Source organism: Nocardioides sp. B-3 (assembly GCF_024703895.1).
Lineage (GTDB): Bacteria > Actinomycetota > Actinomycetes > Propionibacteriales > Nocardioidaceae > Nocardioides.
Genome location: NZ_CP087968.1, coordinates 1,597,274 through 1,650,872 on the forward strand (window position 1 = coordinate 1,597,274; position 53,599 = coordinate 1,650,872).

Sequence of the window (53,599 nt, forward strand, 5' to 3'; positions counted from 1 at the left end):
GGTACCTCATGGCCATTGACGGCGTGGAGTGTCCGAGTCGATACATGAGCTCGGCCATGCTTGCGCCCTCCTCGCCCGCCATCGACGCGCCGGTGTGTCGCAGGTCGTGCAGGTCCAGATCTTGCCGGCCGGCGCGTCGCCGGGCTTCTCGCCAGCCGAAGCCTGCATTGCGCACGTTGCCGTCGCTGTCCGGGACGGCGGCACGGCCGTTCAAGGTGGCTTCAGACAGGTGGGCAGTCGGGTCGCGCTCGGATGAAAAGAGAAGGCCGTTCTCTCCCGGGGAGGCGTGTTGAAGGAGATGCTCACGCACCGTGGGCAACATGAAGCCCGGGATTGACACGGTGCGGATCCCCGCGTCGGTCTTGGGTGGCCCGATGTGAATAGCTGTACGGGTTCCCGAAGCCGCTTCGGCGGTGCTCGCACGCACGACGGCTCTGCGCACGTGGACCCATCCGAACGGCTCGCCTGCCTCGTCGCGTCCGATGACCACGTCGGCGCGCCTCAGCTCACGCAGCTCCCCAGAACGGAGGGCACACCGGGTGGCTAGGAGGAGCAGGAGGCGGCGGCGCTCCGGCATGGCCGCGACCATGACGGCCAGTTCATCAAGCGATGCCGGCTTGACTTGCCTGTGGCTGGACCGCACTCCCGCGCCGCGTAGGTACGCCGGGTTCTTGTCGAGGAGCTCGTCGTCCGTAACCGCGGTGTTCAGGATGGTCCGTAACGTTGTGTAGACATGTGCCTTCGTCAGAATTGGTCGCGTCGAGTTGCTCGTGCCATGAGCGGACGGCAGCCCCAGTGATCCAGTCAAGCGGGACTTCTCCGAACGTTGGGTAGATGTGCACCCTCAATGACGAGAGGTACTTGTCGCGGGTGGTCGGCCGTAGGTGCTCGCCCTTGCTGTTGCGCCTCGATGCGATCCGGGCTTCCGCGTATTCACGGAACGTCGGCAGTCGATCCGCTTCGGCCGCCCGTTGAGCCATCTCGAGCCGCGTCTTCGGTGGCACCCGGGTTTCTGGTGCCTCCACAGTGCCGCTCGGCCGCTAGCCGGGCCTCCGCGTCGATGCGTGCGGTGAACGTCGTCGGGGCGGTCACGGTCTGCCCGGAGGGGCTGGAGTAGCGCGCCCGGAAGCGCCCCGCTCGGGAGCTTCCTGATGCTGCCGAAACCCCGTTTGCTGGTTCGCCTCGTCGCCATGATCGCCCGCTTCGTCGTGCCAGATACGTGCCATATCTAAACACACGCGAGTCCATTCATGTTCCTAGCAGCGCCGTCAGAGGATTGACGTTTTCCCGGGTCAGAGTGGCAAAAGGGGTGGTTTGACCGCTAAAGTCCAGAGCAGTCCAGAAGCCTTGGCGGCCGCTTCAAATCCCACCGCCACCGCCGGGCCAGCTGACAGCCGGATCCTCATGGGTCCGGCTGTCACGCATTTCTGGGCCGGGTGAACCTTCAGAGCAGGTCGAGGGCGATCAGCGGGTCGCCCTCCCGGACGACGTCACCGACCGCGACCCTGATGGCCGTGACCCGGCCGGGGTGCTCGGCGAGCACCGGGATCTCCATCTTCATGGACTCCGGGAGCACGATCGTGTCCCCGGCGCCGATGGTGTCGCCGACCTCGCAGTCGATGCTGAGGACGTTGGCGACCATCTCGGCCGGGATCTCGGTCGACTTCGTTCAGGCCATGCGGCCGACGCTAGTGGTTACCGCGGCGTACGACGGGTTTCGTGACGGGCGCGGAGCGCCCTCCTCAACTCCGGAGATTCAGAGCTCGGCGAAGCGGGAGGGTTCGGGCCGGTGCGCGTCGGCCTCCTCGGCGCTGCGACCGCGGCGACCGCGCGGGGCGGTGAAGGCCGGGTCGAGGCGGACCGGGAGGTAGCCGATCAGCAGCCCGAGGACGAGGGAGTAGATGCCACGCAGGCCCGCCTCGAGGAACGAGCCGTCCGGGTCGAGGAGCCCCCGGGCCAGCGGAACGGTGGCGGTCACGCCGAAGGCGCACACCCACCAGCCCCGGCGACGGCGAGCGCGCTGGAAGCAGCCCCAGAGCAGGGCGGGGATGCCGAGGAAGACGACGAGCGGGCGCGGGAAGGCGCCGATGTGATCGGCGGTCCACGCAGCGAAGTCGAGCACGGAGCTGACGACCGACCCGGCGCCGTACCGACGCAGCAGCTCGCCGTAGGCCGGGGTCAGGACGAGCACGGCGGCACCGACGAGCACCGCGACCATGCCGCGGCGGCCGAGCCCGTGGATGCCCGCGCCGAGGCGGTAGACCACGGCGAACACGAGTCCGAGGGCCAGCACGAGCGAGGCGTAGTCGAAGCGCGGCTCGACGACCGTGGGTTCTGAAACCGACGGCGGCGATGGCGGCGAACCCGGCGATCAGGGTCGCGATCAACACCTCGCGCGCGGCCTCCCAGAAACTGACGGCCGGCACCGTCGCCATCACGGCATAGACGCCGCCGACCACGACGGTCAGCACGGCCGCGCCGGTCTGCAGGGGTGCGGTGCCGATGACAACGGCCACCAGTCCGAGGGCCGGGGCGAGCAGCAACGCGACACCGGGCCGACCGCCCGTCCTGTGTGCCGGGGCGGCCGACAGGACGGTCGAGACGGCGATCGCGCCCGCTCCGTCGATCCAGTCGGGGCCGATGGCCGCCACCGCGCAGCTGAGCGCGACGAGTCCGGCGACGAGGACGGCCGCGCCAGCGATGCCAGCGATGCGAGGGGAGAACGGTGCCGTGCGCGGCTGCTTCTCCGGCCCTGGGCTGCTTCTCCGGCCCGGGGGGCTTGGGCGGCTTCGCCGTCCGGCGGTCCTTGGCGGGCTTCTCCGCGATCCGGCGTCCCTTGGGAGAGCCCTTGGCGGGACCTTCGGCGGACGCGGACACGGCGACGAGGCTACAGCCGTCGGTTTGCGAGGGAGGGGTTGGTCCGGCGTGCCTCGTCGAGCACCGCGCGGTCCCGGGACGGCGTCGGGAGGACGGCGTCGTCGGGGCCCCGCCTCGACGAGCACGTCGCCGAGCGGATCGACCACCATCGAGTGCCCGCAGTAGCGCGGACCCGGCTGGCCGACCGCGATCACGTGCACGGTGTTCTCGATGGCACGCGCCCGCACGAGGGTGCGCCAGTGGTCGACCTTCCGGTCGCCGGCCACCCGGGCCGCGGGGATGACGAGGGCCTCGGCCCCCGGTCGACGAGCCGTCGCGCGAGCTCGGGGAAGCGCAGGTCGTAGCAGGTCATCAGGCCGAGCTTCACGCCCCTCAGCTCGACGACCTGCGGTGTCAGCTCGCCGGCCACGAGCCGGTCGGACTCGCGGAAGCCGAACGAGTCGTAGAGGTGGATCTTGCGGTACGCCGCCTCGACGGCCCCGCGCACGAGCAGCGTGTTGAAGGGCCGCTCGGGATCGTCGCTGGTCTCGAACATGCCGGCCACGACGGTGGTGCCCCACCGCTGGGCCAGCGTGTCGACGGCCCGGGCGAAGGGGCCGTCCAGCGCTTCGGCGTACGGGCCGAGCGGGTGGGACGGATCGCCGAAGTCGCGCGCGAACGCCTCAGGCAGCACCACCAGATCGGTGTCCTCCGCAGGTCAGCTCGGTGAGCCGCCGTCGGTTGACCGCGGGGTCGAGGTCACTGGCCCACTGCACGAGCCGGACGCGCAACTGATAGGAGGTCACTCCCCCAGACTGCCAGCCCGGATCCAGCGCTGGGAGGATCAGGGCATGGACTTCGACACGGGCGCGGCCGGTTTCAGCGGTGTCCTGCTCGCGGGCGGGACCGCCGTACGGATGGACGGCATCGACAAGGCGAGCATCGAGCTCGGCGGCCGGACCCTGCTGGAGATCTGCCTCGACTCCTTCCCGGACGCCGACGAGGTGGTCGTGGTGGGGCCGCGCACGGTGCGGACGACGCGGCCGGTCACGTTCACGGTGGAGGACCCGCCGCGGGGCGGGCCGGTCGCCGGGCTGCTCACCGGCGTCGACCTGCTGTTGCGACCGGCGCGGCTGATCGGGGTGCTCGCCGTCGACATGCCGCGCGTGTCCGCGCACACCTTCCGTCGCCTGCGGGACGCGGCCACCGATCGCGACGGCGCCTTCCCCGGTGGACGGGGCCGGGCGACGCCAGCTCTGCGGCGTACTGGACGCCGCTGCGCTGCAGCGCGTCCGACCCGATCTCGAGGGTCAGCACGGGATGCCGCTGCGCACCTTGCTCGCCGAACTTGACCTCGCCGCCGTGTCACCGATCGGGGACGAGGCGCGTGACATCGACACCCGGGCCGACCTGCGCGACCTTGACGAGTGACCAGTTTCCGCAGCACTTGCGGCGCGCCCGGTGTTGGCGAGAGATTGGGGGCGTGAACCTCCACGACTGGATCGATGAGCTGTGCGACGTGCTCGAGATCGAGACTGAGGTGGACGAAGGTCTCCTCCTCGATCTGGCACGCGGAGCGGCGACGAACGTGCAGAAGACCGCGGCCCCGATCACGACCTACCTCCCAGGGTTTCGCGGCCGGATCGACAGAGGCCGACCCGGAGGCAGTGGAGAAGCTCGCCGCCAAGGCGCAGTACCTCGCCGACAACTGGGACCGGCCCGCCGACGCGCCCGACCCGGACGACATCGACGACCCGGTGCCCGACGACTCGGGAGTCGACCACGCCGGTGAGACCTTCGAGGACGAAGAAGAAGACGACGACACGGACGAGGACGAATAACCCCCATGCTCGCAGTGATCGCCTCCGGCGCCGGAGGCCCTGAAGTCCTGTCCGTGGGCGAGGTCCCCGAGCCGACGATCCGCCCCCGGCGAGGTCCTCGTCGACGTCGCCGCCACGGCCGTCAACCGCGCCGACACCCTGCAGCGGATGGGGTTCTACCCCGTCCCGGAGGGCAGCTCGGAGATCATCGGCTCGGAGTGCAGCGGCACCATCGCCGCGCTCGGGCCGGACGTCGGCTCCGAGGCCGACGGCTGGGCCGTCGGTGACGAGGTGTGCGCGTTGCTGACCGGTGGGGGGTACGCCGAACGTGTGGCCGTCCCCGTCGGCCAGCTGATGCCGGTGCCGGCGGGAGTGTCGCTGGTCGACGCCGCGGCGCTGCCCGAGGTCGCGTGCACCGTGTGGTCCAACGTCTTCATGGTGGCCGGCCTGCAGCCGCGGGAGAACTTCCTGGTCCACGGCGGTGCCGGTGGGATCGGCACGATGGCCATCCAGCTGGCGACGGCGCTGTCGGCAAAAGTGTTCGCCACCGCGGGCTCAGCCTCGAAGCTGGCCGTGTGCGCGGACACGGGTGCGGACGTGCCCATCAACTACCGCGAGGAGGACTTCGTCGCCGTACTCAGTGCCGACGGCGGAGCCGACGTCATCCTCGACAACATGGGCGCGAAGTACCTCTCCCGCAACATCGACGCCCTCGCCACGTCAGGTCGGCTCGTGATCATCGGCATGCAGGGCGGGACCAAGGCCGAGCTCGACATCAACGCCCTCCTGCGCAAGCGCGGCGCCGTCATCGCGACCACGCTGCGCGCGCGACCCGCCGACGAGAAGGCCGCGATCTGTGCGGAGGTGGTCGAGCACGTGTGGCCGCTGGTCGAGGACGGGTCGGTCGTGCCGGTCATCCACGAGCGGATGCCGCTCTCGGAGGTCGCGACGGCCCACCGGCTGATGGAGGAGAGCGGGCACATCGGCAAGATCGTGCTCACGCTCTGAGCCGTTGTCCCGGGTCATAAGGTGGGCGCATGACTGAAGAGCAGACTTCTGCGGAAGAGCAGATCGTCATCGTGGGTCCCGACGGCCAGCCGGTCGGCACGATTCCCAAGAGCGCGCTGCCGACGATCGACGAGACTGACGAGGGCGACGGCGAGCGCCACATCACCGAGCTCGTGGAGCAGCCTGCGAAGGTGATGCGCATCGGTTCGATGATCCGCCAGCTGCTCGAAGAGGTGAAGGCCGCGCCGCTCGACGAGGCCAGCCGCAACCGCCTCAAGGAGATCCACCGGGCCTCCATCAAGGAGCTCGAGGCCGGTCTCGCACCCGAGCTGGTCGAGGAGCTCGAGCGGCTCTCGCTGCCCTTCACCGAAGACGGCATCCCCTCCGAGGGCGAGCTGCGGATCGCGCAGGCCCAGCTCGTCGGCTGGCTCGAGGGGCTCTTCCACGGCATCCAGACCGCGATCTACGCCCAGCAGATGGCCGCCCGCGGACAGCTCGAGCAGATGCGCAAGGCGTTGCCGGGCATGGCTCCGCAGCCGGACGGGCAGCCGGGGCCCGGTCAGCCTCAGGGGATGCGTGCGATGCCGAAGTCCGATCAGAACGAGTCGGGCGGCGCCGGGGGCATGTACCTCTAGGTCGTAGACGCCCAGCCGCTTCGTCGGACGTTGTGCGGGACGTCCGACGAACCGGTCGCCCGGGCAGCCACCCCGTCGGACGTCCCGGTGGACGTCCGACGCCCCCGGCTCATCGGCGTACGCCCTCACGCAATCCACTCGCCAGTGAACTTCCACTCGAGCGAGTGAAAGTTCATCGGGGGTTGAGCGTGGAACCGCTGGATCCGACCTGTACTTCCACTCGAGCGAGTGGAAGTTCAGGGGGCGGTGCCTCTAGGCGGTACGGCGCCGCGCGCGCCACATCCGGTAGAGCACGAACCCCGGGACGCTCAGGCCCAGCACGCCGAGCACGGCGCGGCCCGCGGAGAACTGGTCGTGCGTGAGGCCCAACGTGCGACCCTCGACCTTCGTGTAGCCGGGAGCGGGGGCGGTGCCCACACCGAGCTCGTCGAGGATCGGCTTGTAGTAGAACTCGTCGGGGCCGACCACCGACTGGCAGAGACTGCTCGAGACCTCGCCGCCCTCGAACTGGCCGAAGACGATCAGCTGGTCACCCTCGACGGCCGTCATCTCGACGTCGACCTCGGTCGCCGGCACTGACGACGTCGACCCTCTTGGTCACCTCGCCCTTGAACACCCGGTCCACCCGCACGGTCGTGATCCGGTCATCGCCGGACTCCCGCAGGCCGGAGACGACGCCCGAGAACACCACGTCACTCGTGTCGAGATGGTCCGCCGACGGCTCGGCACACGACGCGTTGGCCGGCGCTGACGTCAGCAACAGGGTGCCGATCATCCCCGAGAGGAGCAGGGCCATCCGGGCCAGGACCCTCACCTGCGGGCCAGTCGACCCACGACGAGCAGCCCGAGGAACCCGACGAGCACGAGCGCACCACCGGGGGCCGCGAGCCGCGAGACGGCCGTCGGGTCCGCTCCCTCGACCTTGGTCATCGTCGGCGCGGGCGGGGCGGGTGGCTCGATCGCCTCGCCGGCACCGAGCGCGGCCTCGACCTGCTCCATCCGGCCGGCGTTGGCCGGCCCTGACCCGCCACAGCTCGAGGCGGCGTACGGCGGGGTGTCGCCGCTGACGAGGAAGGCGTAGTCGCTGCCGACCTTGAGCTCGCCGAGACCGCAGGCGGCAGTGGCCCGGTTGGAGCTGACTGTGGTCTCGCGGTCGACGGTGCCCTTGTAGGCCCGGGTGGCGGTGACGGAGTACTCGAACTTGCGGCCGACCTCCGTGACGCTGTCGACCGTGGCGAGGAAGACGACGTCGGCACCCTTCGTCTGCTTCTCGATGTCGGCGGCCCGGCACTTGCACGCGAACGCGGGCGCAGAGGTCGCGAGGACGAGTCCCGACATCGCCGGGAACGCAGCGATCAGCACCCGCACCACCGTCTTCAGCATGCGGTCAGCCTACCGAGGAGAGGTCGAAGAGCTCAGTCAGCACTGCGGCGACCCCGTCCTCGTCGTTGGGCGGCGCGAGGTGATCGGCCGGGTCGATCACCGTCGGGTGGGCGTTGGCCATGGCGTAGGACCTCCCGGCCCACTCGAGCAGCGGCAGGTCGTTGGGCATGTCCCCGAAGGCGACCACCTCGTCCGGACCGATCCCGAGCTCGGCCGCGAGGGTGGCCGGGGTCGACGCCTTCGTGACACCAGCGGCGCTGATCTCGACGAGCGCGAAGCTCGAGCTCCGGTGGTCGTGGCGAGGTGGCCCACGAGCTCCTCGACGCGCGCCCAGAACTCCTCCGCCGGCAGCTCGCGGTGCACGGCGAGGGATCTTGACGACGTCGTCGCGATAGACGTCGAAGAGCTCGCCCCAGGGGCCGCTCGACCTTGTCGTCGGGGTGCCGCGGGAAGTCGGGTTCGCTGACCCAGCCCTCCGTGTGCTCCCGGGGCGAAGGTGGTCCCCGGGATCCCCTCACGCAGCACCCGCGCGAGCTCCAGCCCGGTGGCGCGCGGCACCGGCCGAGGAGCTGCGGACCTCGCGCTGCGCCACGTCGTAGACGATGCCGCCGTTGCTGCAGATCGCCAGACCGTGCCCGCCGACGTCGGCCCACAGGCTCTCCATCCAGCGGATCGGACGTCCGGTCGTGAAGACGACCGGCACGCCGAGGGCGTCGAGCGCGGTGAGTACGACGCGGGTCCGCTCGGTCACGGTCCCGTCCGAGTGCAGCAGGGTGCCGTCGAGGTCGGTCGCGACGAGGCGAGGCTTTCCCCCGGAGGTTGAGGAGGGACGAGGTCCCGTCACGAAACCGGAGACCTCAGCGGGCGCGCCATCACGAGCTCGCCGTCCTCGTTGGCCCCGCGGAGCTCGGTGAAGCCGCACTTGGCGAGCACCCGGATGCTCGCCGCGTTGTCGGGCAGGACGGAGGCACGGACGCGGACGCCGTACGCATCGGTCAGCGCGAGCAGTGCGCGGACGGCCTCCGTGGCGACGCCGCGACCGCGGGCGTCGGAGACGAGGCCGTAGCCGATCTCGGCCTCGGGCACCTCGTCCGCGGCGGGGGTCGGCGGACCGTAGAAGCCGATCGGACCGAAGACCAGCCCGTCGAAGGTGCGGGTGATGTGACGCGGTCCCCGGGGGTCGGCACTCTTCACCATCGAGGCGGCGTCGCGGTCGTCCCGGCGCGGGTAGTCGGGGTGCCACCGCGGATCGCGGCCCCCGGCGAGCATCAGTGCGGCCTCGTCTGTGGTGAAGAGGTCGAGCGTGAGCCGCTCGGTCGGGACGGACTGGGGCAGGTTCACGCCCACCACCGCGACAGCTCCTGCGCGACGCCGTCCTCGTGGACGCTGCCGGTCACGTGGTCCGCGGCGGCCCGGACGTCCTCGATGGACTGCCCCATGGCGACCCCACGACCGGCCCAGCGGAGCATCTCGATGTCGTTGCGACCGTCGCCGATCGCGAGCACGTCGGCCGCGTCGACGCCGAGCTTGTCGCAGACGATCTGCAGGCCGCTCGCCTTGGAGACGCCGACAGGAGAGAGGTCGAGCCCGGGCCGTCCAGCCGACGACGTAGTCGGTGCCGTGCAGCCCGAGGTTGGCGGCGAGCTCGACGAAGTCCTCGGCAGAGGCATCGGGATCGCGGATGATCACGCGGCTGACCGGGCCAGCGACGATGTCGTCGACGTCGGTGATGATCATGTCTCCGGACAGCTCACCGGTCGGGAAGTTGCGGTTGACGCGATAGCCGACGCCGCGTTCCTCGACGGCGACCAGCGCGTTGGGGTGGTGCTCCAGCACCGCCGCCACGGCCGCGCGGGCGTCGAACGTCTCCTCGTGCACGACCTCCGGGGGCGGGTAGCGGAAGATCACCGCGCCGTTGGAGGCGACCACCCAGATCCGGTCGTCCACGACGTCCGTCAGGTCGAGCAGGTCCGCGATCTTGTCCATGCCGTGCGGCGAGCGGCCGCTGGAGAGCACCACGTGCGCGCCGGCGGCGATGGCACGGTGGACTGCGGCGTACACGGCAGGGGTGATCTGCTCGTAGGTCTGGCCCGCGCCCTCGACCCACGCGAGCAGGGTGCCGTCGATGTCGAGCGCGACGAGCTCAGGACGCCAGTCGTTCACAGTTGCCTCCTTGGTTTCGACACGCTCGCTGCGCTCGCTGCTCAACCAGCGGAGCGGACCGGGGTCAGGGTCTCGAGGCCCCCGAGGTAGGGCCGCAGGGCTTCGGGCACCCGCACCGAACCGTCCTCCTGCTGGTGCGTCTCCGGGATCGCGACGATGGTCCGGGTGATCGCGGTCAGCGTGCCGTTCAGGGTCGCGACCGGGCTGTTGCCGCTGGCTCCGCGCTGGCGGATGTCGAGGCGGCGGCTCTGGAAGTCGGTGCAGTTGGAGGTCGAGGTCAGCTCGCGGAACTTGCCCCGGGTCGGGATCCAGACCTCGCAGTCGAACTTGCGCTGCGCGCTCAGGCCCAGGTCGCCGGCCGCCACGTCGATGACGCGGTAGGCCAGCTCGAGCTTGTCGAGGAACTCCTTCTCCCACGCGAGCAGCCGCTGGTGCTCGGCGTAGGACTCCTCCGGGGTCGTCAGGACGAACATCTCGACCTTGTCGAACCAGTGCACGCGGATGATGCCCTTGGTGTCCTTGCCGTGCGACCCGGCCTCCTTGCGGAAGCAGGGGCTGAAGGCGGCGTACCGCAGTGGCAGCTGCTCGGCGTCGAGGATCTCGTCGGAGTGGTAGGCGGCCATCGGCACCTCGGAGGTGCCGACGAGGTAGAGGTCCTCGCCCTCGATGCGGTAGACGTCGTCGGCCGCCCGGCCGAGGAAGCCGGTGCCCTCCATCGCGCGCGGCTTGACCAGCGACGGCGCGATCACCCGGGTGAAGCCTGCGTTGCGGGCCCGGTCCATGGCCATGTTGACCAGCGCCAGCTCGAGCTGGGCGCCGATGCCGGTGAGGAAGTAGAACCGCGAGCCCGACACCTTCGCGCCGCGCTCGAGGTCGATCGCGCCGAGCATCCGGCCGAGCTCGATGTGGTCGCGCGGCTCGAAGTCGAACTCCCGCGGGGTGCCGACGTGCTCGAGGGTGACGAAGTCGTCCTCGCCGCCGGCGGGCGCCTCGTCGGCGGCCGGGTTGGGGATCGCCTTGAGCGCCTCGTCCCACTCCGCCTCGGCCGACGCCCGGGTGGCCTCGAGCTCCTTGACCTCCGTGGAGAGGGCCTTGGTGCGGGCCAGCAGCTCGGCCTTCTCGTCACCCCCGGGCTCGGGCGACCTGCTTGCCGAGCGACTTCTGCTCGGCGCGCTTCGCCTCGAAGAGCGCGATCGCGCTGCGACGGGACTCGTCCGCGGCCGGGGCGCGGTCGACGGCGTCGGGGGACAGACCCCGCTTCACCCGGGCGGCGCGGATGCGGTCGGGGTCGTCACGGAGCACGCGGGCGTCAATCACATGTGCAGGCTAGTCGTGTGGGGCTGGGGCCCGCACCCGGCATACTGTGCCGGTGCTCGACCGTCCCCGCTCCGTCGTCCTCGCCCGGGCGGCCGTCCTCGCGGCTCTCTTCGCCGTCATGGCCGTAGTCGTGACCCAGCTCGAGCGCCGACCCCTCGGCGCCATCGACGACTGGGGTCGCGACGCCGAGGACTGGGCCGATGACCGGAGCGGCCTGCTGACCGTGCTGCGCCTGATCGAGCACGGCTTCGGCACGATCGGCATGACCGTGATCACCGTGGTCGTCGCCGGCGGCCTGCTGCTCAGCAAGCAACGCCGTGCCGCGGTCTACACCGTCCTCGTCATGATCAGCGTCCGCCTGATCACCTTCGGCCTCAAGGTCTGGCTCGGTCGCGACCGGCCCGACTGGCAGGACCCGACGCACCTGCTGTCGACGAAGTCCTTCCCGTCGGGCCACGCCTCGTCGATGGCCGCGCTGGGCGCGATCCCGGTCCTGCTGACCGTGATGCTCGTACGGCGCCAGAACTTCCGTCGCATCGCCTACATCGCCATCGGCGTGCTGGTTGTGGCGGTCAGCCTCGACCGGATCCTGCTCGGTCGGCACTACCCCACCGACACCGTCGCCGGCACCCTGCTCGGCGCGGCCGTGGCGATCGGCTGGCTGGCGTTCTACAGCCCGCTGCCGCGCTCGCACGCCGAGAAGATCGAGCCGCTCGGCGAGGTCTATGCCTCACAGCGCCGGCTCGCCGTCGTGCTCAACCCGATCAAGGTCGAGGACGTCGGCCAGTTCCGCTCGATCGTCAACGGGATGGCCGTCGAGTCCGGCTGGTCCGAGCCGACTCGGCACTACACGACCATCGAGGACCCCGGCACCGGCATGGCGGAGAAGGCGTCCGTCGACGGCGCCGACCTCGTGCTCGTGTGCGGCGGCGACGGCACGGTGCGCGAGGTGTGCGCCGAGCTCGCCGGCACCGGCATCCCGGTCGGCATCATCCCGGCTGGCACCGGCAACCTGCTGGCCCGCAACCTCGACATCCCGCTCTACCTCCGCTCCGCGATCGACGTGGCGCTGAACGGGCAGGACCGAGCCATCGACCTCGTCGACGTGAGCGGTGACGGCATCGAGGACACCCATTTCATGGTGATGGCCGGCATGGGCTTCGACGCCGCGATCATGGAAGGCGTCAACGACGACATCAAGAAGCGGATCGGCTGGATCGCCTACGTCATCTCGGGCCTGAAGTCGCTGATGTTCCCCGCGGTCAAGGTCGAGATCACCATCGACGACGAGGAGCCGACGATCCATCGGGCGCGCACCGTCGTCGTCGGCAACGTCGGCTACCTCCGGGCCGGCATGCCGTTGCTGCCCGACGCGTCGATCGACGACGGCCTGCTCGACGTGGTGATCCTGCACCCGAAGCGCTTCCTGTCCCGGATCCCGCTGGCCGTCCGCGTGCTCGCGAAGAGCTCCTCCACCGACGAGCTGATCGACCGTCGTCGTGGCGCGAAGGTGGTCGTCCGCGCCTTCACCGACACGCCCCGCCAGCTCGACGGCGACTCGATCGGTCTCGGTCGCGAGCTCCGCATGGAGTGCGTGCACGGGCGCCTCCTCGTCCGCGTGCCCCCGCTGACGTGCACCCGACCCGCTGGCTGGCCGTCCGCATCGGCGGGCAGCCCCAGCTGCCCCGGTTCGCCCCCATGATCGTGCGCCTCGACCTGACCCTGCGTCGGCTGTCGGCCGGGCGACTGACGCTGCTGGCGTTCGCCGGTCTGCCGGAGCTCTTCCTCACCGTCCGCGGCCGCAAGTCCGGGTTGCCGCGCACCACGCCGCTGCTCTGCGTCCCCCGCGACGGCTCCCGGCTGGTCGCCGGCTCCAACTGGGGCGGACCCACGCCGCCGCTGTGGGTGGGCAACCCGGCCGCCGCCGGCGCCGCGACCGTCGAGTTCCGGGGACGTGACACCACCGTCACCGCCCGGCTGCTCGAGGGCGAAGAACGTGCGAGTGCCCGGACCGAGATGCTGTCGGTGTGGCCCAACTACGCGAAGTACGCCCGGCGGACCACGCGCGAGATCCCGGTCTTCGAGCTCACGCCCGCCTCGTGAAGGCCGGTGCCCCTCGGTAACGAGGTGGATACCAAATCCGCCGATTCCGGGGTCCTCGCCGGCGTGGTTGGTAACGCGTTACCTACCGGGCCCGACCAGCGCCCAGATCCGGGGCATTCGGTCACCGGGGGATACCTCCGCCGGCCGGCTCCGGGATCACGGACGCGTGCCGCGATCGCCTCGTCCTCCTCCGGTGAGAGCTGCTGCTCGCAGGTCCAGCCGGTGATGGACTTGGCGTAGGTGCGGGCCTCACTCCGGCCGTGGATCGAGGTCAGCACGACACCGTGGCCGGCGTCGTCGAGGAGGGCGATGCTCCAGCTCAGGTGGCCACCGACGTCACCGAACGCGTCGTAGCGGACCACCGAGAGGTGCCGCAGCGAGTCGACGGCCTCGGCCTTGAGGGCCGCCACCTCCCGGCGCAGGCCGTGGACGTCCTCGGGCAGCGCGTCAGCGGGAAGGTCGCTTGTTCGAGGCCGTACGGCGCAGTCCGATCACGGCCGGGGCGAGGGCCGCCACCGCGGTGACGAGGGCGAGAACCGCAACGATGAGCACGCCGCCGAGCCTAGGTGTGTGTCTGAGACGAGGCGGCTCACGACACGGCCGCGCGTGGAAAGATCGCAGCCGTGACCGACTCCCCGTCCGACCGCCGCCGCCGGATCGCCTACCGGGGCGAGCCCGGGGCCAACTCCCACCTCGTGTGCCAGCAGCACTACCCCGACTGGGAGCCGGTTGCGTGCGCGTCGTTCGAGGACGCCTTCGCGTCGGTGGAGACGGGCGACACCGACCTCGCGATGATCCCGATCGACAACTCGATCGCCGGCCGCGTCGCCGACATCCACCACTTCTTGCCGACCAGCGACCTGCACATCGTGGGCGAGAAGTTCCTGCGCATCCAGTTCGCCCTGATGGTCACGCCGGGCACCGATGTCTCGACGTTGAAGACCGTGCACAGCCACGTGCACGCGCTCGGCCAGTGCAGAGGCGTGATCCGCGAGCTGGGGCTCACCCCCGATCGTGTCCGGCGACACCGCCGGTGCCGCCCGCGAGGTCGCCGAGGCGCAGGACCCGACCCGGGCCGCGATCGCGCCGCCGCTGGCCGCGGAGATCTACGGCCCGGAGATCCTGCGCAGCGACGTCGAGGACGAGGACCACAACACGACCCGCTTCATCGTGCTCTCGCGCGACTTCGAGCAGGCTCCGCGCGACAACGGCCCGATCGTCACGACCTTCATCTTCAACGTGCGCAACCTGCCGGCCGCGCTCTACAAGGCGCTCGGCGGCTTCGCCACCAACGGTGTGAACATGACCAAGCTCGAGAGCTACATGGTCGACGGCCACTTCACCGCCACGCAGTTCCCGGCCGAGGTCGACGGCCACCCCGAGGACCCCGGGGTGAAGAACGCGCTCGAGGAGCTGGAGTTCTTCACCACCGAGGTCAAGGTGCTCGGCGCCTATCCGGCGGACAGCTTCCGGGACAGCTGAGCAAAGCCCGCCTCAGGCCCGGGGCGGGTTCTGCATCAGGTTGAAGGTCGCCCCCTGCGGGTCGCGCAGGTAGCCGAAGCGACCCCGGCCGGGCACGTCCATGGCCGGCGCGACGACGGAGGCGCCGAGCTGCTCGGCCTTGGCCACGGCGGCGTCCACGTCGTCGACGTTGAAGTAGACGTTCCAGTGCGGCTGCATGTCACCGTCGAGCGCCATGGTGCCCGCGACGGTCTTGTCGCCGACGTTGAACGTCGTGTACGGCGGGTTGTCGGGGCCCATGTCGTGCTGCTGGGTCTGGACCCCGAGCACGTCGGAGTAGAACTGGCCGGTGCCGGCCGGGTCGGCCACGGTCAGCTCGTTCCAGATGTTGGTGCCCGGCTCGTTGGCCCGAACGGAACCGGCGAAGCCCTTCTCCTGCCACAGCCCGACGCTGGCGCCGCCCGGGTCCCGGATCCATGCCATCCGGCCCCGGTCGGGCACGTCCATCGGCTCGACGTGGACCCGGCCGCCGGCCCTGGCGTGCCTTCTCGACCGTCGAGTCCACGTCGTCGGTGGCGAGGTAGACGCCCCAGCTGGCCGGCTGGCCGGGGGCCATCACCGGGCCGAGACCGGCGACGCTGTCGCCCCGGACCTTGGCCGGGGAGTAGGTCCCCGAGGGACTGTCCCCGGTCGTCGTTCATCGGCTGGTCGTCGTAGTCCCAGCCGAAGAGCTGGCTGTAGAACTCCTTCGAGGCCGGCTGGTCTGCGCTGCTGTATTCGATCCAGCTCGGGGTGCCTTGCTGGTAGGACTCGAACTTCGCCATCACTGGCTCCTTCTGTGAGAGATTGCTCGACCCGCTGATCCGACTCAACACCCGACCACCGACAGTGACAACCACGAGCGGGTGAACAACCCTGTGGCGATAGGTTCGGCGGGTGAGCGACGACGACCGCACCGCCGACTCGGGCTTCGCCCGGGTCGACCTAGACCGCGCAGCACGCACCGGCGATCCCGAGGTGGTGTACGGCGCGGGCAAGACCCCCGAGCAGGTCGCCTCGATCCCGGCCACCCTGCACGGACGGCACCCCGACCGCGCCGTCCCGGCGACCCGGCTCAGCCCCGAGGCGATGGAGGCGGCGGCCGCTGTCGGTGCCGAGGTGCACCCTGTCGCCCATGCAGCCACACTCGGCCCGATCCCCTCCCCGCGCGGACGCGTCGGCATCATCTCCGCCGGCACCTCCGATGCCTCCGTCGCGGCCGAGGCAGCCCTGACCGTCTCCGTCCACGGCGCCGAGGCCATCGAGATCCGCGACGTCGGCGTCGCCGGCCTGCACCGGCTGCTCGCCGTGCGTGAGCGCCTCGACGAGATGGACGTGCTGATCGTGGTCGCCGGCATGGAGGGTGCGCTGCCCTCGGTCGTCGGTGGCCTCGTCGGCACGCCGGTCATCGCGGTCCCGACCAGCGTGGGCTACGGCGCGGCCTTCGGCGGTCTCGCCGCCCTGCTGGGCATGCTCAACTCCTGCGCCCCCGGCGTCACGGTGGTCAACATCGACAACGGCTGCGGCGCAGGCGTGGCCGCCGCCCGCATCTGCCGCGTCGGAGCACGCCCATGAGCATCTGGATCGACGCGTCCGCGGGTGCCAGCGGCGACATGCTGCTCGGCGCCCTGATCGGCGCCGGCGTGCCGCTGGAGGCGCTGAGCGCGAGCATCGACGCGGTGGCGCCCGAGCCGGTGACCCTGCGCCCCGAGCCGGTCAGCCGCAACGGGTTCGCCGCCATCCGCTGCCACGTCGAGATCGCCGACTCCGTCCACCACCGCAGCTGGCGAGACATCCGGGCGCTCCCGGGGGCGGCCGACCCGGATGCCGACGTGCGTGCGCTCGCCCAGCGGACCTTCGAGCGGCTCGCCGTCGCCGAGGCGCGCGTGCACGGCTCCGACCCGATGGACGTCTCCTTCCACGAGGTGGGCGCGCTCGATGCGATCGCCGACGTGGTCGGCGTGTGCGCGGGATTCGTGTGGCTGTCGCGCGCGGGCGACGACGCGGCCGACACGACCATCACGGTCTCTCCCATCGCCGTCGGCTCGGGATCGGTGAGCGGTGCCCACGGCCGGATGCCGGTGCCGCCGCCCGCCGTCGCGGAGCTGCTCCGCGGGGCCCCGTCACTTGCCGGCCCGGGGAGTGCCGAGTCCTGCACGCCCACCGGCGCCGCGCTGCTCACGACACTGGCGGACGCCCGGGGCGCGCAACCGGCGATGGCCGTCGAGTCCATCGGCATCGGTGCCGGCGGACGCGACCCCGACACGCACGCCAATGTGCTGCGGATCTTCGTCGGCCTCGAGGCGGGCCGCGACGAGCGGCCCCTGCTGATCGAGTCCAACATCGACGACCTCGACCCGCGGGTCTGGCCATCGGTGATCGCGGCGCTGCTGGAGGCCGGGGCGAGCGACGCCCGGCTGACGCCCATCCTGATGAAGAAGGGGCGACCGGCCCACACGCTCTCGGTGCTCACGGGCAGTGCGGCCGCCGAGGACGTGCGAGCGGCCATCTGGCGCCATACCTCCACCATCGGTGTGCGCGAGACCGCGCTCGCCAAGCACGCGCTCGACCGCGAGATGGTCTCCGTGGACGTCGCCGGGCAGGCGATCGACGTCAAGCTGGCCGGGCACGGCGGCGAGCTCGTGAACGCCCAGCCCGAGTGGGACGACGTGGCCCGCGCGGCCGCCGTGCTCAAGCGCCCGGTCAACGACGTGCTGGCCGAGGCCATCGCCGCGACGCGAGCCCTGCTCAGAACACTCGGTGGGCCATCGCCGCGATCCAGCGAGTGAGCTCGAGGCGGGCGGTGAACTCCGGCGGCGGGTCGCCGGCTCCGAGCAGGTCGTAGCGCAGGCTGTCGAAACCGCTGCGGATCAGCATGGCGCCGACGAACCCGACGCCGATGTCGGTCGCCGCCCCCGACCAGCCCTCGTCGAGGAGTCCCTCGAGATAGGCCGTGGTCACCAGCTCCGCCAGCCCGGGCAGTGCAGCGGGATCGAGGTGGCCGGCGTGCACCTGCCCGACGAGGAGCTGGCCCGGGTCCATGCCGATGGGGCAGCGCGGTGGAACGCGACGTCGATCGCGCGGAACTCCCGGGGCGCATCACGCGGCACGAGCAGGTTCTGCGGGCTCGCGTCGCCGTGCGGGATGCACTGGGGCAGCTCGTCGAGACGGTCCATCACCGCCATCAGTCGCGACCCGAGGTCGAGCAGGCTCGCACGCAGCTCGGGCTCGCGAGCCAGCCACGGGTGGCTCCACAGCTCGTCGTCGGCGATGGGCGTCAGCCCCCGCATGGGCACGGTGTGCGTGGCATAGAGCCGCAGCGGCGACCCCATCTCGAGCACGGCCGAGGCCAGCACCTCCGGGGTGGACGCGCGCTGGTTCCACTGCCCGAGCAGTCGCGCGGCCCGGCGGAACCGCTCGGGGCGCCGGGGCTCGTCGCACTCGTCCACGAGCTCGGTCCACACGACGACCCGGTCGTCCGGCAGCTCCACGAGCGCGTGCAGCGCGGGCGGGCGCATCGCCGCCGGGGCGGTCGACGCGAACGGCTCGGACCACAGCACGAGCTCCTGTCGCCACGGGAACTCCCGCGCGAACATCTCCCGGAACCCCTCCGGCAACATCGGCAGCGTCGGCCAGTGCCGGACGTGTTGGAGCACCTTGCAGAAGAGCCCCCGGGGCCGCCCGTCGACGGAGGCCCCGACGACCCGGAGAAGTGCCCCTGTTGCCGGCGACCCCATGGCGTAGTCGACCGGCTCGATCCGGGTCGCCGAGGCCTCGGGAGTGAGGCCGAGGGCGTCGTGCACGAGGCGGCCGAGCGCGGCCTCCGCCTCGTCGTGGGGTACGGCGAACAGGTCGGCCAGCGACCATGGCGCCGTGGCAGCGAGCTGGTCGGGGCCGCGGCCGCCGATCATCGTGGTCATCGCGCTCGCCTTCCGTCAGGAAACCTTACGAACTCCTCGATAGTAAGGTCGCCTTATGACCTCTGTCAACGAGATCAACCAGGGACCGTCCGGAGCACGCACTGGCCCTGCTTGCCGACGCCTTCGACCTGTTCCGCCGGGAGCTGGAGGCGGAGTTCGCCACGATGACGGTGCCCGCGTTCCTCGACGGGGTCCGGGGTTCGCAGATGCGGCTCCTCCAGCTGACTCCGGCGGAGGGACTGAGCGCCACCCAGCTGGCCGTGCGCGCCGGCATGACCAAGCAGGCGCTCGGCGAGCTGGCCGCCGTCCCGGAGGCGCGCGGTCTGATCGAGAGCGTGTCGGATCCCTCCGATCGTCGGCTGCGGATCTGGCGGCCCACCGACCTCGGACGTGAGGCGTCGCGGGTCGCCGACCGGGCCATCGCTACCGTGGAGCGTCGATGGCGCCGACGGATCGGAGCCGCCGACTGGGACGCGCTCCGGGACACCCCCGGTCCGCGCGGGCCCCGCTGACCCGAAAGGACCTCCTTGCTCGACGTCGTCGTCATTGCGCTGACCTTCGCCGCCATCTTCGTCGTCGAGCTGCCCGATAAGACCTTCATCGCCACCCTCGTCCTGTCGACGAAGTTCCGCCCGTTGTTCGTGTGGATCGGCGTCGGGCTGGCCTTCCCCGGCGCAGACGGCGATCGCGGTCGCCCCGGGCAAGGCCGCGTCCTTCCTGCCCGACACCGTCGTGCATGTCGCCGCCGCGTTGATGTTCCTGATCGGCGCGGTCATCCTGCTCCGCGAGGCCCGCGCCCACGAAGCCTCCGAGGGCGAGGAGGAAGAGGACTACGCCGCCAAGGCCGGCGAGGCCCACGGGTTCAAGGTGATCCTGACCAGCTTCCTCGTGCTCTTCGCCGCCGAGTGGGGCGACCTGTCGCAGCTGCTGACGCTCTCCCCGGTCGCGAAGTACGACGACCCCGTCAGCGTCTTCGTCGGGGCGTGGGGCGCGCTGCTCGCGGTGAGCGGTCTGGCCGTCGTGGTCGGCCGGGTGCTGCTCGCCCGGATCCGGCTCAACCTCCTGCATTACACGGGTGCGAGCGTGTGCCTGCTCATGGCATGTTTGACGGTGTGGGAGATGACGCGCTGACAGCGCTCCAGCAGGTCCGGGATCGCTACCTCGAGGTCAACGGCGAGCACCCGATGAGCAAGGCCGACGACGCCTACGTCCGCGAGCACTTCACCCCCGCTACGCCCGAACAGCTCACCGAGATGGCGGCCGGACGGCTGCCGCTGCCGGGCTACCTCCTCACCGACGGCACGCCCATGGTCGCCGACATCAGCGAGAGCCTCGAAGCGGCGGGCGGAGCCGAGCACCTGCACGACTGGTTCATCGGTTTCTGGCCGGGCGACCCGGCCACCGCCGAGCGCGAGTGGAGCGACTTCCTGTCCGGGCGCTACGTCTGCCTGCGCGAGCTCAACCCGATCTCGATCCTGCGCAAGACCACCATGGTCGAGCAGGCGCGGGTCGCGGTCGACGCCCTGCGCGCGGACCGCCGCGACGAGATCGCCCGGGGGTCGCTGGCCGAGGCCGTCGACGGCGGCATCGCCGTCATGGGGCTCGACCAGATCCTGCTGCCGATGACCGGCTACGACCGGCTGCGCTTCGGCGGCCCGACCGTGCGCGACCTGTGGGTCGACGAGGTGCGAGCCGAGTTCCACAACCCGCAGCCGCCGGCGTTGCCGATCCACACGGAGCGGCTCACGCTTCGCCGTACGACCCTCGAGGACGCCGCTGTGCGGGCCGGGGCGTGGGCCGACCCGGGCTTCGTCGAGTTCCTGCTGCACCCGATGCGCACTGCGGCCGACGTGGAGTTCGAGACCTTCCAGCGCTCGCGGCCGGTCCCCGACGGTGAGCCACACACCGGGCTCGGCCTCGTGATCGAGCACGACGGCGTCGCCGTGGGCAACGTCGTGCTGTTCTTCAACGGCGCCGACCGGACGTGCCCGGAGATCGGGTGGACGCTCTTTCCCCGGGCGGCCGGTCAGGGGTTCGCGACGGAGGCCGCGCGCGTCGCCATGGCGCTGGCGTTCGAGCACTACGGCGTACGCCGCGTGGTGGCCAACCTCGACGCGTTGGAACGAGGCGCTCCGCGGCGATGTGCGAGCGACTCGGCATGCGGCGCGAGGTGCACCGGCTGGCCGACTTCTGGTCGAAGGGACGCTGGACCGACTCCTACGAGTACGCCATCCTCCGTACCGAGTGGGAAGCCCAGCAGCACTGACGTACACGTGTATGAGTTCTTGCCCCGAACCCGGTTGAGCAGGGGCCACAACTCATACACAGGTACGCCGATGCCGGGACGCATTCCGCGCCCGGGGGAGGACGGAGCGCACGATCGCGGCCATCCGAGCACGCTCCCCGGATGACCGAGAAGAAGCTCGACACCAGCCGGCCGTTCCGCCGGGCCGACGCGCTCACGGACGGGATCACGGCCAAGGAGCTGCGCGGGCCGCGGTTCCGCACGATCTTCCGCGGTGTCCTGATCAATGCCTGCGTCAAGGTCACGCCCAAGCTCCGCGCCGAGGCCGCGCTCCGACTCTTCGACCCCACTGCCTTCGCCAGCCACGCCAGCGCCGCGCGGTTGCTGGACGTCCCGGTCCCGACGCTGCCCGACGAGCACGTCACGGTCTTCCACCAGCGGATGCGCCGACATCATCGCGGCGTCCGCACCCACGTCTCCGCCACCATGGACGTGCGCAAGGTCAACGGTGTCCTGCTCAGTGACTACGCGCGCATGTTCGTCGAGCTGGCCGAGCTCATCGGCCTCGTCGACCTCGTGGTGGTGGGCGACCATCTCGTTCGGAAGGGCCGGATCACCCCAGCGGAGCTCGTGAGCTATTGCGCCGCCAGTCGGCACCGAGCTGCTCGGGCCGCACGCCGTGCGGTGGCCTACGTGCGGCCAGACGTCGACTCCCCCGATGGAGACGCGCCTGCGCATGCTGATCGTCCTCGCCGGGCTCCCCGAGCCCGAGATCAACGTCAAGATCCGGGCGGCCGACGGCGAGGTGATGCGCCGCTACGACCTCAGCTTCCCGGCGGTGCAGGTCATCGTGGAGTACGACGGGCGCCAGCACATCGAACGGGTCGAGGCACGGGAGTCCGACCTCGAACGCCGCGGGGCCATCGATGACGACGGCTGGCGCATCCCGGTGGTGGTCGCGTCCGGCATCTACAAGTCGCCCGAGCGGACACTGCTGCGCGTGTGCCGACTGCTCCGGGCGCGCGGCCTCGAGGGCGTGCCGATGCAGCTGAACGACGAGTGGCGCGCGCACTTCCCCGGGCACTCACCCATCGGCGTACAGGTGTAGGACTTCTGGCCCTCTGCCGAGCTGAACAAGGGCCACAACTCCTACATGCGTACGGCGCCAAGGACCCGGCAGGATGCCTGCGCCTGTCGCCCCGGTCTGGCGCCGTCTAGGCTCGCGGCATGGCTCACACCCACGGCGCCGACAGCGAAGTCGGCACTCTCAAGACCGTCATGTTGCACCGCCCCGGCAACGAGCTGAAGCGGCTCACCCCGCGCAACAACGACAAGCTGCTCTTCGACGGGATCCCGTGGGTGAGCCGCGCGCAGGAGGAGCACGACGCTTTCGCCGACACGCTCCGCGGGCGGGGTGTCGAGGTGCTCTACCTGACCGAGCTGCTCACCGAGACGCTCGCCAGCGAGGAGGCCCGCGCGCACGCGATCAGCTCCGCACTGAGCGGCCTGCACCTCGGTGACACGCTGCGCGACTACCTCGCAGTCGCCCCGGCCGATGCCTCCCCCGGGAGCTCACCGGCCTGCTGACCGAGGGCATCCGCAACGACGAGGTGCGCGGCGGCCACGGCCCGGTGACCAGCCTGCTGAGCCCCTTCGACTTCCTGATCGACCCGCTGCCCAACCTGCTGTTCACGCGCGACTCGAGCGTGTGGGTCCGCGACCGGGTCGCGATCACCAGCCTCGCGATGCCGGCCCGCAAGCGCGAGACGCAGCTGACCGAGCTGATCTACACCGAGCACCCGCGGTTCGCCGGGCAGACCCAGAAGATCCATGGCTGGCAGAACGAGCACGTCGAGGGCGGCGACGTGCTGCTGCTCGCGCCCGGCATCATCGCCGTCGGCGTGGGTGAGCGGACGACGCCCGCCGGCGTCGAACGGCTGGCCCGTCAGGTGTTCCACGCGGACCTCGCGCACACCGTCCTCGCCGTACCCATCGCGCAGGAGCGCGCGACCATGCACCTCGACACCGTGTGCACGATGGTCGACGTCGACAAGGTCGTGATGTATCCCAACGTGGCGCACTCGCTGACCGCGCACGCCGTGACCGTCCGCGAGCGGGGCGAGGCCGACACCGACTCGGTGCTGCACGTGGCCCCGGCGGAACCGTTCCCGGTGGCCGCGGCCAAGGCGATGCAGATCGACACCCTGCACCAGATCGACACCGGCCCGGACCCGGTCACCGCCGAGCGCGAGCAGTGGGACGACGGCAACAACACCCCGGCCCCCGGCCCCCCGGGTCGCGGTCGCCTACGAGCGCAACGACGAGACCAACGAGCGGCTCGAGGCGGCCGGCATCGAGGTCATCCGGATCGCCGGCTCCGAGCTCGGCTCGGGTCGCGGTGGTCCGCGCTGCATGTCGTGCCCGGTCGAGCGCAAGCCGCTGACGACGGAGTGATCCGCCGCACCCATACCTTCGGGGGCCGATCCGCGTTGTGGAGGGCAGACATCCCGAGCGAGAGGCACCACCCATGACGTCTTCCATCTTCGACGCTCTCACCGCCGACGAGGCCGCGCGCGTCCGGGCCGCAGGCACCCCTCTCACGCTGCCCGCCGGCTGGTCCCCCATCAGCGAGCGCACCCCCGCCGACAAGGCCTACATCCTCACCTCCGGTGAGGTGTCCATGTACGCCGCAACGGGGCCGAGATCGCCACGCTGGGCGCCGGCCAGATCATCGGGGAGGCGGCGATCGTCAACCACACGCTGCGCTCCGCGTCGATCGTCGCCCTGACGCCGCTGGAGGTCCTGCACTACACGAGCGAGCACCTCGAGGAGCTGGTGGCCGAGATCCCCGCCTTCGCCTCCGCGCTGGAGACCGCCGCCGCCGAACGCCACGGCGAAGCCTGAGCCACCATGAGCGAACCCAGTGATCGTGGTGACATCGACGACCTGCTGGGGACGATCGAGGCCTTCCTGCTCGGCGGGCCGCCCAACCTGACCCGGGGCGAGGTGGCCGAGCGTGCTGACGTGCCCCTCGAGCTCGCCCGCGAGCTGTGGCGCCAGCTCGGGTTCGCGCACACGACCGAGGATGACGTCGCCTTCGCCGAGAGCGACGTCGAGGCGCTGCGGCTCACCGCCGACCTGATGCGGATGGGGATCCTCGGGCCGGAATCGCAAGCGGCCCTCGTCCGCACGTGGGGTCGCAGCTACGCACGGCTCGCCGAGTGGCAGATCTCGCTCCTCGCGGGTCTGACCGCCGACGAGCCCGACCCCGAGCTCCGTCTCGCCGAGCTCGCCGCCGGCGTGCTGCCCCGGGTGGAGGCGCTGCAGTCCTACGTATGGCGCCGCCACCTCAGCAGCGCGGCGAGACGACTCCTCACGACCGGCTCGGCCACCGACGTCGAACGCACCATGGCGGTCTGCTTCGTCGACATCGTCGGCTACACCACCCACAGCAAGTCACTGGCCGAGGACGAGCTCGTCGACTGGATCGAGGGCTTCGAGCGGGTCGCCACCGACACCGTGGTCGACCACGGCGGCCGGGTGATCAAGACGATCGGCGACGAGATCCTCTTCACCACCGACGACCCGGCCGCGGCCGCGGAGGTCGCGCTGGCCCTGACCGAGCGCGGCCTCGACGAGGACGACCCGTTCCCCGCCGTACGCGCCGGGATCGCCCACGGACTGGTCGTCAACCGCCTCGGCGACGTGTTCGGCCCGACCGTCAACATCGCCGCCCGCCTGACCTCCGTCGCCGGGCCCGGCACCGTCGTCCTCGACCGGGGTGCGTACGCCGCACTGTCGGGCGTCGAGGACGACGACCCGGAATCCGAGTCGGTCGACGTCGAGGACTCCGATGCGGCGAGCTACCGCTTCAGGCGCCTGCGCCGGGTGTCGGTGAAGGGCTACTCCCGCCTCGAGGCGTGGCGGCTCCAGCGCCCCAAGGGCGACTGAGCCGGACCCGCCTCAGACCGGCAGGCAGATCTCCGCAGGCGGGATCCAAAGGGGAGCGACGTAGAGCGGGTTGGGCACGCAGACCGGCTCCGGCAGGATCGTCGGGATGATCGTCGGCAGTCCGGTCGTCGCCGTACCCGTCGGCGTCGCGGTGCTCGTCGAGGTCGGGGTGGCCGTGCCGGTCGGAGTCACGGTGCCGGTCGAGGTCGGCGTGGCGGTCGACGTCGGGTTGGCCTTCATGCACTTGTCGTAGGCCGCCTTCGCGGAGGTGTACCACTCGAGCTGGAGCCGCAGCTCCTTCTTCGCCCTGCGCAGCTTGCGCTTCGCCTTCTTGATCTTCGCGGCGTTGCCCGACCTCTTCGCCCTCTTCAGGCGCTTCTTGGCCTTCTTGACCTTCAGGGCGGAGTCCTGCGCGGCGGTCGCCGCGTCCGTCAGGTCCTCCGCCTGCGCGGCACATGCGCTGGCCAGCGAGCTCGAGGCGGTGGCGCTGCCGCCCGAGCCGACGAGCACGGCAAGGCCGGCGATCGCTACGGCGACAGCGATGACGGTGGCGATGAGGGAACGGATCGAGGTCGTGGACACGCGGGCTCTCGGCGAGACTCGCCTCTGGCGTGACCGGTGTCAGGCCCTCGGGCGAGGTCAAAGGTAGACCCGCGACCGCTCCGCGCACAGGCGTTTCGCGCACCGGACGTCTCACACGACGTCGCGGAGCCCGCTCAGTGGAGGTTGCAGAACTTCTCGACGCTGCGGGTTGGACCCGAGACGATGAGGTGGTCGTGGCGATGCACCGCGGTCTCGGGGCGGGCATAGGTGAAGTCCTCACCGGTGCGCTTGACGCCGACGACGGTGACGCCGTGCTTGGTCCTCGGTGCCGACTCCGCCAGCGTCTTGTCCCACGTGAAGGGCGGCGCCAGCGTGCGGGCGATGGAGAACTGGTCGTCGAACTCGATGTAGTCCATCATCCCGCCGGCAAGCATGTGGGCGACGCGCTCGCCCATGGAGTACTCGGGATAGATGACATGGTGGGCGCCGACGCGCTCGAGGATGGCGCCGTGCTTGCGGGTGATGGCCTTGGCCCAGATGTCGGGCACGCCGGCCTCGGCCGGGGCCAGCACGGTCAGGACGCTGGCCTCGATGTCGGTGCCGATGGCGACCACGGCGCGGTCGAAGTCGGCCACGCCGAGCTGGCGCAGGGCCCGGTCGTCGGTGGTGTCGGCCCGGGCCACGTGGGTCAGCTCGTCGGCCCACCGGTCGACGAGCGCCCGGTCCTCGTCGATGGCGAGCACCTCTTGGCCCATGCGGACGAGGGACTCGGCGACGGCCGAGCCGAACCGACCGAGACCGATGACGAGCACGGATGCGGCGGGGTTCCTGAACTTAGCCAATGACGGGTCTCTCCTCGGGCAGGTGGTAGTGGCGGTGCCGGGACTTCAGCGCGAGCGCGGAGGCGACGGTGATCGTGCCGACCCGCCCGACGAACATCAGGACCATCAAGGTGATCTCGGCCGCCGGGGGCAGGTGCGGGGTGATGCCGGTGGACAGGCCGACTGTGGCGAACGCGGAGATCGTCTCGAAGAGGACGACGTCGAGGGCATAGTCGGTCACCAGCAGGATGCTCATGGTGCCGACGGCGATGGCCGCGAGCGCGAGGAGGACCACGGTCAGTGCCCTGGCGCAGGGTCTGGGTGCCCATCTTGCGGTGGGCGATGTTGGTGTCGCGCTCGCCGCGCACCTCGGACCAGATGACGAAGGCGAGCAGGAAGAAGGTGGTGACCTTGATGCCGCCGGCGGTGCCGCCCGAGCCGCCGCCGATGAACATGAGGACGTAGTTGACGGCCATCGTCTCGGGAGTGATGTCGGCATAATCGATGCTGTTGAAGCCGGCCGTGCGCGGGACGACGCCGCCGGTGACGCCGCCGACGACCTTGCCCCACGCGGTCAGCCCGCCCGGGGTGCCGTTGTTGGTCCACTCCGGGGCCGGGAAGGCCGCGATGCCCGCCACCAGCAGGATGAGCGTGCCGTGGACCGTCAGCCGGGTGTGCACCGTCCACCGCTGTGGTTGACGCCAGCGCCGCCTCAGCTCGAAGAGCACCGGGAACCCGATGCCGCCGGCGATGATGGCGACACAGATCGGGAACATGATCCAGGCGTCGCCGACGAAGCCGATCAGGTTGTCGGAGTAGAGGGGCGAACCCGGCGTTGTTGAACGCCGAGATCGAGTGGAACACCCCGTGCCACGCGGCGTCGGCCCGAGTGTCGTCGTAACGCTGCCGGAAGCGCACCGTCAGCACCGCGGCGAACACCGCCTCGAACGACAGCATCGTGATCGCGACCCGTCGCACGACGTGCCTGACGTCGCCGATGTTGAGGGTGTGGGTCTCCGCCTGCGCGATCAGCGACGACGTCAGCCGCAGCTTGCCGCCCACCAGCAGCCCCAGCAGGGTGGCCAGCGTCATGATCCCGAAGCCGCCGACCCGGATCAGGCCCATGATGACGACCTGTCCGAAGGGCGACCAGTAGGTGGCGGTGTCCACGGTCGTCAGGCCCGTGACGCACACCGCCGAGACGGTGGTGAACGCGGCCGTCAGCACTGGCGGCCGGGTCGGCCCGGGCGTCGAGATCGATAACGAGAGCAGGATCGTGCCGACGACGATCGCAGCGAGGAACGCGAGAGGGACGATCCGTGCGGGGTGCGCCACGGCGCGCCGGAGGTTGCCCACGTGCATTGTCCCCTTCCCGAGACCGTCTCGGCCCAGCCAGCACGCTAGCGGCTGGAGCGGTCGCAACAGGCAGAAGACCGGTCCCATCGGGACCGGTCTCTCGTCGTCATCATGAAATTTGAAAGCCCGGTCGTTGTTGACGGGGGATACAACAACGACCGGGCAGGGAGAAAACTACTCCTCAGTCACTCCACAGACAAGGGGCGGTGAGCATCGTCACCGAATGGTGACTTGGCGGTTGGCCAGACCAGCTCGCGCGGAACGCTCCGCGGCACTCAGGTCGCCGCCCTGACCGAGGGCATCGGCGAGGGCCGCCGCGAACGTGGCCGCCGGTCCCTCGAGCACCGCTGCGCCCGTACCGACCGGCAGGTCCCACACCGGGGCGAGCAGACCGTGGGCCCGGAACATCCCGACGAAGCGCGAGCCCTCGGCCACCGAGTCCCGGCCGGCCGCGTGCAACCGCGCCAGCGCGGTGAGGAGCTCGTCCTCCCGGTGCGGCATCACCCAGCGCAGGTGTTCCTTCGGTCCGACGTTGGTCCAGTACGCCGCCTCGACGCTCTCGAGCCTCGTCGTCGGGTTGGCCGTCCCGTTGGCCTGCTCGAGCGCCGCCGCCACCGAGTCGTCGGGGTCCTCGATGTCGTCGGCCCAGTAGCCGAAGCCGTCGTGGACGGTGATGTCGAGCGTCGTGTTCGAGATCAGGTCCTGCAGTCGCGGGCCTTCGCCGGGCGGCGTGGTGAGGCCGACGACGCCGGGCTCCTCCGTCGCGATGGCGGCCTCGAGCACCGCGCCGAGGTCGCGCGCCGGGTCGCCGTACTGATGGGCAACCTGCAGGCCGAGCCAGATCGCGCCGCTGTCGCGCACCAGCGCGGGCGCGGCCATCGGCAGCAGGGTGCAGAGCCGGACCTCGCGGTCGGTGCTGGGCACGCTCAGCGGGATCGTGGCGGCCGGGACCAGCTCGCGCAGCGCGATCACGTCGCACTCGCCCGGCATCCCCTCGAAGGGGCGACTGACGAACACGGGCGTGGCGCCGCCGGCGGCGCCGTGGCACGCCTTGTAGCGCTTGCCGGAGCCGCACGGGCAGGGCTGGCGCGGGCTGACGTCCCCTTCAGCGGGAGCGGTGTCACGGGCTTTGGTGCGGGACTTCTTGGCCATGCCGCGAAACCTATACGCCGAGGAGCTCCAACATGTAGGCCGGCTTGTCGCTGATCACCGCGGTCACGCCGAGGTCGAGGCAGATCTGCAGGTCCGCGGCGGTGTTGACGGTCCAGACGTGGATCTCGCGATCGGCCGGGCGCAGGTGCTTGCCCGGGCCGGGGTGGTCGCGCAGCTCGCCGATGCCCGGCCCGATGATCCACTCCCTGCCGACGGCCCGACGCAGCATCGGCCAGTGATGGGCCTTCTCCACGAGCATCACCTTGCGGATCTGCGGCGCCATCCGCTCGACGCGCTGCAGCGCGGTGAAGCTGAAGCTCATCACCCGGGCCGGGGAGTCCTCGCCGGTCCAGCCGAAGTCGGCCAGCAGCTCGACGAGGCGGCGTTCGACGAGGCCGCCGTAGCGCGTCGGGTGCTTGGTCTCGATCGCCAGCTCGACCCGACGACCGGAGTCGGCGACGGTCTCGAGCAGCTTGCGCAACGTCAGGACCTTGTTGTCCTCCGGGTCGCCGTCGGGTGCCTCGTCGTCAAGCTCGGCCCACGGGTTCTTCCAGGACGCGAAGTCGAGCTCGTCCAGCTGCGCGAGGTTCATCGTGGAGATGACGCCCTTGGCCGCGGCCGTACGGCGAAGGTCGCGGTCGTGCACACAGACCAGGTGGCCGTCGGCCGTCAGTCGTACGTCGCACTCCGAGGGCCTCCGCCCCGACCTCGATCGCGCGCTTGTAGGCCCGCAAGGTGTGCTCGGCGTTCTCATGGCTGGCGCCTCGGTGGGCGACGACCTGCGGCCTCATGGCCCGACCCTAGGTCTGAACAGGCCTGTGCGTGTGCGCGACGGGCCCAGCGTGCCCTGCGATGGTGGCCCCTGTCCTCACCGTCTCCCGTCCCGCTCGGCGACCATCCGGGCCAGTTCGGTCCGGCCGGCGATGCCGAGCTTGGCGTAGACGTGCTCGAGGTGCGTCTTCACGGTCGACCGGCTCACGAAGAGGCGTTCGGCGATCTGTGGGTTGGTGAGACCCTCGGCCGCCGGGGTCGCGACCTCGACCTCTGTCGGGGTCAGGCTCGCCCAGCCAGCGCCCGGACGGCGCCGCGGACCGCGCGAACGTGTCACCCGGGCAGCCGCCCGGCGAAGGTCCATCGACCGGCCGCGGGCGAGGGCGTCGATCAGTGGGGCCTCAGGCATCCGCTCACCCAGCTCCCGGCGTGGGTCAGGCACATAGCTGCTGGCCCAGAAGCCCGACTCCTCACGCCCGCGATCCACGGCTCCAGTGAGTACGGCAGCGCGGTCGAGGTCGCCGCGGTGGAGGTGGCAGGCGATGATGGCTTCAAGGCAGTAGATGAGACCCATGTCGAAGTCCGAGTCAAGGCCATACCTGAGCGCCTCGAGGTGGAGATCGAGCGCCGCCTCGGGATCGGCGTCATGCAGGAGGATCGCCTGCACGTTGAGCGATTCTGCCCAGTAGAGGGGGAGTCGGGGGGCCTGCTCCGACGACTGCAACCGTTCGACGACGACGGCGGCTGCGGCGTGGTCGCCCAGCCAGATCTGGGCGATCGCGAGAACCAGCTGAGTACGCACCGTCAGGTTCGCCTCGGACGGCTCGGACGACCATCGACTCTCGCGGCGACACCACGCGACCGCCTCCTCCAACCGGCCCTCCTCCAGCGCGAGGATGGCGTGGGTCAACTCATAGCGCGGGATGAAGGGCGCTGGGTCCGCCCCTTGCACCACCCCATCGATGCGCGCCGGGGGCGGCGCGGGCGTCCGCGACCCGCCCTGGGCAGAGCCGGACGTCGGCCAGCGTGCACCGAGGCCGAACCGATGCGATGGAAGTCCCGCAGGGGTTCGGCCACCGCCACGGCCTCCTCGGCCCGCCGGGCCGCCTCCTCGGAACCGCATACAGCGGGCATTGGCCATCGCGAGCGCCCCCAGCGCCATCGAGGCGACACCTCGGTCACCGCGAGCGAGCAGCGAGGCGAGCGGTGCCTCGAGGGCATCGATCGCGTCGGGGTAGACGTCTCGCAGCATCGTGACGAGGCCGACCAGCGCCTGCGCCGCGTCTGTCACGAACCCGTCGCCTGCCGTCATTGCCTCGTCTCGTACGGCGACCGCCACGCGCTCGGCAGCCCCCGGGTCGGTGCCGACCGGGCCGATCGCGACGAGTGCGCGCGAGAGTCGGGACACGCCGCCCGGGGCTTGTCCCTGCCGGTCATCCTCGGCGACGAGCTCGCCGGCCAGTCCCGCCGCGGCCTCGGCGTAGCGATATCCCGCGCCACCGCCGACCGCAGTGTCGGCGACCGGGGCCGCCGAGACCGGGACCTCGGCCCGGAGGAGGTTGCGCTCGCCCGCCCCCAGCTCGACCGCCCGCTCGAGGAAGCGCAGACCCTCGCGGCCCCCGCTCTCGAGGTGCCACCACCACGCAAGCCCGGCCGCCAGCCGTCGACCCCTGCTCGGGTCGGCCCGGGAGAGTCCCCAAGCCGTCGCCGAGCGGAGGTTGGGATAGAGCTGACGGATCTCTGCTCGCCACGTGTCCTTGTCGGTGGTCAGCAGGGGAGCGAGCTCGGCGACCGCCGTCAGTGCGGCATCCAGCTGCGCGTCGCGGACGACGCCGAGCTCGGTGGCGTCGAGCCGAGACTGCGCGTAGGCACGCACCACTCCGAGCATCCGGTAGGTCGCGACTGGTCCACCCGTGTCGGCCACGAGCAACGACGCGTCGAGCAGGCGTCGTACGACGCCCGGGGTGGTCGCCGGGTCCCGGCCCAGTACTGCCGGGGAAGCGGGTCGCCAGCACAGCGGTGAACCCCGGCTCCGGGCCCGCGAGCCGCTGGAACGCCACCTGCTCGGGGCGGGTCAGCAAGTCGTGGCTCCAGCGGATCGATGCCTCGAGTGACTGCTGGCGAAGGGTGCCGCGGCCGGCCGCGTCACCGAGGAGAGCCAGCGGCTCGCGCAACGCCTCCGCGATCTGCGAGGCGGAGAGCGTGCCCATCCACCCGGCCGCGAGCTCCAGACCCAACGGCAGCCGGTCGAGCCGGTCGCAGATGCGGCGCGCAGTCTCCGGGGACAGCGCCCGCGCGGCTGTCCCCGCACGGTCGGTGAGCAGCGCAACTGCGTCCTCGAGCGCCGGGGGCGGCACCCGCCAGACCACCTCTCCAGGAATGTCGAGCGGCCCCCGGCTGGTGGCGACCACGGCGATTCCCGGGCAATGGGTCAGTACCGCACGGACCAGTTGAGCCGCGGCGTCGGCGACGTGCTCACAGTTGTCGAGCACCGGGACCGCCGTCAGGACGCGGAGCTGCTCGACAAGGACCGTGAGCGGTTCCGGCCCCGGCAGGCACCGGGACGCCGAGTTGCCGGGCCACCCCGGGTGGCGACGGCATCGGCGTCACTCTCGTGCTCCAGCTCGACCCAACGCGCGTCGTCGGGCAAGCCCCGCGCCGTACGGGCGAAGCGGGCCGCGAGCCGGGTCTTGCCACACCCGCCGGGACCCACCAGCGTGACGAGGCGCCCCGGGGCAACGAGGTCCGCTATCTCGTCGAGCTCCCGGGCCCTGCCCACAAACGTGGAGAGCTCGGGCGGGGGTACGGCGACGTCAGGCATCGGCAGCAGTCTGACACCGCAACCCGGGGGCCGGGAACGGGTTTCCCGGCCCCGGCACTGGTGGGGTCAGACGACCCGCCTGCCGCCGATCGTGTAGGGGATGTTGGCCTCGGGATCGGCGCCCGGGTTGGGCGACCGGGCACCCGAGAAGCTGTCCCCGTCGTCGCTGAACCTGCCCTCGAACGTCGCGTCGAGCGGACCGTAGGACACCGAGATCCGCAGTTGGTCGCCGTCCAGCTGCCAGCTGTAGGGCAGCGGCTCGGGCGAGATGTTGGAGAAGACCTGCGACGGGAAGGTGCCCGTCTCGGGGTCGTAGCGGACGATCTCGGTGCTGTCGATCTCGACGTAGCCGGCGAAGTCCATGGTCATGTGCTGCTTGAGGAAGAAACCCCCGGGCAGCCATTCGTAGGTGGTGCGCCCGTGGATCGTGTCCTCCTCCCGGCCCTCGAGTCGACCCGCCATGGTCCAGGTCCCGACAAACCGCTCGAGCTGACGGAGCGCGGGGTCGGGGGTGGGCATCATGTCGGTGGCCCGGTTGTCGGTTTCGCTGCTGCTGGTCATGACTGTCTCCCCGGTTCTGTAGCGATCGCTGCTCAACCGCCTCGTGTGTACAACCCTGCTCGGGTGGGGGCTCTCGAAGATCGGCCACATGGCCGATATCGCGCCACCCGGCGGCGGATCGAGCCGCGGCTCAGGCGGACTTGAGGTCTCGGGCGGAAGCGGCGCCTTCCTCCCCCGCGACAAACGCTGTCGCCGTCTTGACGACCGTCGGGGAGTAGAGGATCTGGTGATGGCCCAAGCCCGTCGTCGCGAAGAATCGCGCGCCCACGGCACTGGCCCAGTCAGCGCTCTCGGCGAAGGGCGTCGTCCGGTCGTGCCGGTCGTGCACGACCAGCGTCGGCACGCCCTCGACCCGGTCACGCAGGGCGAACAGATCAACCCCGGAGACCGGATGGCCCACGCGCCGCTCGGCGATGACATCTGCTCGGCGACTGGTCCGGGGGCCGACGCCCAGCATCGCCCAGAGCGCGTCGCGATGAGTGGACAGTCTGACCATGGGGGCGAGCAGGACCAGCCGACCTGCCGTCAGCGAGCCGTGCCGGAGGGCGAGCAGCGTGGCCACCCCGCCCATGGAGTGGGCGATCACCGCGGCTGCCGGACCGAACTCGGCCGCCACGGCGTCGAGGGCTCGTCCGAACTCCGGGGCCGAAGCGCTGCGAGGACCCGGGTGACCGGGATCGGACTCACCGTGCGACGGGCCGTCGAAGACAACGACGCGGTGGCCGCTCGCAACCGGGGGTTCGACGAATCGGGCCAACTGATCGCTGAGACCACCCCAGCCGTGGACGAGGTAGACCGCGGGACCCGTCCCCCAGTGGGTGCCGCGCACGGCACGCTGCTCGAGCGTCACCTCGAACCGCGTCCCGCCGACTGGCAGCCCCGACCGTGGGCGCCCGGGTGGCAGCCGGAACCACACCGCCGCTGCGGCCCGTGCGCCCGGGGCGGGCGCCAGCCACTCGGCAAGGAGGAAGGCGATGCGAACAGAACGACCGATCGTGCTTTTTGAGCTGACATTTGTGGGACTCCTTTTCGCCGGACGGGGCTTCGATCAGGCGCGCGCGGCCGCGATCAGCGACTCGAACGCGATGCGCGTTCGTCGCCCGGCCTGCTCATCACGAAGCAGTCGGACGGCGTGATGGTGGGCGAGCTTGATGCCGTGCACTTCGTAGGCGAACTGCTCCGGGTCGAGGTCCTCGCGGAAATCGCCCTCGGCGATCGCACTTCGAGTCACCGTGGAGATCAGCTCCAACCAGTCGACCTGGCTGTGCACCGGGGGCATCGCGGAGCAGGCCGGGCCGATCGTCCAGCTCGGCCGATGCGGCGACGAACACGCAGCCATCGCCAGCCTCGGCCCACTCCACCCACCGCTCGAACAGCGTCCGCACCCGGGGCTCGCCCCGTTCGGGCGGCGAGTGCCGGCCGGATCACCCGGTCGACGAAGTGCTCGCGCGCCCGGATCAGGGTGTCGAGCTGGAGTTGCTCCTTGGACTTGAAGTGGGCGTAGATGCCGCTCTTGCTCATCTGCATCTGCTCGGCGAGCTGGCCGATGGTCAGGCCTTCGAACCCAATCCTCGTGGCGAGACTGAACGCCTCGTCGAGGATCGAGGTCCCGGTGGAGTCGCCCTTGCCCATACCCAACACATTAGCACGGTCGTGCTTTTATTGGAATGAGCTCAAACTCTGGCGCACTCCCGCCGCCACGGCTAGATGAAGTCATTTCTCGGCATGTCGTTGGCGGCCAACGTCAGCTGGCCGGCGAGTGCACCGTCGAGCTGCTCGCGGACGATGTCGGCGTGGCCGGCGTGCCGGGCGAACCACGGGGCGGGAGCCTGCAACGCCTCGGCGCCGGGATCCATGGACGACGAGGCCGGTCGTCGCGGCGTCGTCCTGCTGCTCCCGGTGGGTGTTCCGTTGCTGTTGGAACACCCCTCCCGCCTCATGCAGACGGAACGTGTCCGCTTCCCGCGAGGAATCCCGGCAGCCACATCGCCTCCCACTCCGGGATCTCCCCGGCGCTCGATCGCTGCCCTCGTCGGCGCCGTCGCGACGACGCGGTAGACCCCGTCCGCGCTTCCGAGGAGGCGGTAGTTGACCAGCTCGCGGCGCAGGTAGGCGAAGTCCTCGTGGACCCCGAGCAGCACCTCGTTGACCTCGGGCTCCGAGTAGTCGCGGCCCGGTTCGAACCGGGTGAGGACCTCGAGCAGCGCCGCCGCCCGGACCTTCCGCTTCGCCGGGATCCGGGCGAGCCGACCCGCGGTGAACAGGCGCGCGACCAGCCGTTCCTGCTCGGTGCGCACAGCGGCGTACGCCGAGGAGTCCTGCGCTTCGATGGCGGCCCCGGCCACCGTGTAGCTCTCGCCGGTCTCGGCCATCCGCGCGCACGACCCGCTTGAAGTCACTGTCCCCGGTCATTGCATTCACTCCGACTGCGTTGCGTCCCCAGTCCGCCGCCGCAGTGCGTGTGAAGCGACGAGTTCGGTGTGAGCGCCCGAGGATCCGCTCCCCTTCGCCGCCTCGCTCGGACTGGGGCCGATGCGCGGGCTGGGCGCTGGACGGCGCCACTGGGACAAGCCTCGCACAGGTCCGTGGGGCGGACCAGCGGTTTTGCGTCAGCCCACGTGCTCGCGCAGGTATCGCCCGAAGTGGGGCACCGTGAAGGCGATCCGACCGCGTTCGCCGGAGTAGATGAGGCCCTTCTTCAGCAACGTCGTCGCGCGGGGGAGAGGGACTGCGGCTTCTTATCGAGGAAGGCCGCGACGTCGGCGGTGGGTACGGCGTCGACGTCGGGTTCCTCGCTCGCGGCCGCGACATCGGCCATCGCGCGGAGGTACTCCCGCTCCCCCGGCGTCGCCCGCTCGTAGCGCGAGCCGAAGAAGCCGACCGCCAGCTCCGACTCGGCCTCCGGCGTCGCGACCAGCACGTCGTCGACGGTGATGGGTGAGCGCGGCGCACGGTCCCAGACCGCCTTGCCGTAGGCCCGGATGAAGTAGGGGTAGCCCCCGGTCGCGGCGTACATCGCCGCGAGCGCGTCGGACGTGAAGGCCGCGTCCTCGTCCTCGGCCGGCGCGGTCAGGGCGCGGTCGGCGGCGTCGCGCGCGAGCCGGTCGATCCGCTGGTAGCTGAAGAGCCGCTCGGAGTAGGACTTCGACGCGGAGAGCACGGCGGGCAGGTGCGGAAGACCGGCGCCGACGACGATCACGGGCAGCCCGGTCTGGCTGATCTCGTGACAGGCCGCGCACAGCGCCGAGACGTCGTCGGGCCCGAGGTCCTGCATCTCGTCGATGAAGACCGCGATCCCCTTGCCGACGTCGGCCGCCAGCCCGCCCAGATCGGTGAAGAGCTCGACCGGGTCGATCTCGATGTCACCGGAATCGGCACGGCCACGGACGGCGGGCGCGTCGATGCCGGGGTTCCACTGGTCCTTCAGCTTGGCCCCGGCACCGGCATCGCGGTGGGCGAACGCCTTGATCACCCCGAGCACGTGGTCGACGCTGTCGGCATCCGTGTGGCCGAGCTCGCGCACGGCCCGGTGCAGGGCACTGCTCAGCGGTCGGCGCAGCCCCCGGTCCGGACGCGCCTCGAGCTTGCCGGTCCCCCAGCGGCGCCGTGCACGGCGGCAGAGCGCAGCGCGTTGAGCAGCACCGTCTTGCCGACACCGCGCAGCCCGGTGAGCACGAGGGAGCGTTCCGGGGGCGGCCTTTGACCACCCGCTCGAGCACGACGTCGAAGGCGGCCAGCTGCTCGTCGCGGCCGGCGAGCTCGGGCGGGCGCTGACCGGCGCCGGGGGCATACGGGTTCCTGATCGGGTCCACGATCAGACCGTATCGACGGATCTAGCGGATTCCCTAGATTCAGACCACGTGCAGCGGGTGCGTGTCCTCGCGGGAGGCCGCGACGGCGTACGCCGCATCGAGCCCGCGCCGGAGCATGTCGATCAGCTCCGGGACCTCGTCGACGGTCAACCGGAACGAGCCGGCGCAGACGTTGTCGCGCCAGAGGGACACGACGACCAGATCGACGTCGTGGTGCCACGAGACGCGGAGTGCGCGATCGTCGCCGCGGGCGTCGAAGAAGATCGACCCCGTCATCGGCAACGGTCGGGCGAGAGCCATGCTCCATTCTCCCCGGCTCGTCAAGAGACTGCCTAGACTCGGCGCATGCCCGAGCTGCCCGAGGTGGAAGCCCCGGCCCCGGACCTGAAGGGCCGGCTCCTCGACCGCGCGATCACCCGCATCGACTCGGCGGCGTTCAGCGCGCTGAAGACCTTCGACCCGCCGCTGCACTCGCTGCACGGCACGCTCGTCGAGGACGTCACGCGGCACGGCAAGTTCCTCGACATCACCGCGTCGGGCACGCACCTGATCATGCACCTCGCCCGTGCCGGCTGGGTGCGCTGGCGCGACGAAGTGCCTGCACTTCCCGCCCGGCCCAACAGCAAGAACCCGCTCGCCGCGCGGATCGTGATCGACGACGAGGCGGGCCTCGACGTCACCGAGGCGGGCACCAAGAAGAGCCTCGCGATCTACGTCGTCCGTGACCCGCAGGACGTCCCGGGCATCGCCCGGCTCGGGCCCGACCCGCTCGACGACGCGTTCACGATCGACGTGCTCAACGAGATCCTGCAGTCGGAGGGGCGCAAGCAGATCAAGGGCGTGCTGCGCCACCGGGGCACGATCGCCGGCATCGGCAACGCCTATTCCGACGAGATCCTGCACGCGGCCCGCATGTCGCCGTACAAGCCCAGCAACGGTCTCGACGACGAGGAGCTGCACGCGCTCTTCGACGCCGTGAAGGGCACGATCGGCGCCGCCGTCGAGCGCTCCCGCGGCCTGCACGCCAGCGAGCTCAAGGGTGAGAAGAAGACCAACCTCGCCGTGCACGGCCGCACCGGCCAGACCTGCCCGGTGTGCGGCGACGTGGTGCGCGAGGTGTCCTTCGCCGACTCGAGCCTGCAGTACTGCGCGACGTGCCAGACCGGTGGGAAGCCGCTCGCCGACCGGCGGATGAGCAAGCTGCTGAAGTAGGTCTCAGCAGAACGCGGCCGGCAGCGGCACGCCCAGCGCGTTGCGCAGCTTCTCGAGGTACGTCGGTCGCGGGATCTCCACCACCCCGAGCGTGGCGAGGTGGTCGGTGCGCCACTGCACATCCAGCAGTCGTTCCTCCCCGTCCGTCAGGATCTCGACCCGGGCCCATGAGAGCGACCTTCGACGCGTCGCGCTCGCGGTGGAACATCGACTCCCCGGCGAACAGCCCACCGATCGCGACGCCGTAGAGCCCGCCGGCCAGCCGGTCGTCGCGCCGGGCCTCGACCGAGTGCGCCCAGCCGAGCCGGTGCAGCTCCGGGTAGGCCGCGCGCACATCGCGAGTGATCCAGCCGTCGGGCCGCTTGCGGTCCCCGCACGTCGATGACCTGCTCGAAGTCCGTGTCGACCCGGATCTCGAAGTCGCGGGCCGACCGTCTCAGTGACTTGGAGACGACGAGCCCGTCGAGGGGCAGCACGCCTCGCCGTACGGGCGAGAACCAGCCCATGGGATCGCGCTTCCCGCCAGTGGGCATCGGGAAGAGGCCTTGTGAGTAGGCGCCGATCAGGGTGCCCGGTGCGAGGTCGCCACCCATTGCGACGAGGTCGTCGTCGGGGTCCCACTCCGCGGGCTCCGGAAAGACCCAAGGACTGGGCTCGGGCAGGACGGGCATGGATTCGAACCTATCTGGCTACGCTTGCGCCATGAGCGTCGCCGGCAACGTGGGCAAGCGACTCGCCCCGAAGATCACCCGGGCCGCACCCGGCCTGACGACGTCCTTCGTGCGCGAGGCGCTCAACCGCGCGATCGAGGGTGTGGGCCCGCTGCCGGGCGCGGCGGCCGCCGCCGACAAGCAGCTCGCCGAGCAGCACGGCAACGTCGAGCGAGCGATCCACGAGGTGATCGAGAACCACGTCCGCTACGCCGGTGCGCAGGGCTTCCTGACCAACGTCGGCGGCCCGGTCACCGCGGCGGTGGCGATCCCCGCCAACATCACCGGCCTGACGCTCGTCCAGTGCCGGATGATCGCCGGCATCGCGCACCTGCGCGGCCACGACCTCAACGACCCGCGCGTGCGCAACGCGATCCTGACGACGCTGCTCGGCGAGGACTCCGTCGCCAAGCTGGTGAAGAAGCGCAAGATCCCCGCGCCGCCGATGGCGCTCGCCACTGCCCCCGCGCACGACGCCGGGCTCGACAAGATCATCCGGGCCGAGGTGGGCGCCGACCTCGTCGCCCGTGTCGCCGGCAAGCGCCTCGCGGTCACCGTGGGTCGACGCGTGCCGGTCGTGGGCGGCCTCGTCGGCATGGGCGCCGACGGCTATGCCACCCGGAAGGTGGGGCGGTACGCCGATCGCGAGATCCCGGCCCGCCCGCGGGCGTAGCTCCGGCCTCGCTGTCTGGCTCGGTCGAGGATCCTCAGTAGTTAAGTGCGAGTTTGCGTTCGCGCTTGGGACCACCAACTCGCACTTAACTACGCAACTCTCGAGATCAGCGGCGACGAAGCTTGCGGTAGACCTTCAGCGCGCCGCGACCGGACCTGCTCTTCTCCATCGCCCGGACCGTCTTCTCGGCCGTCGTGCGCTGGGCCAGCTCGAGCTCGCGACGGGTCTCGTCCAGCTCACGCGCGAGCGTCGACTCCGACTGACGGAGCCGGGAGCCCTCGACCAGCAGCGCCTTGATCGCGTCGAGAGCGGGCTGCAGCAGGTCGGCGGCGGGTGCGGAGTCGGGGTCGGTGAAGGTCTCGGCCGGCTGGCCGATCAGGTCGGCGACGTCGCCGACCACGTCGTAGCCACGCTTCTCGATCTCCTCGACCCGGGTCCGCGACAGCTCCTGCACCCACTCGTGGGTCGCGGGCGGCAGCGCGAGGCGAGCAGACTTGGTGCGCTGCGACAGGGTCCGGTGCGCCAGTAGCTCGCGCACCAGCGGCCGGTAGTCGGGCGGGTCGACAACCGGCGTGACACGCTTGTTGATCAGGCGCAGCAGCGCGGTCTCGGGCACGCCCATCGACGGGTTGGCGCGCTCGGCGGTGAGGTCGAGCTCGAGCCCGTCGAGCCCGAACGTGTGGCTGAACCGCCGCCACAGCTCGTCCGGCGCAGAACCCGGCTTCGGCACCGTGACGAGGTGCACCTGCGAGGGCGGGAGGATCGATCCCCAGCGGTCGAGGATGTCGGGGATCTCCTGCGCACCCCAGAACCACGAACCGATGCGGGTGTCGCGCGACGGGTCGCGGATCATCTTCAGGAAGTGGGCGTAGGAGACGAGGCTGCGGTGCTTGACGTTCTCCTGCCACTCCGCCGGGACCCGGCGGACCGGGTCGCGCACGGACACGATCAGGTGCACCTCGACGCCCTCGCCGAAGGACGTCAGCGCCCGGTCGATCTGCGTCGGCGAGGCGGGTGGAGAGGATCTCGTGGCTGATGATCGAGGTGCCGGGCCGGGCGCGGACCTCCGCGGCCAGCCGGTCCCACGCGCCTACCGCCTCGGTCTCCAGCCCGCCCCGTGTCAGGCGCATCAGGTCGAGGGCGGCCGGGGAAGTGCCCGTCGAAGCGGTCGGCGGGGTAGAGGATCCCCTGCGCGCGCAGCGACTCGCGGTTGCGGAAGAGCACGTCCTGCAGGTATGACGTGCCGGTCTTGGGGGTGCCGACGTGGAGCAGGACCTTCTTCATCACTGCTCCTTCCACGAGTCGTCGACCAGCATGCGTACGGCGAGCGCCAGCACCTGCTCCGGCGTGGCCACGTTGACCGAGGACCCTGACGGGACCACCGTCGCCGGATCGCCGACGACAGGGTAGCCAGCACGGCTCAGCGACCGCGCCATCCGCTCCCCCGCGGCGTGCACCCACTCCCGGTGCTCCTCGGGCAGAGACACCGGTGGCGTGTCGGTCGCCGGCATCCGCGGCAGCAGGGTGCGCGTCATCAGGTCGGCCCGCTCGTCGGCCGGCACCAGCAGCCCGACGACGGTGGCGATCCGGCGCGCGAGCTCCGCGGCGTCGGCACCCGGCCGTGTCGGGGGTGGCAGTCGGCGTACGCCGAGAAGACCCGGGAGCTGCGAGCGGTCGAGCACCACGCTCACGCGACCGCGTTGCCGGTCGACGACGGCCGGCAGGTCGATCCGGGGCGGCAGCTCGCCGCGCTGCTGCCAGAAGCGCAGCCATTCCGGCCAGCCGCCCGAGCCGCGCTCGAAGCACCGGCGGGTCCACACGTCGGCCAGCATCTGGTCGAGGGGCCCGCCCGGGACGAGGGTCTGGGCGCCGTGACCGCCGGGCGGGCGACCGCGGCCGGTGAGGTGTTCGCGCACGAGGGCGGCCTCGATCGGGTCGCCGGCGACGCGGTAGCTGCGGTGCCAGATGCGCCGAACGCGACGCTCGGGAGCCGGCACTCCGAGGGCGACGACGTCCTCCGCCAGCACGCTCGTCGCGACCCGGACCAGCTCGTGCGCGGGCAGCAGGCTCGGGTCGACCGGCCCGGGTCCGTACGGCGACTCCTCGACCCCGAGGAGGGCGAGATCCGGCTTCCCGCGACCGGGAGCAGCGGCGGTGAGCACGCGATCCGCGAGTCGAGTGCTGAGGTGGCTGTATCCACGCTTGGGGATATCACTCGACTCGGCGAGGTTGAGCCTGCGCAACAGCTCGAGCTGCTGCGCGCCGGGCAGCACCCGGGCGGACGGCTCTGCGGAGCCGGCCCAGGGACAGCCACGGCGTGGTCCCGCCCTCACGCAGGTGCGCGACCCAGCCCCGGGCGCGCGAGGTGCCGCTCAACGGTCGCGCAGCCGACGGGCCTGCTGGCGCAGCCGGTGGCCCAGTCGCCGCTCGGCGTACGCTCGGCGGCCTCGCGCGTCATCGTCGTGAGCGCATCGAGCGCGGCACCCAGCTGCAGCTTGGGGCTGACGCGGTCGGGATCGCGCCACGGCTTGTCGGGGTTGGGGCGGACCGGACGCAGGTCGTCGGCCTCGCCGACCACGTCGACGCCGGTGGTCTTGAGCCAGTCGATCCAGACCTCGGCACGGGTCTCGGCGTAGTCGAAGCGATCGGGCGGCAGCCGCACCGGGATCGAGTCGCGTGACGCGAGCACGTCCTGCGCCAGCAGCTCGCGGATCAGCGCGTCGTAGGTCGCGTCGCGCCACATCGGCAGCTCGAGGCGACGGTTGAGGCGGCGGACGAGCTGGGTCTCGGCGATCCCGAGCGAGCGGTTGGCCCGCTCCGAGTCGAGCGGCGCCCACGCCGGGTCGATGCCGAAGGCACGGCAGAACCGGAGCCAGAGCTCGTCGCCGGTCGGGCCGCGGTGGTGCGGAACGGTGACGACGTGCACACGCTCGGGCGGCAGCTTGGCGCCCCGTGTCTCCAGCACGGCGGGCAGGTCCATCGACGCGCGGAACCGGGTCTGGTTGCGCTCGACCTTGTCGAGGAAGTGCTTGAAGGTCCACTTGCGGCCCTGCTTGATGCTCTCCTGCCACGCGGCCGGAAGCGCCCGGCCGAGATCGCGCGCGGAGTAGACGACGTGGATCTCGCTGTCGGAGAGGTCGTTCATGACGCGCGCGACGACGTCGGGCTTGGCCGGTGCGAGCACCTCGTGGCTGATGATGGCGGTGCCGTTGGCGCGACGCACGCGCTTGACCATCGTGTCCCGGGCACCCACGGCATGGCCGGGCTTGCCGCCCCAGTCCCGGTCGAGCAGGTCGAGCGCCGCACGGAAGTGGAAGAGGTCCGCGTCGACGAGCCGGTTCTTCGTCGGGATCGTCACGCCGTGCTCGGCCAGCGACGCCCGGTTGAGCATCAGCCGGTCCTGCAGGTAGGTCGTCCCGGTCTTCGGGGCGCCGATGTGGAGATAGACGACGCGGCTCATGGGGCCATCTTGCCCGATCAACCAGCGGCGAGCGCGCGCACCACGGCACTGGGACTGGGGCGCCCGAGGTGCCCGGCCATCCACACGCTGGTCTCCACAACGGCATCGAGATCGACGCCGTGCTCGATGCCGAGACCGTTCAGCATCCACACGAGGTCCTCGGTGGCGAGGTTGCCGGTGGCGCTCTTGGCGTAGGGGCAGCCGCCGAGGCCGCCCGCGCTCGCGTCGTACGTCGAGATGCCCTCCTGCAACGCCGAGTAGGTGTTCGCCGGGGCCCGGCCGTAGGTGTCGTGGAAGTGCATGGCGAGGTCGTCGATCTCCATGCCCGCCTGACAGAACGCCGCGATCAGGTCCTTGACGTGTCCGGCGGTGCCGACACCGATCGTGTCGCCGAGGGAGAGCTGGCTGGCGCCGAGGTCGAACAGCCGCTTGCCGACGCTCACGACCTCGGTCGATGGGGACCGCGCCCTCCCACGGGTCGCCGAAGCACATGGAGACGTAGGCGCGGACGTCGAGCCCGGCCGCCCGCGCGCGACGGTCGGCTCGAACATCGCGAACTGCTCGTCGAGGGAGCGGTTGAGGTTCTTCTGGGCGAACGTCTCCGTGGCGCTGCCGAAGATCGCGATGTGCTTGAGGCCGAGCTCGAGCGCGCGGTCGAGGCCGCGCTCGTTGGGGACGAGGACGGGCATGTCCTTCCCGGCATCACCGAGTGCGGTCATCACGTCGGCGGCGTCGGCGAGCTGCGGGACCCACTTCGGGTGCACGAAGCTGGTCGCCTCGACGATCGGGAGCCCGGCCGCGACGAGGCGCCCGATGAACTCGATCTTCACGTCGGTGGAGATGACGCCCTTCTCGTTCTGCAATCCGTCGCGGGCGCCGACCTCGTAGATCGTGACCTTCTTCGGGATCATGCGGACTCCTCCACCACGATGAGCGTTGCGCCGAGCGCGACCTGCTGGCCGGCCACGACGTTGACCTCGGTGACGGTCCCGGCGAAGGGCGCCTTGAGTGCGAGCTCCATCTTCATCGCCTCCATGGCTCCCAGCGTCTCACCCTCGACAACCTGCTGGCCGACGGTGACGAGGACGTCGAGGACGGTCCCGGGCATGGGCGCGACGAGGGTGCCGTCGCCGACCGCGGGACCGTGGTCGCCGAAGGCGTCGGGTCGTTCGAAGACGAACCGCTGCCCGTGCCACGACACCTCGACGGTGTGCGCCTGTGCGTTGACGATCGCCATCTCGTCGTGGCCCTCGATGGTGAGTACGGCGACGTGGTCGGCCAGCCTGCGCTCCCGCACCCGCCTGCCGTCGATGGTCTGGTTGGCGACGTCCACCTTCAGCTCATGGACCTCGCCGCCATGCTCGAGCGCGACCAGCGTCGGGGCCTTCGGACCGGCCGATCGCCAGCCGTCCGGGGCAAAGGGGCCGCCCGGATCGGCCGCGAAGCGCGGGCTGTTCAGGGCGGCATCGACCCACGCGGCCAGCTTCAGGGGGATCTCGGCGCTCGGGGGTGGGACCTCGGCGCTGTCGAGCCGGGCCGTGTCGATCGTCGTGTCGCTGGAACTCGTCGCTCGCGGCCAACGCCCGGACGAAGCCGAGGTTGGTGGTCAGCCCGAGGACGGCGGAGCTGTCGAGCGCGGCCACGAGGTTGGCGCGGGCAGCCTCGCGGTCCTCGCCCCACGCGATCACCTTGCCGAGCATCGGGTCGAAGCTGGTGCTGACGACCCGGCCGGACTCGAGCGCGTGGTCGACTCTCGCCGAGGAGGGCCAACGCACCAGGTCGGCGCGACCCGCCTGCGGCAGGAACCCGCCGAAGGAGTCCTCGGCGTAGACCCGCGCCTCGATGGCGTGGCCCTCGAGCGTGACGTCGCCCCGGTCGAAGCCGAGCTGCCCACCGTCGGCGATCCGGAGCTGCAGCTCGACCAGGTCGATGCGCTCACCGCGGACCCGCACGACCTCCTCGGTCACCGGGTGCTCGACCCGGAGGCGGGTGTTCATCTCGAGAAAGTAGATGCCCTCGCCGGAGGCCTCATCGATGTCGCTGTCCGGGGAGGAACTCGACGGTGCCGGCGTTGGTGTAGCCGACCTCCGTCGCCGGGGCGACCGCGCTGCTGGTGACGAGCTCGCGCTGCGCCTCGGTGATCGTGGGAGCGGGCGCCTCCTCCAGCACCTTCTGGTGCCGGCGCTGCGTCGAGCAGTCACGCTCGAAGAGGTGCACCGCGTTCCCGTGCGCATCGGCGAAGACTCGGACCTCGATGTGGCGGCCGTGCTCGACGTACTTCTCGATCAGGATCGTGTCGTCGCCGAACGCCGTGAGCGCCTCGCGCTTCGCGGCGGCCAGCGCTGCGGCGTACTCCCCCGGCTCCGGACGATCCGCATGCCCTTGCCACCGCCGCCGGCGGCGGCCTTCACGAGGACGGGATAGTTGTACGTCGATGAGTCGGCGTCGACCGAATAGGACGACACCACGGGCACCCCGGCCGCGATGGCGATCTCGCGAGCGGCGTCCTTCTTGCCCATCTTGTCCATCACGTCGGCGCTCGGGCCGACCAGCACCGAGGCCGTCCGTGCCCTCGATGGCGCGGGCGAAGGTGGAGCGCTCGGAGAGGAAGCCGTAACCCGGGTGGATGGCGTCGGCGCCGATCTCGACCGCGGCGGCGACGATGGCGTCGATGTCGAGGTAGCTCGGCACCTCGATCGCATCATCGGCCGTGAGCACGTGCGGGGCTCGGCGATCGGCGGCGGTGTGGATCGCGACCGTGCGGACGCCGAGGGCGGTGGCGGTGCGCATGATGCGGAGCGCGATCTCGCCGCGGTTGGCGATGAGCAGCTTGTCCATGCCCATCACATCCGGAAGATGCCGTAGTTGGGAGCCGGGACCGGCACGCGCGGCGACCGCCAGTCCCATGCCGAGCACGCGGCGGGTGTCGGCGGGGTCGATGACACCGTCGTCCCAGAGGCGGGCGGTGGAGTAGTAGGGCGAGCCCTGCGTCTCGTACTGCTCGCGGATCGGCGCCTTGAACGCCTCGACCTGCTCCTCGGTCTCGAGGTCGGTGCGGACGGTGGCGAGCACGCCGGCCGCCTGCTCCCCGCCCATCACCGAGATGCGCGCGTTGGGCCACATCCACAGGAAGCGCGGATCGTAGGCGCGCCCGCACATGCCGTAGTTGCCGGCACCGAACGAGCCGCCGATGACGACGGTGAACTTGGGGACCACGCTGCACGCGACGGCCGTGACGAGCTTGGCGCCGTCGCGGGCGATGCCGCGGTTCTCGTATTCGCGGCCGACCATGAAGCCGGTGATGTTCTGCAGGAACACCAGCGGGATGCCGCGCTGGTTGCACAGCTCGATGAAGTGCGCTCCCTTGAGCGCCGACTCGCTGAAGAGGATGCCGTTGTTGGCGATGATCCCGACGTCGTAGCCGTGGATCTTCGCGAAGCAGGTGACCAGCGTCTCGCCGTACAGCTTCTTGAACTCGTGCATCCGGCTGCCGTCGACGATGCGACGGATGACCTCGCGGACGTCGTACGGCGTGCGCGTGTCCGTCGGCACGACGTCGTAGAGCGATTCCGGGGGCTCGTGCGGCTCCTCGACCTCGGCTTCGACCGCTGGTTGAGCAGGGCGCCCAGCGCCCGTGTCGAAACCAAGGTTGCGAGGCAGCGTCGCGACGATACTGCGCACGATCCGCAGTGCGTGCGCGTCGTCGTCGGCGAGGTGGTCGACGACGCCGGAGGTGCGGGCGTGCACGTCGCCGCCGCCGAGGTCCTCAGCCGTCACGACCTCCCCGGTCGCGGCCTTCACCAGCGGCGGCCCGCCCGGGAAGATCGTGCCCCGGTTCTTCACGATCACGGACTCGTCGCTCATCGCCGGGACGTAGGCGCCACCGGCGGTGCACGAGCCCATGACGCTGGCGATCTGCGGGATGCCGCGACCGCTCAGGTTGGCCTTGGTTGTAGAAGATCCGGCCGAAGTGCTCGCGGTCGGGGAAGACCTCGTCCTGCATCGGCAGGAACGCGCCGCCGGAGTCTACGAGGTAGATGCACGGCAGGTGGTTGTCGCTGGCGATCGTCTGCGCGCGCAGGTGCTTCTTGACCGTCATCGGGTAGTAGGTGCCGCCCTTGACGGTCGCGTCGTTGGCGACGATCACCACCTCGCGGCCCTCGACCCGGCCGATCCCGGTGACGACGCCGGCAGCGGGGACTGCATTGAGCTGGCCCGCGTCGGCGCCGTACATCCCCGTCGCGGCCAGCGGGCTCAGCTCGAGGAAGGGGCTGCCCGGGTCGAGCAGCCGGTCCACGCGGTCGCGCACCGGGAGCTTGCCGCGGTCGGTGTGCTTGGTCCGCGCGCTCTCGGAGCCGCCGAGGCGAACCAACGCCGGGCGCTCGCGCAGGTCGTCGACGAGGTCACGCATGCTCGGAGCGCCTTGGGTGGTGGTCACGTCCGCAGGTTAGCGATCGTTAACCTACGGCGTCCAGTGGGAAGGTCCCGGTCAGGCTGGTCCCGCGCCCCGGAGCCGTGTCGAGGACGATCGTCCCGCCCGCCGCGGCCGCTCGCGCCTCCATGCCGAGCAGCCCGCCGGTCGACACGGACCCGGGGTCGAAACCGCGGCCGTTGTCACTCACCGTGAAGACGAGCCGCGGCCTCCCCTTCACCGTGATGTGAACGTCGCTGGCGCCGGAGTGCTTGGCCGCGTTGGTCAGCGCCTCCATGATGCAGAAGTAGGCGGCGACCTCGATCTGCTGCGCCGGCCGGGGGAAGGAGTCGGCGTCGAGCGTGACTGGCACGACCGAGCGGCGGGCGGCGGACTGGATGGCTGCCACCGGGCCGCGCTCTGTCAGCAGGGGTGGGTAGACCCCGCGAGCCAGCTCCCGCAGCTCGGCGAGCACGTCAAGGTTGTCGTGGGACAGCTGCTTCAGCAGCGCCTCGGCCGACTCCGTGCGCCCCGCCGACATCTCCTTGCGGGCGCGCTCCATGGTCACGCTCATCGCCAGCAACCGCTGCTGTGCACCGTCGTGCAGGTCGCGCTCGAGGCTGCGCCCGGCCGCGTCGGCGACCTCGACCACGCGTGCGCGACTGACGCAGCTGGTCCGACTGGTCCCGGAGGCGGCGGTAGGCGTTGCGCACCGGAAGATCACGATGAGGTAGGTGGCGGGCAGCGCAGACCCGATGACGACCGCGTTGACCACCCAGTTCTCGTTGACGTTGGCGACCCGCCGCCACTCCGACAGCGCGGCCAGCGACGCACTGCCGACGATCGCGTTGACCATCAGGACGGCCAGCCAGCCGCGCGAGACGTAGGGGAAGCCCACCGGGAGCGGGATCAGCATCAGGATCGTCGTCAGCGCGACCGGGTTGGGCGTGCTCCAGGTGCCCGACGACGGCGAACGCCGTCGCCGAGAGGGCCAGCGCGAGGACGCAGGCCACGTCGCCGTACCGGCGCGTCATCGGCAAGGAGGCGAGCAGGAGGGCCTCCGCCACCGCCATGGCCACCGGGTCGATGAGCACGGCGGTGTGGCGGAAACCGAGCGCGTAGGCGGTCCCCGGGACGACGAAGGACATGGTCAACGCGATGTAGTTGAGCCGCATCAGCCGGGCGAGATCGGGGTCTGCCCCCGACCACCGCGGGACGAGTCGCGTCATCCCCGCTGCCTGACGCCGCCGACGCCGGCCTCGCTCAGGAAGACCGGGGGTGGCGGCGACGCGCCGGTGGACGGGCGCGTCGGCAGGCAGATCGAGCTTGCTGAGGATCGAGTTGATGTGCTTCTCCACCGCGCGGTCGGTCACCACGAGCTCGGCCGCGATGGCCGCGTTGGTCATCCCGCGGGCCACCATGGCGAGCACCTCCAGCTCGCGCGGTGTCAGCCGGTCGAGCACGGAGTGGGGGCGGCGCGTGCTGGTCGCGACCGGGGCGTCGACGACGAGCTGGTCGATGACCGAACCTCCGGCAGCCACGATGCGCAGGGCAGAGACGAGCTCGTCGACATCGGCCACCCGCTCCTTGAGGAGGTAGCCCCGGCCGTCGCTGCCGTCGCGCACCGGGTCCGGGGGCGTATTCGACGTCGGAGTACTGCGTCAGCGCCACCACCCCGATCTCGGGATGCGTCCTGCGCAGCTGAGTGGCCGCCCTGATCCCCTCGTCGGTGAAGTCGGGCGGCATCCGGATGTCGGTCAGGACGAGGTCGGGCGCATGCGCGTCGACCGCCGCGAGGAGCTCGGGCAGGCTCGTCGCCGTGGCCACGACGTCGATGTCGTCATAGGCCTCGAGCAGCGCGAGGACGCCCGCTCGGAGCAGATCGCCATCTTCGGCCAGCACGAGACGGATTGACTGCACGGGCGCAGCCTAATCACGGAGCCGGGCTCCGGTCGGTAGAGCAAGCACCACTGTTCGGGCAGCGTTTTCCAAGTGTGGTGCTGGCACCACTGACCGAGGGCGGGCGGTTGGCCCAGACTTCCGACAGACGTGCGGATGCGTCATTGGGGAAAATGCGGTGGGCCGCGCCGGGGGTCCGGCCCACCGCCATCAAGGCGAAGTCCTGTTCGAGCATCGCGCTCCTTCGCCCGGCGGTATAACGTGTTCTAGTTTCCGTCGCACCCGAGGAGCGCGCCATGATCTCCACCGTCGTCTGGGGCATCGGCAATGTCGGCCGCGCCGCGATCCGCGCCGTACACGCTCATCCAGGTCTCGAGCTCACCGCCGTGGTGGTGCGCGACCCGGAGAAGGTCGGCCGCGATGCCGGCGACGTCGCCCAGCTCGGGTCCCCGATCGGACTGGCCGCGACCGACGACCTCGACGCCGTCCTCGCGACCCGGCCCCGGGCGGTCTTCTACGCCGTGACCGGCGACGGGCGCGACCGGGAGGCCTCCGCCGAGCTGCTGCCCCTGCTCTCCGCCGGCTGCGCGGTGGTCACCACCTCGCTCTACGCCCTCTACGACCCGCGCAACGCGCCGGCCGAGCTGCTCGAGCCGCTCAACACCGCGATCTCCGAGGGCGGCGGCCGGCTGTTCGTCAACGGTGTCGACCCGGGTTGGGGCAACGACATCCTGCCGGCGCTGGTCACGGGAGTCGCGACAGCCATCGACGTGGTCCGCTGCCGGGAGATCTTCGACTACTCGACGTACGACGCCGAGGACTCGGTGCGCTACCTCGTCGGCATGGGGCAGCCGATGGACTACGAGCCGATCATGACTGCGGCCACGATCCCCACGATGATCTGGGGCGGCCGAGGTCCGGATGCTCGCCCGCGCCCTCGGCGTCGAGCTCGACGAGATCCGCGAGACGCTCGACCGCCGCGCGCTCGACGAGACCGTCACCACGAAGGCGATGGGCGACTTCGAGGGCGGCACCCGGGGCGCGGTGCGCTTCGAGGTCCGGGGGATCGTCGCCGGCGAGCCGCGGATCGTGATCGAGCACGTCACCCGCATCCACCCGAGCGCCGCCCCCGACTGGCCACAGGCGCCCAACGGCATCGGCGGGCACCGCGTCGTGATCGAGGGTCGGCCGCGCATCGAGCTGACGATGGAGGCCACCGACGAGGACGGCAACGCCTCGGCCGGTGGCAACGCCACCGCGGTCGGGCGTCTCGTCAACGCGCTCGACTGGCTGGTCGCAGCCGAGCCCGGCGTCTACGACGCCTTCGACGTCCCGTTGCGGCCCGCGACCGGACGCTTGGGAGCCTGACGTGCTGCGCATCGACCTGCCCGAGGACAAGGACCCGATCGGCTTCGTCTGGGGCGAGATGGTGCCCGAGATCGGTGCGGCCGCGTCCGGCTTCTCGCTCGCCGTCTACGCCCACACGACGCTCGGCCTGCGCGAGTTCGAGGCGGCCCGGCTCCGGATGGCGCAGGTCAACGGTTGTGTCTTCTGCCTCGACTGGCGCACGGACCGCGACGGCGAGACCGTCGAGGACTCCTTCGCCGACGCGGTCACCGAGTGGCGGACCACCGACGCGTTCGACGAGCGCACCCGGTTGGCGGCCGAGTATGCCGGAGCGCTACGCGCTGGCCCACCACGGTCTCGACGACGATTTCTGGGAGCGGATGCATGCGGCGTACGGCGATGCCGAGATCGTCGAGCTGAGCATGTGCCCGGGCTCGTGGCTCGCCTTCGGCCGGCTCAACCACGTCCCGGGCATCGACGGCGTGTGCGTGCTGCCGTCGACGCTGCAGCGGAAGCCGAGTTAACGAGCGCTAACCTCTGGGCATGACCAGCCGGCGCGAGCAGATCCTCGACATCGCCGCCGACCTGTTCGCGCACCGCGGCTTCCACGGCGTCTCGGTCGCCGAGCTCGGGGCGGCGTGCGGCATCTCCGGGCCCGCGCTCTACAAGCACTTCCCGAGCAAGGATGCGGTGCTCGCCGAGATGCTGGTGTCCATCAGCGAACGGTTGCTCGCGGAAGGGACGTCGCGCGTGCAGGCCGCGTCGGACGCGCGATCGGCCGTCGAGGCGCTGGTCGAGTGGCACATCGAGTTCGCGCTCATGCACCGCGCGCTCATCGTCGTCCAGGACCGCGACTGGTCGTCGCTGCCGGAGACGGCACGCGAGCGGGTGCGCAGCCTGCAGCGTGAGTACGTCGACGTGTGGGCCGACCAGCTCCGGCGGGTGCACCGCGGGCTGCGCACGGATCGTGCCCGGGCGATGGCGCACGCCGCCTTCGGGTTGCTCAACTCGACACCGCACAGCGGCTTGATCCCGGACAGCCAGATGCACGATCTGCTGCGGGGGATGGCGCTCGGTGCGCTACTGCCACCCGACCGCGACCCGATAGGCTCGAAGGCATGAAGCTCAGCGAGAAACTCGAGAAGGCGTTCAACGCTCAGATCACCCCCGGAGTTCCGGGCCTCCTTGACCTATCGCCAGCTCGCCATCGAGCTCGAGCTGATGGACCTGCCCGGCATGGCCACGTGGCTGCGGCACCGGGCGGACGAGGAGATCGTGCACGCCAACAAGTTCATCGACCACGTCGCCGCTCGTGACAACCACCCGGTCATCGGCGCCACCACGGCCCCCAAGGTCAAGGTGTCGTCGGTGCTCGACGCCTTCCGGGCCGCGCTGGCGCACGAGGAGAGAGTCTCGGAGTCGATCCGCGAGCTCTACCGCACCGCCGAGTCCGAGGGCGACCTCGACTCCCGCCCGCTGCTCAACTGGTTCCTCGAGGAGCAGGTCGAGGAAGAGGCCGCCGTCAAGGAGATCGTCGGGCGCGTGACCATGATCAAGGACGACGGCCCCGGCCTGCTGCGCCTCGACGAGGAGCTCGGCGCACGCCCGGTCGCGACCACGGAGCCGAAGAGGGGCTGAAGCAGCCGGCGGTCGAGGGGGCGCGCAGCGCCCGTCACGAGCCCCCGTCGCCCAGCAGCAGGGCCGGGTCCCGCGCCGCGCGCAGGGCGGCCTCCTCGGCGATCGCGAGGTCGTCGACACCGCCCTCACCACCGTCGTCGACCCGGCCGTCACTGTCGCTCCGATCACGACCGGCGCCGGCGAGGTTGAGTGCGTGCAGCCGCGCCAGCACCTCGTCTCGCGGCAGCCCGCGCAGCTGGAAGAGCACGAACGGATCGCGCTGGATCAGCCACCCGAGCTGGGTGAGGGCGGCCAGCGCGTGCGGGCAGGGATCCAGCCAGGGCGTCGCACGTGCAGGCCGAGCCCAGCTCACCGCCGTAGGGCAGGAGCTCGACCCCGGCCTCCTCGACCGCCTCGACGAACGGGTGCGGGAGCTCGCCCGACATCAGGGCGCCGATGCGCCCCGCCTCCGCGGCGATGAGCTCGACCAGGACGGACTGGTCGGCCTCCGCGAGCACCGGCACGCTCCCGGTGACCGTGAAGGCGTCGTCCCGGTCGAACACGGCGGCCACGAAGGAGCCACTCTCGATGGTGATCGCACCGACGTCGCCACCACGCGCGTGCGCGCGACCACGCTTGAGCTCGGCGGAGGAGAACGCGGCCTCCTCGACCGCGCGCAGGAAGGCCTTGCTCCACCACGTGCCGCCGGTCCGGGCGCGACCGGGCGCGAACCGCGGGTGCGTGACGCCGGACATCACTCGGCCTGCCGCAGCGTGACGAGGTCACGCAGGTCGTCGTTGCTGAGCTCGGTCAGCGCCGTCTCGCCGGCTGACAGCACGGAGTCGGCCAGCGACTTCTTGCGTGCCAGCAGCTCGGCGATCTTCTCCTCGATCGTGCCCCCGGGTGATGAAGCGGTGCACCTGCACCGGCTTGGTCTGGCCGATCCGATAGGCCCGGTCGGTGGCCCGGTCCTCGACGGCGGGGTTCCACCAGCGGTCGACGTGGATCACGTGGTCGGCACGGGTCAGGTTGAGCCCGGTGCCACCGGCCTTGAGCGACAGCAGGAACACCGGGGTCGCGCCCTCCCGGGAAGCGCGGACCATGCGTTCGCGCTCGGCGACCGGCGTGCCGCCGTGCAGGAACTGGTGTGCGATCCCGGCCTTGGTGAGGTGCTGCTCGAGCAGGCGCGCCATGGCGACGTACTGCGTGAAGAGGGAGCACCGCACCGTCCTCGGCGAGCACGGTGCCGATCAGCTCGTCGAGCAGCTCGAGCTTCTCCGAGCGTCCGCCCAGCTTGGGGTTGGTCTGCTTCAGGAACTGCGCGGGGTGGTTGCAGATCTGCTTGAGACCGGTCAGCAGCTTGAGCACCAACCCACGGCGCGTCTCCTCGTCCGCCTCCTCGATGCGGCGCATGCAGTCGCGGACATAGGTCTCGTAGAGCACGACCTGCTCAGGGGTCAGCCCGAGCCAGTGGTCGGTCTCGGTCTTGGGCGGCAGCTCGGGTGCGATGCCGGGGTCGGACTTGCGCCGGC

The 53,599-nt window shown here is 70.9% G+C and carries 64 protein-coding genes and 18 pseudogenes (2 of these 82 cut by a window edge); 28 read left to right on the top strand and 54 right to left on the bottom strand.

Going from position 1 to position 53,599, the window contains the following annotated elements; all coding sequences use genetic code 11:
- The 6 genes and pseudogenes from LP418_RS10515 to LP418_RS10535 form a co-directional block, all read right to left on the bottom strand.
- Positions 1-589 carry the 5' portion of a tyrosine-type recombinase/integrase gene (locus LP418_RS10515; RefSeq protein WP_257956232.1) on the bottom strand. It extends 80 nt beyond the left edge of the window, so 589 of the gene's 669 nt are visible here — the first part of the coding sequence; it begins with the start codon at positions 587-589; the stop codon falls past the left edge of the window.
- 13 nt (positions 590-602) lie between these two features.
- The gene (locus LP418_RS33070) at positions 603-980 is read right to left on the bottom strand and encodes a hypothetical protein (protein ID WP_442940161.1); all 378 of its coding nucleotides are present in this window, start codon (positions 978-980) and stop codon (positions 603-605) included.
- 464 nt (positions 981-1,444) lie between these two features.
- Complete coding sequence (locus tag LP418_RS10520) at positions 1,445-1,654, bottom strand: biotin/lipoyl-binding carrier protein (protein WP_257956984.1); 210 nt, start codon at positions 1,652-1,654, stop codon at positions 1,445-1,447.
- A gap of 102 nt (positions 1,655-1,756) precedes the next feature.
- Positions 1,757-2,293, bottom strand: coding sequence for a hypothetical protein (locus LP418_RS33075; RefSeq protein ID WP_442940362.1), 537 nt, complete (start codon positions 2,291-2,293; stop codon positions 1,757-1,759).
- Positions 2,294-3,041: 748 nt separating this feature from the next.
- Positions 3,042-3,553, bottom strand: a pseudogene (locus tag LP418_RS10530) (nitrilase-related carbon-nitrogen hydrolase); the annotation flags it as partial.
- A complete protein-coding gene (locus LP418_RS10535; protein ID WP_257956234.1) occupies positions 3,540-3,662 on the bottom strand; it encodes a hypothetical protein in 123 nt (40 codons plus the stop codon). The gene LP418_RS10535 and the pseudogene LP418_RS10530, both read right to left, overlap by 14 nt.
- Positions 3,663-3,707: 45 nt before the next feature.
- Between LP418_RS10535 and mobA the strand changes: the two genes are divergently transcribed.
- The 5 genes and pseudogenes from mobA (at position 3,708) to LP418_RS10555 (ending at position 6,319) form a co-directional block, all read left to right on the top strand.
- Positions 3,708-4,208 carry a molybdenum cofactor guanylyltransferase gene (gene mobA / locus LP418_RS10540; protein ID WP_257956235.1) on the top strand — a complete coding sequence of 167 codons (501 nt, stop codon included), beginning with the start codon at positions 3,708-3,710 and terminating at the stop codon, positions 4,206-4,208.
- A 131-nt stretch (positions 4,209-4,339) separates the two neighbouring features.
- Positions 4,340-4,477: pseudogene (locus LP418_RS33080) on the top strand (DUF6457 domain-containing protein); the annotation flags it as partial.
- 46 nt (positions 4,478-4,523) lie between these two features.
- Positions 4,524-4,697, top strand: a complete 174-nt coding sequence (locus LP418_RS10545) for a hypothetical protein (RefSeq protein WP_257956236.1) — start codon at positions 4,524-4,526, stop codon at positions 4,695-4,697.
- 24 nt (positions 4,698-4,721) lie between these two features.
- A pseudogene (locus LP418_RS10550) lies at positions 4,722-5,684 on the top strand (NAD(P)H-quinone oxidoreductase); the annotation flags it as partial.
- Positions 5,685-5,713: 29 nt separating this feature from the next.
- Positions 5,714-6,319, top strand: a complete 606-nt coding sequence (locus tag LP418_RS10555; protein WP_257956237.1) for a bacterial proteasome activator family protein — start codon at positions 5,714-5,716, stop codon at positions 6,317-6,319.
- Between the two features lie 252 nt (positions 6,320-6,571).
- Here LP418_RS10555 and LP418_RS10560 read toward each other — a convergent pair whose 3' ends face one another.
- From LP418_RS10560 to serS, 7 genes and pseudogenes are all read right to left on the bottom strand, one after another.
- Positions 6,572-6,868 carry a hypothetical protein gene (locus tag LP418_RS10560; RefSeq protein ID WP_257956238.1) on the bottom strand — a complete coding sequence of 99 codons (297 nt, stop codon included), beginning with the start codon at positions 6,866-6,868 and terminating at the stop codon, positions 6,572-6,574.
- Positions 6,849-7,115, bottom strand: a complete 267-nt coding sequence (locus LP418_RS10565; RefSeq protein ID WP_257956239.1) for a hypothetical protein — start codon at positions 7,113-7,115, stop codon at positions 6,849-6,851. The genes LP418_RS10560 and LP418_RS10565 overlap by 20 nt, the downstream gene beginning before the upstream one ends.
- A 14-nt stretch (positions 7,116-7,129) precedes the next feature.
- Entirely contained in the window at positions 7,130-7,702 is a 573-nt protein-coding gene (locus tag LP418_RS10570; protein WP_257956240.1) for a hypothetical protein, read from the bottom strand.
- Between the two features lie 4 nt (positions 7,703-7,706).
- Positions 7,707-8,075 (bottom strand): HAD family hydrolase, encoded by a 369-nt coding sequence (locus LP418_RS10575; RefSeq protein WP_336276055.1) that lies wholly within the window; start codon positions 8,073-8,075, stop codon positions 7,707-7,709.
- 141 nt (positions 8,076-8,216) lie between these two features.
- Positions 8,217-8,546, bottom strand: a complete 330-nt coding sequence (locus LP418_RS10580) for an HAD family hydrolase (RefSeq protein ID WP_257956241.1) — start codon at positions 8,544-8,546, stop codon at positions 8,217-8,219.
- A complete protein-coding gene (locus tag LP418_RS33085; RefSeq protein WP_442940162.1) occupies positions 8,543-9,865 on the bottom strand; it encodes a GNAT family N-acetyltransferase in 1,323 nt (440 codons plus the stop codon). The genes LP418_RS10580 and LP418_RS33085 overlap by 4 nt, the downstream gene beginning before the upstream one ends.
- 41 nt (positions 9,866-9,906) lie before the next feature.
- Positions 9,907-11,182 (bottom strand): annotated as a pseudogene (serS, locus tag LP418_RS10600) (serine--tRNA ligase).
- A gap of 52 nt (positions 11,183-11,234) precedes the next feature.
- On the opposite strand from serS, the gene LP418_RS10605 reads away from it, so the two are divergent.
- Positions 11,235-12,884: a YegS/Rv2252/BmrU family lipid kinase gene (locus tag LP418_RS10605; RefSeq protein ID WP_257956242.1), complete on the top strand. Its 1,650-nt coding sequence runs from the start codon at positions 11,235-11,237 to the stop codon at positions 12,882-12,884.
- Complete coding sequence (locus tag LP418_RS10610) at positions 12,881-13,285, top strand: nitroreductase family deazaflavin-dependent oxidoreductase (protein ID WP_257956243.1); 405 nt, start codon at positions 12,881-12,883, stop codon at positions 13,283-13,285. The genes LP418_RS10605 and LP418_RS10610 overlap by 4 nt, the downstream gene beginning before the upstream one ends.
- Here the strand turns inward: LP418_RS10610 and LP418_RS10615 are convergent.
- Positions 13,219-13,695 carry a DUF4446 family protein gene (locus LP418_RS10615; protein WP_257956244.1) on the bottom strand — a complete coding sequence of 159 codons (477 nt, stop codon included), beginning with the start codon at positions 13,693-13,695 and terminating at the stop codon, positions 13,219-13,221. The genes LP418_RS10610 and LP418_RS10615 overlap by 67 nt on opposite strands.
- 285 nt (positions 13,696-13,980) lie before the next feature.
- On the opposite strand from LP418_RS10615, the pseudogene LP418_RS10620 reads away from it, so the two are divergent.
- Positions 13,981-14,223: pseudogene (locus tag LP418_RS10620) on the top strand (prephenate dehydratase domain-containing protein); the annotation flags it as partial.
- A gap of 76 nt (positions 14,224-14,299) precedes the next feature.
- Positions 14,300-14,767 carry a prephenate dehydratase domain-containing protein gene (locus LP418_RS10625; protein WP_257956245.1) on the top strand — a complete coding sequence of 156 codons (468 nt, stop codon included), beginning with the start codon at positions 14,300-14,302 and terminating at the stop codon, positions 14,765-14,767.
- A gap of 12 nt (positions 14,768-14,779) precedes the next feature.
- Here LP418_RS10625 and LP418_RS10630 read toward each other — a convergent pair whose 3' ends face one another.
- Positions 14,780-15,253, bottom strand: coding sequence for a VOC family protein (locus LP418_RS10630; RefSeq protein ID WP_257956246.1), 474 nt, complete (start codon positions 15,251-15,253; stop codon positions 14,780-14,782).
- Positions 15,254-15,682: 429 nt separating this feature from the next.
- Between LP418_RS10630 and larB the strand changes: the two genes are divergently transcribed.
- Positions 15,683-16,360, top strand: a complete 678-nt coding sequence (gene larB / locus LP418_RS10635; protein ID WP_257956247.1) for a nickel pincer cofactor biosynthesis protein LarB — start codon at positions 15,683-15,685, stop codon at positions 16,358-16,360.
- On the top strand, positions 16,357-17,574 hold the full coding sequence (larC, locus tag LP418_RS10640) for a nickel pincer cofactor biosynthesis protein LarC (protein WP_257956248.1): 1,218 nt from the start codon (positions 16,357-16,359) through the stop codon (positions 17,572-17,574). The genes larB and larC overlap by 4 nt, the downstream gene beginning before the upstream one ends.
- Here larC and LP418_RS10645 read toward each other — a convergent pair.
- Together LP418_RS10645 and LP418_RS10650 are read right to left on the bottom strand one after the other, a co-directional pair.
- The gene (locus LP418_RS10645; RefSeq protein ID WP_257956249.1) at positions 17,534-17,746 is read right to left on the bottom strand and encodes a hypothetical protein; all 213 of its coding nucleotides are present in this window, start codon (positions 17,744-17,746) and stop codon (positions 17,534-17,536) included. The two genes, larC and LP418_RS10645, sit on opposite strands and share 41 nt — an antisense overlap.
- Positions 17,743-18,705, bottom strand: coding sequence for a hypothetical protein (locus LP418_RS10650; protein WP_257956250.1), 963 nt, complete (start codon positions 18,703-18,705; stop codon positions 17,743-17,745). The genes LP418_RS10645 and LP418_RS10650 overlap by 4 nt, the downstream gene beginning before the upstream one ends.
- A 164-nt stretch (positions 18,706-18,869) precedes the next feature.
- Between LP418_RS10650 and LP418_RS10655 the strand changes: the two genes are divergently transcribed.
- The 11 genes and pseudogenes from LP418_RS10655 to LP418_RS10710 all read left to right on the top strand — a co-directional run bounded on the left by LP418_RS10655 (position 18,870) and on the right by LP418_RS10710 (position 24,901).
- Positions 18,870-19,217 carry a MarR family winged helix-turn-helix transcriptional regulator gene (locus LP418_RS10655; protein WP_257956251.1) on the top strand — a complete coding sequence of 116 codons (348 nt, stop codon included), beginning with the start codon at positions 18,870-18,872 and terminating at the stop codon, positions 19,215-19,217.
- 15 nt (positions 19,218-19,232) lie between these two features.
- Positions 19,233-19,319 (top strand): annotated as a pseudogene (locus LP418_RS10660) (TMEM165/GDT1 family protein); the annotation flags it as partial.
- A gap of 118 nt (positions 19,320-19,437) precedes the next feature.
- Complete coding sequence (locus LP418_RS10665) at positions 19,438-19,836, top strand: TMEM165/GDT1 family protein (RefSeq protein WP_257956252.1); 399 nt, start codon at positions 19,438-19,440, stop codon at positions 19,834-19,836.
- Complete coding sequence (locus LP418_RS10670; RefSeq protein ID WP_257956989.1) at positions 19,806-21,116, top strand: GNAT family N-acetyltransferase; 1,311 nt, start codon at positions 19,806-19,808, stop codon at positions 21,114-21,116. Before LP418_RS10665 ends, LP418_RS10670 begins: the two co-directional genes overlap by 31 nt.
- On the top strand, positions 21,113-21,880 hold the full coding sequence (locus LP418_RS10675) for a hypothetical protein (RefSeq protein WP_257956253.1): 768 nt from the start codon (positions 21,113-21,115) through the stop codon (positions 21,878-21,880). The genes LP418_RS10670 and LP418_RS10675 overlap by 4 nt, the downstream gene beginning before the upstream one ends.
- 19 nt (positions 21,881-21,899) lie before the next feature.
- Entirely contained in the window at positions 21,900-22,058 is a 159-nt protein-coding gene (locus LP418_RS10680) for a hypothetical protein (protein ID WP_257956254.1), read from the top strand.
- Positions 22,059-22,177: 119 nt separating this feature from the next.
- On the top strand, positions 22,178-22,537 hold the full coding sequence (locus LP418_RS10685; protein ID WP_257956255.1) for an arginine deiminase family protein: 360 nt from the start codon (positions 22,178-22,180) through the stop codon (positions 22,535-22,537).
- 23 nt (positions 22,538-22,560) lie between these two features.
- Positions 22,561-23,481, top strand: a complete 921-nt coding sequence (locus LP418_RS33090; protein ID WP_442940163.1) for an arginine deiminase family protein — start codon at positions 22,561-22,563, stop codon at positions 23,479-23,481.
- Positions 23,478-23,738, top strand: coding sequence for a hypothetical protein (locus tag LP418_RS10700; protein ID WP_257956256.1), 261 nt, complete (start codon positions 23,478-23,480; stop codon positions 23,736-23,738). The genes LP418_RS33090 and LP418_RS10700 overlap by 4 nt, the downstream gene beginning before the upstream one ends.
- Positions 23,681-23,854, top strand: a complete 174-nt coding sequence (locus tag LP418_RS10705) for a hypothetical protein (protein WP_257956990.1) — start codon at positions 23,681-23,683, stop codon at positions 23,852-23,854. The genes LP418_RS10700 and LP418_RS10705 overlap by 58 nt, the downstream gene beginning before the upstream one ends.
- A gap of 6 nt (positions 23,855-23,860) precedes the next feature.
- Positions 23,861-24,901 (top strand): adenylate/guanylate cyclase domain-containing protein, encoded by a 1,041-nt coding sequence (locus LP418_RS10710; RefSeq protein WP_257956257.1) that lies wholly within the window; start codon positions 23,861-23,863, stop codon positions 24,899-24,901.
- A gap of 12 nt (positions 24,902-24,913) precedes the next feature.
- On the opposite strand, the gene LP418_RS10715 is transcribed toward LP418_RS10710, so the two are convergent.
- The 18 genes and pseudogenes from LP418_RS10715 to LP418_RS10790 all read right to left on the bottom strand — a co-directional run bounded on the left by LP418_RS10715 (position 24,914) and on the right by LP418_RS10790 (position 37,038).
- Entirely contained in the window at positions 24,914-25,483 is a 570-nt protein-coding gene (locus tag LP418_RS10715; RefSeq protein ID WP_257956258.1) for a hypothetical protein, read from the bottom strand.
- A 134-nt stretch (positions 25,484-25,617) separates the two neighbouring features.
- On the bottom strand, positions 25,618-26,256 hold the full coding sequence (locus LP418_RS10720; protein ID WP_257956259.1) for a potassium channel family protein: 639 nt from the start codon (positions 26,254-26,256) through the stop codon (positions 25,618-25,620).
- A gap of 22 nt (positions 26,257-26,278) precedes the next feature.
- Positions 26,279-26,560 (bottom strand): potassium transporter TrkG, encoded by a 282-nt coding sequence (locus tag LP418_RS10725; RefSeq protein ID WP_257956260.1) that lies wholly within the window; start codon positions 26,558-26,560, stop codon positions 26,279-26,281.
- 73 nt (positions 26,561-26,633) lie between these two features.
- Positions 26,634-27,041: pseudogene (locus LP418_RS10730) on the bottom strand (potassium transporter TrkG); the annotation flags it as partial.
- Between the two features lie 109 nt (positions 27,042-27,150).
- Positions 27,151-27,708, bottom strand: a pseudogene (locus LP418_RS10735) (potassium transporter TrkG); the annotation flags it as partial.
- 129 nt (positions 27,709-27,837) lie between these two features.
- Complete coding sequence (locus LP418_RS10740; RefSeq protein WP_257956261.1) at positions 27,838-28,773, bottom strand: SEC-C domain-containing protein; 936 nt, start codon at positions 28,771-28,773, stop codon at positions 27,838-27,840.
- A gap of 10 nt (positions 28,774-28,783) precedes the next feature.
- Positions 28,784-29,419, bottom strand: coding sequence for a glycerophosphodiester phosphodiesterase (locus tag LP418_RS10745; protein WP_257956262.1), 636 nt, complete (start codon positions 29,417-29,419; stop codon positions 28,784-28,786).
- Positions 29,301-29,564, bottom strand: coding sequence for a glycerophosphodiester phosphodiesterase family protein (locus LP418_RS30720; protein ID WP_336275965.1), 264 nt, complete (start codon positions 29,562-29,564; stop codon positions 29,301-29,303). Before LP418_RS30720 ends, LP418_RS10745 begins: the two co-directional genes overlap by 119 nt.
- Positions 29,565-29,641: 77 nt before the next feature.
- Positions 29,642-31,468 (bottom strand): LuxR family transcriptional regulator, encoded by a 1,827-nt coding sequence (locus LP418_RS10750; RefSeq protein ID WP_257956263.1) that lies wholly within the window; start codon positions 31,466-31,468, stop codon positions 29,642-29,644.
- A 579-nt stretch (positions 31,469-32,047) separates the two neighbouring features.
- On the bottom strand, positions 32,048-32,365 hold the full coding sequence (locus LP418_RS10755; protein ID WP_257956264.1) for an ATP-binding protein: 318 nt from the start codon (positions 32,363-32,365) through the stop codon (positions 32,048-32,050).
- 66 nt (positions 32,366-32,431) lie between these two features.
- The gene (locus LP418_RS10760; RefSeq protein ID WP_257956265.1) at positions 32,432-32,926 is read right to left on the bottom strand and encodes a DUF1579 domain-containing protein; all 495 of its coding nucleotides are present in this window, start codon (positions 32,924-32,926) and stop codon (positions 32,432-32,434) included.
- A 130-nt stretch (positions 32,927-33,056) separates the two neighbouring features.
- Positions 33,057-33,776 carry an alpha/beta fold hydrolase gene (locus LP418_RS10765; RefSeq protein ID WP_257956266.1) on the bottom strand — a complete coding sequence of 240 codons (720 nt, stop codon included), beginning with the start codon at positions 33,774-33,776 and terminating at the stop codon, positions 33,057-33,059.
- 198 nt (positions 33,777-33,974) lie between these two features.
- A complete protein-coding gene (locus LP418_RS10770) occupies positions 33,975-34,196 on the bottom strand; it encodes a TetR family transcriptional regulator C-terminal domain-containing protein (RefSeq protein ID WP_257956267.1) in 222 nt (73 codons plus the stop codon).
- Positions 34,197-34,257: 61 nt separating this feature from the next.
- Positions 34,258-34,311, bottom strand: a pseudogene (locus LP418_RS33095) (hypothetical protein); the annotation flags it as partial.
- Between the two features lie 148 nt (positions 34,312-34,459).
- Positions 34,460-34,558, bottom strand: a pseudogene (locus LP418_RS33100) (TetR/AcrR family transcriptional regulator); the annotation flags it as partial.
- Between the two features lie 71 nt (positions 34,559-34,629).
- Positions 34,630-35,298: a DUF2087 domain-containing protein gene (locus LP418_RS10780; RefSeq protein ID WP_257956269.1), complete on the bottom strand. Its 669-nt coding sequence runs from the start codon at positions 35,296-35,298 to the stop codon at positions 34,630-34,632.
- A gap of 326 nt (positions 35,299-35,624) precedes the next feature.
- Complete coding sequence (locus LP418_RS10785; protein WP_257956270.1) at positions 35,625-36,716, bottom strand: ATP-binding protein; 1,092 nt, start codon at positions 36,714-36,716, stop codon at positions 35,625-35,627.
- A 61-nt stretch (positions 36,717-36,777) separates the two neighbouring features.
- On the bottom strand, positions 36,778-37,038 hold the full coding sequence (locus tag LP418_RS10790; protein WP_257956271.1) for a hypothetical protein: 261 nt from the start codon (positions 37,036-37,038) through the stop codon (positions 36,778-36,780).
- A 45-nt stretch (positions 37,039-37,083) separates the two neighbouring features.
- Between LP418_RS10790 and LP418_RS10795 the strand changes: the two genes are divergently transcribed.
- On the top strand, positions 37,084-37,950 hold the full coding sequence (locus LP418_RS10795; RefSeq protein WP_257956272.1) for a DNA-formamidopyrimidine glycosylase family protein: 867 nt from the start codon (positions 37,084-37,086) through the stop codon (positions 37,948-37,950).
- A gap of 226 nt (positions 37,951-38,176) precedes the next feature.
- On the opposite strand, the pseudogene LP418_RS10800 reads toward LP418_RS10795, so the two are convergent.
- Positions 38,177-38,284, bottom strand: a pseudogene (locus LP418_RS10800) (leucyl/phenylalanyl-tRNA--protein transferase); the annotation flags it as partial.
- Between the two features lie 103 nt (positions 38,285-38,387).
- Positions 38,388-38,621, bottom strand: a pseudogene (locus LP418_RS30725) (leucyl/phenylalanyl-tRNA--protein transferase); the annotation flags it as partial.
- Positions 38,622-38,652: 31 nt separating this feature from the next.
- Between LP418_RS30725 and LP418_RS10810 the strand changes: the two are divergent.
- The gene (locus tag LP418_RS10810; protein WP_257956273.1) at positions 38,653-39,333 is read left to right on the top strand and encodes an EcsC family protein; all 681 of its coding nucleotides are present in this window, start codon (positions 38,653-38,655) and stop codon (positions 39,331-39,333) included.
- A 106-nt stretch (positions 39,334-39,439) separates the two neighbouring features.
- Here the strand turns inward: LP418_RS10810 and LP418_RS10815 are convergent, their stop codons facing one another.
- The 13 genes and pseudogenes from LP418_RS10815 to LP418_RS10880 form a co-directional block, all read right to left on the bottom strand.
- Positions 39,440-40,291, bottom strand: coding sequence for a hypothetical protein (locus tag LP418_RS10815; protein WP_257956274.1), 852 nt, complete (start codon positions 40,289-40,291; stop codon positions 39,440-39,442).
- A 23-nt stretch (positions 40,292-40,314) separates the two neighbouring features.
- Positions 40,315-40,617 (bottom strand): hypothetical protein, encoded by a 303-nt coding sequence (locus LP418_RS10820; RefSeq protein WP_257956275.1) that lies wholly within the window; start codon positions 40,615-40,617, stop codon positions 40,315-40,317.
- Positions 40,617-41,606, bottom strand: coding sequence for a hypothetical protein (locus LP418_RS10825; protein ID WP_257956276.1), 990 nt, complete (start codon positions 41,604-41,606; stop codon positions 40,617-40,619). The genes LP418_RS10820 and LP418_RS10825 overlap by 1 nt, the downstream gene beginning before the upstream one ends.
- A gap of 56 nt (positions 41,607-41,662) precedes the next feature.
- Complete coding sequence (locus tag LP418_RS10830) at positions 41,663-42,793, bottom strand: hypothetical protein (RefSeq protein WP_257956277.1); 1,131 nt, start codon at positions 42,791-42,793, stop codon at positions 41,663-41,665.
- A gap of 17 nt (positions 42,794-42,810) precedes the next feature.
- A complete protein-coding gene (locus tag LP418_RS10835; protein WP_257956278.1) occupies positions 42,811-43,704 on the bottom strand; it encodes a hydroxymethylglutaryl-CoA lyase in 894 nt (297 codons plus the stop codon).
- Positions 43,701-44,252, bottom strand: a complete 552-nt coding sequence (locus LP418_RS10840; protein ID WP_442940254.1) for a biotin/lipoyl-containing protein — start codon at positions 44,250-44,252, stop codon at positions 43,701-43,703. The genes LP418_RS10835 and LP418_RS10840 overlap by 4 nt, the downstream gene beginning before the upstream one ends.
- On the bottom strand, positions 44,134-44,790 hold the full coding sequence (locus LP418_RS10845) for a hypothetical protein (RefSeq protein WP_257956280.1): 657 nt from the start codon (positions 44,788-44,790) through the stop codon (positions 44,134-44,136). The genes LP418_RS10840 and LP418_RS10845 overlap by 119 nt, the downstream gene beginning before the upstream one ends.
- 31 nt (positions 44,791-44,821) lie before the next feature.
- Positions 44,822-45,498 (bottom strand): annotated as a pseudogene (locus tag LP418_RS33105) (ATP-binding protein).
- Positions 45,422-46,678, bottom strand: a pseudogene (locus tag LP418_RS33110) (carboxyl transferase domain-containing protein); the annotation flags it as partial. The pseudogenes LP418_RS33110 and LP418_RS33105, both read right to left, overlap by 77 nt.
- Positions 46,560-47,204 carry a carboxyl transferase domain-containing protein gene (locus LP418_RS33115; RefSeq protein WP_442940255.1) on the bottom strand — a complete coding sequence of 215 codons (645 nt, stop codon included), beginning with the start codon at positions 47,202-47,204 and terminating at the stop codon, positions 46,560-46,562. The gene LP418_RS33115 and the pseudogene LP418_RS33110, both read right to left, overlap by 119 nt.
- A 46-nt stretch (positions 47,205-47,250) precedes the next feature.
- Complete coding sequence (locus tag LP418_RS10870; RefSeq protein ID WP_336275966.1) at positions 47,251-47,778, bottom strand: sensor histidine kinase; 528 nt, start codon at positions 47,776-47,778, stop codon at positions 47,251-47,253.
- Complete coding sequence (locus tag LP418_RS10875; RefSeq protein WP_257956282.1) at positions 47,681-48,829, bottom strand: response regulator transcription factor; 1,149 nt, start codon at positions 48,827-48,829, stop codon at positions 47,681-47,683. Before LP418_RS10875 ends, LP418_RS10870 begins: the two co-directional genes overlap by 98 nt.
- Before the next feature lie 70 nt (positions 48,830-48,899).
- Positions 48,900-49,124: pseudogene (locus LP418_RS10880) on the bottom strand (response regulator transcription factor); the annotation flags it as partial.
- Between the two features lie 275 nt (positions 49,125-49,399).
- Here LP418_RS10880 and LP418_RS33120 point away from each other — a divergent pair.
- From LP418_RS33120 to LP418_RS10895, 4 genes and pseudogenes are all read left to right on the top strand, one after another.
- Positions 49,400-49,540: pseudogene (locus LP418_RS33120) on the top strand (dihydrodipicolinate reductase); the annotation flags it as partial.
- Positions 49,541-50,024: 484 nt separating this feature from the next.
- Entirely contained in the window at positions 50,025-50,471 is a 447-nt protein-coding gene (locus LP418_RS33125) for a hypothetical protein (protein ID WP_442940256.1), read from the top strand.
- A gap of 522 nt (positions 50,472-50,993) precedes the next feature.
- A complete protein-coding gene (locus LP418_RS10890) occupies positions 50,994-51,572 on the top strand; it encodes an SACE_7040 family transcriptional regulator (protein WP_257956284.1) in 579 nt (192 codons plus the stop codon).
- A pseudogene (locus LP418_RS10895) lies at positions 51,569-52,088 on the top strand (ferritin). Before LP418_RS10890 ends, LP418_RS10895 begins: the two are co-directional and overlap by 4 nt.
- Before the next feature lie 34 nt (positions 52,089-52,122).
- Here the strand turns inward: LP418_RS10895 and LP418_RS10900 are convergent.
- The 4 genes and pseudogenes from LP418_RS10900 to LP418_RS10915 all read right to left on the bottom strand — a co-directional run.
- Positions 52,123-52,299 carry a hypothetical protein gene (locus LP418_RS10900; protein WP_257956285.1) on the bottom strand — a complete coding sequence of 59 codons (177 nt, stop codon included), beginning with the start codon at positions 52,297-52,299 and terminating at the stop codon, positions 52,123-52,125.
- Complete coding sequence (locus LP418_RS10905) at positions 52,253-52,822, bottom strand: hypothetical protein (protein ID WP_257956286.1); 570 nt, start codon at positions 52,820-52,822, stop codon at positions 52,253-52,255. The genes LP418_RS10900 and LP418_RS10905 overlap by 47 nt, the downstream gene beginning before the upstream one ends.
- 27 nt (positions 52,823-52,849) lie before the next feature.
- Positions 52,850-53,260, bottom strand: a complete 411-nt coding sequence (locus LP418_RS10910; protein WP_257956993.1) for a helicase-related protein — start codon at positions 53,258-53,260, stop codon at positions 52,850-52,852.
- Between the two features lie 187 nt (positions 53,261-53,447).
- Positions 53,448-53,599: pseudogene (locus LP418_RS10915) on the bottom strand (DEAD/DEAH box helicase) (its annotated part continues 673 nt past the right edge of the window); the annotation flags it as partial.

Bases quoted from the DNA above. Each gene is read 5' to 3' on its own strand.
- LP418_RS33070 (WP_442940161.1), bottom strand. From the start codon at position 980: ATGGCTCAACGGGCGGCCGAAGCGGATCGACTGCCGACGTTCCGTGAA.
- mobA (WP_257956235.1), top strand. From the start codon at position 3,708: ATGGACTTCGACACGGGCGCGGCCGGTTTCAGCGGTGTCCTGCTCGCG.
- LP418_RS10555 (WP_257956237.1), top strand. From the start codon at position 5,714: ATGACTGAAGAGCAGACTTCTGCGGAAGAGCAGATCGTCATCGTGGGT.
- LP418_RS10560 (WP_257956238.1), bottom strand. From the start codon at position 6,868: ATGACGGCCGTCGAGGGTGACCAGCTGATCGTCTTCGGCCAGTTCGAG.
- LP418_RS10565 (WP_257956239.1), bottom strand. From the start codon at position 7,115: ATGGCCCTGCTCCTCTCGGGGATGATCGGCACCCTGTTGCTGACGTCA.
- LP418_RS10570 (WP_257956240.1), bottom strand. From the start codon at position 7,702: ATGCTGAAGACGGTGGTGCGGGTGCTGATCGCTGCGTTCCCGGCGATG.
- LP418_RS10610 (WP_257956243.1), top strand. From the start codon at position 12,881: ATGATCGTGCGCCTCGACCTGACCCTGCGTCGGCTGTCGGCCGGGCGA.
- LP418_RS10630 (WP_257956246.1), bottom strand. From the start codon at position 15,253: ATGGACGTGCCCGACCGGGGCCGGATGGCATGGATCCGGGACCCGGGC.
- larC (WP_257956248.1), top strand. From the start codon at position 16,357: ATGAGCATCTGGATCGACGCGTCCGCGGGTGCCAGCGGCGACATGCTG.
- LP418_RS10650 (WP_257956250.1), bottom strand. From the start codon at position 18,705: ATGACCACGATGATCGGCGGCCGCGGCCCCGACCAGCTCGCTGCCACG.
- LP418_RS10655 (WP_257956251.1), top strand. From the start codon at position 18,870: ATGACGGTGCCCGCGTTCCTCGACGGGGTCCGGGGTTCGCAGATGCGG.
- LP418_RS10670 (WP_257956989.1), top strand. From the start codon at position 19,806: ATGTTTGACGGTGTGGGAGATGACGCGCTGACAGCGCTCCAGCAGGTC.
- LP418_RS10675 (WP_257956253.1), top strand. From the start codon at position 21,113: ATGACCGAGAAGAAGCTCGACACCAGCCGGCCGTTCCGCCGGGCCGAC.
- LP418_RS10685 (WP_257956255.1), top strand. From the start codon at position 22,178: ATGGCTCACACCCACGGCGCCGACAGCGAAGTCGGCACTCTCAAGACC.
- LP418_RS10700 (WP_257956256.1), top strand. From the start codon at position 23,478: ATGACGTCTTCCATCTTCGACGCTCTCACCGCCGACGAGGCCGCGCGC.
- LP418_RS10710 (WP_257956257.1), top strand. From the start codon at position 23,861: ATGAGCGAACCCAGTGATCGTGGTGACATCGACGACCTGCTGGGGACG.
- LP418_RS10740 (WP_257956261.1), bottom strand. From the start codon at position 28,773: ATGGCCAAGAAGTCCCGCACCAAAGCCCGTGACACCGCTCCCGCTGAA.
- LP418_RS30720 (WP_336275965.1), bottom strand. From the start codon at position 29,564: ATGAGGCCGCAGGTCGTCGCCCACCGAGGCGCCAGCCATGAGAACGCC.
- LP418_RS10755 (WP_257956264.1), bottom strand. From the start codon at position 32,365: ATGCCTGACGTCGCCGTACCCCCGCCCGAGCTCTCCACGTTTGTGGGC.
- LP418_RS10760 (WP_257956265.1), bottom strand. From the start codon at position 32,926: ATGACCAGCAGCAGCGAAACCGACAACCGGGCCACCGACATGATGCCC.
- LP418_RS10780 (WP_257956269.1), bottom strand. From the start codon at position 35,298: ATGGCCGAGACCGGCGAGAGCTACACGGTGGCCGGGGCCGCCATCGAA.
- LP418_RS10785 (WP_257956270.1), bottom strand. From the start codon at position 36,716: ATGCCCCCGGCGCCGGTCAGCGCCCGCCCGAGCTCGCCGGCCGCGACG.
- LP418_RS10790 (WP_257956271.1), bottom strand. From the start codon at position 37,038: ATGGCTCTCGCCCGACCGTTGCCGATGACGGGGTCGATCTTCTTCGAC.
- LP418_RS10795 (WP_257956272.1), top strand. From the start codon at position 37,084: ATGCCCGAGCTGCCCGAGGTGGAAGCCCCGGCCCCGGACCTGAAGGGC.
- LP418_RS10810 (WP_257956273.1), top strand. From the start codon at position 38,653: ATGAGCGTCGCCGGCAACGTGGGCAAGCGACTCGCCCCGAAGATCACC.
- LP418_RS10820 (WP_257956275.1), bottom strand. From the start codon at position 40,617: ATGAAGAAGGTCCTGCTCCACGTCGGCACCCCCAAGACCGGCACGTCA.
- LP418_RS10830 (WP_257956277.1), bottom strand. From the start codon at position 42,793: ATGAGCCGCGTCGTCTATCTCCACATCGGCGCCCCGAAGACCGGGACG.
- LP418_RS10835 (WP_257956278.1), bottom strand. From the start codon at position 43,704: ATGATCCCGAAGAAGGTCACGATCTACGAGGTCGGCGCCCGCGACGGA.
- LP418_RS10845 (WP_257956280.1), bottom strand. From the start codon at position 44,790: ATGAACACCCGCCTCCGGGTCGAGCACCCGGTGACCGAGGAGGTCGTG.
- LP418_RS33115 (WP_442940255.1), bottom strand. From the start codon at position 47,204: ATGCGTGACCTCGTCGACGACCTGCGCGAGCGCCCGGCGTTGGTTCGC.
- LP418_RS10870 (WP_336275966.1), bottom strand. From the start codon at position 47,778: ATGAGCGTGACCATGGAGCGCGCCCGCAAGGAGATGTCGGCGGGGCGC.
- LP418_RS33125 (WP_442940256.1), top strand. From the start codon at position 50,025: ATGCTCGCCCGCGCCCTCGGCGTCGAGCTCGACGAGATCCGCGAGACG.
- LP418_RS10890 (WP_257956284.1), top strand. From the start codon at position 50,994: ATGACCAGCCGGCGCGAGCAGATCCTCGACATCGCCGCCGACCTGTTC.
- LP418_RS10905 (WP_257956286.1), bottom strand. From the start codon at position 52,822: ATGTCCGGCGTCACGCACCCGCGGTTCGCGCCCGGTCGCGCCCGGACC.
- LP418_RS10910 (WP_257956993.1), bottom strand. From the start codon at position 53,260: ATGGCGCGCCTGCTCGAGCAGCACCTCACCAAGGCCGGGATCGCACAC.